This is a genomic window from Curtobacterium sp. TXMA1 (assembly GCF_020162095.1).
GTDB lineage: Bacteria > Actinomycetota > Actinomycetes > Actinomycetales > Microbacteriaceae > Curtobacterium.
Genome location: NZ_CP083910.1, coordinates 2,631,046 through 2,688,716, shown reverse-complemented (window position 1 = coordinate 2,688,716; position 57,671 = coordinate 2,631,046). Strand labels below are relative to the sequence as shown.

The 57,671-nt window shown below is 65.6% G+C and carries 52 protein-coding genes, 2 tRNA genes and 1 pseudogene (2 of these 55 only partly in view); 26 read left to right on the top strand and 29 right to left on the bottom strand.

All coding sequences use genetic code 11. The features are described from left to right. The 3 genes from LCG91_RS12680 to LCG91_RS12670 all read left to right on the top strand — a co-directional run. A protein-coding gene (locus LCG91_RS12680; protein WP_224441588.1) for an HAD family hydrolase crosses the window boundary here: on the top strand, positions 1 to 852 show its 3' portion. The gene continues 87 nt to the left of window position 1, outside the view; the window shows 852 of its 939 coding nt (coding positions 88-939); the start codon falls outside the window, past its left edge; its stop codon occupies positions 850 to 852. A gap of 61 nt (positions 853 to 913) precedes the next feature. Continuing rightward, positions 914 to 998 (top strand) — tRNA-Ser (locus LCG91_RS12675). Between the two features lie 4 nt (positions 999 to 1,002). Continuing rightward, positions 1,003 to 1,533 carry a GNAT family N-acetyltransferase gene (locus LCG91_RS12670; RefSeq protein WP_224441587.1) on the top strand — a complete coding sequence of 177 codons (531 nt, stop codon included), beginning with the start codon at positions 1,003 to 1,005 and terminating at the stop codon, positions 1,531 to 1,533. A gap of 211 nt (positions 1,534 to 1,744) precedes the next feature. Here the strand turns inward: LCG91_RS12670 and LCG91_RS12665 are convergent, their stop codons facing one another. Further along, complete coding sequence (locus tag LCG91_RS12665) at positions 1,745 to 2,572, bottom strand: helix-turn-helix transcriptional regulator (RefSeq protein WP_224441586.1); 828 nt, start codon at positions 2,570 to 2,572, stop codon at positions 1,745 to 1,747. 111 nt (positions 2,573 to 2,683) lie between these two features. Here LCG91_RS12665 and hxlB point away from each other — a divergent pair, with 111 nt between their 5' ends. Continuing rightward, entirely contained in the window at positions 2,684 to 3,256 is a 573-nt protein-coding gene (gene hxlB, locus LCG91_RS12660; RefSeq protein ID WP_224441585.1) for a 6-phospho-3-hexuloisomerase, read from the top strand. A 94-nt stretch (positions 3,257 to 3,350) separates the two neighbouring features. Continuing rightward, a complete protein-coding gene (gene hxlA / locus LCG91_RS12655; RefSeq protein ID WP_224443153.1) occupies positions 3,351 to 3,989 on the top strand; it encodes a 3-hexulose-6-phosphate synthase in 639 nt (212 codons plus the stop codon). Between the two features lie 66 nt (positions 3,990 to 4,055). Here hxlA and LCG91_RS12650 read toward each other — a convergent pair whose 3' ends face one another. The 3 genes and pseudogenes from LCG91_RS12650 to LCG91_RS12640 all read right to left on the bottom strand — a co-directional run bounded on the left by LCG91_RS12650 (position 4,056) and on the right by LCG91_RS12640 (position 7,890). Next, on the bottom strand, positions 4,056 to 5,453 hold the full coding sequence (locus LCG91_RS12650; RefSeq protein ID WP_224441584.1) for a PepSY-associated TM helix domain-containing protein: 1,398 nt from the start codon (positions 5,451 to 5,453) through the stop codon (positions 4,056 to 4,058). 103 nt (positions 5,454 to 5,556) lie between these two features. Beyond that, a complete protein-coding gene (locus tag LCG91_RS12645; RefSeq protein WP_224443152.1) occupies positions 5,557 to 6,564 on the bottom strand; it encodes a LacI family DNA-binding transcriptional regulator in 1,008 nt (335 codons plus the stop codon). 91 nt (positions 6,565 to 6,655) lie between these two features. Next, a pseudogene (locus tag LCG91_RS12640) lies at positions 6,656 to 7,890 on the bottom strand (Gfo/Idh/MocA family protein). 356 nt (positions 7,891 to 8,246) lie between these two features. Between LCG91_RS12640 and LCG91_RS12635 the strand changes: the two are divergent. From LCG91_RS12635 to LCG91_RS12615, 5 genes are all read left to right on the top strand, one after another. Then, positions 8,247 to 9,056, top strand: coding sequence for a sugar ABC transporter permease (locus LCG91_RS12635; protein ID WP_318010436.1), 810 nt, complete (start codon positions 8,247 to 8,249; stop codon positions 9,054 to 9,056). 32 nt (positions 9,057 to 9,088) lie between these two features. After that, positions 9,089 to 10,042, top strand: a complete 954-nt coding sequence (locus tag LCG91_RS12630; protein ID WP_082687537.1) for a carbohydrate ABC transporter permease — start codon at positions 9,089 to 9,091, stop codon at positions 10,040 to 10,042. A 12-nt stretch (positions 10,043 to 10,054) separates the two neighbouring features. Next, a complete protein-coding gene (locus LCG91_RS12625) occupies positions 10,055 to 11,428 on the top strand; it encodes an ABC transporter substrate-binding protein (RefSeq protein ID WP_058749656.1) in 1,374 nt (457 codons plus the stop codon). Between the two features lie 113 nt (positions 11,429 to 11,541). Continuing rightward, positions 11,542 to 12,012 (top strand): BLUF domain-containing protein, encoded by a 471-nt coding sequence (locus LCG91_RS12620; protein WP_058749657.1) that lies wholly within the window; start codon positions 11,542 to 11,544, stop codon positions 12,010 to 12,012. 85 nt (positions 12,013 to 12,097) lie between these two features. Next, positions 12,098 to 12,709: a ScbR family autoregulator-binding transcription factor gene (locus LCG91_RS12615; RefSeq protein ID WP_058749658.1), complete on the top strand. Its 612-nt coding sequence runs from the start codon at positions 12,098 to 12,100 to the stop codon at positions 12,707 to 12,709. Between the two features lie 73 nt (positions 12,710 to 12,782). On the opposite strand, the gene LCG91_RS12610 is transcribed toward LCG91_RS12615, so the two are convergent. Next, positions 12,783 to 13,229 carry a BLUF domain-containing protein gene (locus tag LCG91_RS12610; protein ID WP_082687539.1) on the bottom strand — a complete coding sequence of 149 codons (447 nt, stop codon included), beginning with the start codon at positions 13,227 to 13,229 and terminating at the stop codon, positions 12,783 to 12,785. A 73-nt stretch (positions 13,230 to 13,302) separates the two neighbouring features. Here LCG91_RS12610 and LCG91_RS12605 point away from each other — a divergent pair, with 73 nt between their 5' ends. Genes LCG91_RS12605 through LCG91_RS12595 form a run of 3 tightly spaced genes read left to right on the top strand, consistent with a single transcriptional unit; the run spans position 13,303 to position 15,397 of the window. Further along, positions 13,303 to 14,049: an MSMEG_4193 family putative phosphomutase gene (locus LCG91_RS12605; RefSeq protein ID WP_224441583.1), complete on the top strand. Its 747-nt coding sequence runs from the start codon at positions 13,303 to 13,305 to the stop codon at positions 14,047 to 14,049. A gap of 33 nt (positions 14,050 to 14,082) precedes the next feature. Continuing rightward, positions 14,083 to 14,610: a DUF3090 domain-containing protein gene (locus tag LCG91_RS12600; RefSeq protein WP_058749661.1), complete on the top strand. Its 528-nt coding sequence runs from the start codon at positions 14,083 to 14,085 to the stop codon at positions 14,608 to 14,610. A 10-nt stretch (positions 14,611 to 14,620) separates the two neighbouring features. After that, on the top strand, positions 14,621 to 15,397 hold the full coding sequence (locus LCG91_RS12595) for an SCO1664 family protein (RefSeq protein ID WP_224441582.1): 777 nt from the start codon (positions 14,621 to 14,623) through the stop codon (positions 15,395 to 15,397). Between the two features lie 58 nt (positions 15,398 to 15,455). Here LCG91_RS12595 and LCG91_RS12590 read toward each other — a convergent pair whose 3' ends face one another. The 3 genes from LCG91_RS12590 to LCG91_RS12580 form a co-directional block, all read right to left on the bottom strand. Further along, positions 15,456 to 17,474 carry a vWA domain-containing protein gene (locus tag LCG91_RS12590; RefSeq protein WP_224441581.1) on the bottom strand — a complete coding sequence of 673 codons (2,019 nt, stop codon included), beginning with the start codon at positions 17,472 to 17,474 and terminating at the stop codon, positions 15,456 to 15,458. Beyond that, positions 17,467 to 18,882, bottom strand: coding sequence for an AAA family ATPase (locus LCG91_RS12585; RefSeq protein ID WP_224441580.1), 1,416 nt, complete (start codon positions 18,880 to 18,882; stop codon positions 17,467 to 17,469). Before LCG91_RS12585 ends, LCG91_RS12590 begins: the two co-directional genes overlap by 8 nt. Before the next feature lie 194 nt (positions 18,883 to 19,076). After that, entirely contained in the window at positions 19,077 to 20,276 is a 1,200-nt protein-coding gene (locus LCG91_RS12580; protein ID WP_224441579.1) for a cobalamin-independent methionine synthase II family protein, read from the bottom strand. Between the two features lie 201 nt (positions 20,277 to 20,477). Between LCG91_RS12580 and LCG91_RS12575 the strand changes: the two genes are divergently transcribed. The 5 genes from LCG91_RS12575 (at position 20,478) to LCG91_RS12555 (ending at position 24,590) form a co-directional block, all read left to right on the top strand. Beyond that, positions 20,478 to 21,926, top strand: a complete 1,449-nt coding sequence (locus tag LCG91_RS12575) for an MFS transporter (protein WP_318010435.1) — start codon at positions 20,478 to 20,480, stop codon at positions 21,924 to 21,926. 149 nt (positions 21,927 to 22,075) lie between these two features. Next, complete coding sequence (locus LCG91_RS12570; protein WP_153001763.1) at positions 22,076 to 22,750, top strand: GntR family transcriptional regulator; 675 nt, start codon at positions 22,076 to 22,078, stop codon at positions 22,748 to 22,750. Positions 22,751 to 23,118: 368 nt separating this feature from the next. Next, positions 23,119 to 23,208 (top strand) — tRNA-Ser (locus LCG91_RS12565). Between the two features lie 328 nt (positions 23,209 to 23,536). After that, on the top strand, positions 23,537 to 24,235 hold the full coding sequence (locus tag LCG91_RS12560) for a hypothetical protein (RefSeq protein WP_224441578.1): 699 nt from the start codon (positions 23,537 to 23,539) through the stop codon (positions 24,233 to 24,235). 34 nt (positions 24,236 to 24,269) lie between these two features. After that, positions 24,270 to 24,590, top strand: a complete 321-nt coding sequence (locus LCG91_RS12555) for a hypothetical protein (RefSeq protein WP_224441577.1) — start codon at positions 24,270 to 24,272, stop codon at positions 24,588 to 24,590. On the opposite strand, the gene LCG91_RS12550 is transcribed toward LCG91_RS12555, so the two are convergent. Beyond that, complete coding sequence (locus LCG91_RS12550; protein WP_224441576.1) at positions 24,591 to 24,866, bottom strand: hypothetical protein; 276 nt, start codon at positions 24,864 to 24,866, stop codon at positions 24,591 to 24,593. A 203-nt stretch (positions 24,867 to 25,069) separates the two neighbouring features. Continuing rightward, positions 25,070 to 25,435: a hypothetical protein gene (locus tag LCG91_RS12545; RefSeq protein ID WP_144805035.1), complete on the bottom strand. Its 366-nt coding sequence runs from the start codon at positions 25,433 to 25,435 to the stop codon at positions 25,070 to 25,072. 240 nt (positions 25,436 to 25,675) lie between these two features. On the opposite strand from LCG91_RS12545, the gene LCG91_RS12540 reads away from it, so the two are divergent. The 5 genes from LCG91_RS12540 to LCG91_RS12520 all read left to right on the top strand — a co-directional run bounded on the left by LCG91_RS12540 (position 25,676) and on the right by LCG91_RS12520 (position 31,107). Beyond that, positions 25,676 to 26,275, top strand: a complete 600-nt coding sequence (locus tag LCG91_RS12540; RefSeq protein ID WP_224441575.1) for a hypothetical protein — start codon at positions 25,676 to 25,678, stop codon at positions 26,273 to 26,275. Continuing rightward, a complete protein-coding gene (locus tag LCG91_RS12535; RefSeq protein WP_224441574.1) occupies positions 26,253 to 27,080 on the top strand; it encodes a site-specific integrase in 828 nt (275 codons plus the stop codon). Before LCG91_RS12540 ends, LCG91_RS12535 begins: the two co-directional genes overlap by 23 nt. Next, positions 27,077 to 28,777 (top strand): transposase, encoded by a 1,701-nt coding sequence (locus LCG91_RS12530; protein ID WP_224441573.1) that lies wholly within the window; start codon positions 27,077 to 27,079, stop codon positions 28,775 to 28,777. Before LCG91_RS12535 ends, LCG91_RS12530 begins: the two co-directional genes overlap by 4 nt. 75 nt (positions 28,778 to 28,852) lie before the next feature. Next, complete coding sequence (locus LCG91_RS12525; RefSeq protein WP_224441572.1) at positions 28,853 to 29,872, top strand: metallophosphoesterase; 1,020 nt, start codon at positions 28,853 to 28,855, stop codon at positions 29,870 to 29,872. A gap of 401 nt (positions 29,873 to 30,273) precedes the next feature. Then, positions 30,274 to 31,107 carry a hypothetical protein gene (locus LCG91_RS12520; protein ID WP_224441571.1) on the top strand — a complete coding sequence of 278 codons (834 nt, stop codon included), beginning with the start codon at positions 30,274 to 30,276 and terminating at the stop codon, positions 31,105 to 31,107. A gap of 33 nt (positions 31,108 to 31,140) precedes the next feature. Here LCG91_RS12520 and LCG91_RS12515 read toward each other — a convergent pair whose 3' ends face one another. The 4 genes from LCG91_RS12515 to LCG91_RS12500 all read right to left on the bottom strand — a co-directional run bounded on the left by LCG91_RS12515 (position 31,141) and on the right by LCG91_RS12500 (position 35,121). Beyond that, positions 31,141 to 32,310, bottom strand: a complete 1,170-nt coding sequence (locus LCG91_RS12515) for a hypothetical protein (protein ID WP_224441570.1) — start codon at positions 32,308 to 32,310, stop codon at positions 31,141 to 31,143. Positions 32,311 to 32,448: 138 nt separating this feature from the next. After that, positions 32,449 to 32,793, bottom strand: coding sequence for a histone-like nucleoid-structuring protein Lsr2 (locus LCG91_RS12510; protein WP_224441569.1), 345 nt, complete (start codon positions 32,791 to 32,793; stop codon positions 32,449 to 32,451). Between the two features lie 890 nt (positions 32,794 to 33,683). After that, the gene (locus LCG91_RS12505; RefSeq protein ID WP_224441568.1) at positions 33,684 to 34,598 is read right to left on the bottom strand and encodes an abortive infection family protein; all 915 of its coding nucleotides are present in this window, start codon (positions 34,596 to 34,598) and stop codon (positions 33,684 to 33,686) included. Between the two features lie 169 nt (positions 34,599 to 34,767). Beyond that, on the bottom strand, positions 34,768 to 35,121 hold the full coding sequence (locus LCG91_RS12500) for a hypothetical protein (RefSeq protein ID WP_224441567.1): 354 nt from the start codon (positions 35,119 to 35,121) through the stop codon (positions 34,768 to 34,770). 948 nt (positions 35,122 to 36,069) lie between these two features. Between LCG91_RS12500 and LCG91_RS12495 the strand changes: the two genes are divergently transcribed. Continuing rightward, positions 36,070 to 36,930 (top strand): restriction endonuclease, encoded by an 861-nt coding sequence (locus LCG91_RS12495; protein ID WP_224441566.1) that lies wholly within the window; start codon positions 36,070 to 36,072, stop codon positions 36,928 to 36,930. Positions 36,931 to 37,050: 120 nt separating this feature from the next. Here LCG91_RS12495 and LCG91_RS12490 read toward each other — a convergent pair whose 3' ends face one another. From LCG91_RS12490 to LCG91_RS12475, 4 genes are all read right to left on the bottom strand, one after another. Beyond that, positions 37,051 to 37,410 carry a hypothetical protein gene (locus LCG91_RS12490; protein WP_224441565.1) on the bottom strand — a complete coding sequence of 120 codons (360 nt, stop codon included), beginning with the start codon at positions 37,408 to 37,410 and terminating at the stop codon, positions 37,051 to 37,053. Between the two features lie 240 nt (positions 37,411 to 37,650). Next, positions 37,651 to 38,469 (bottom strand): hypothetical protein, encoded by an 819-nt coding sequence (locus tag LCG91_RS12485; protein ID WP_224441564.1) that lies wholly within the window; start codon positions 38,467 to 38,469, stop codon positions 37,651 to 37,653. Between the two features lie 151 nt (positions 38,470 to 38,620). Beyond that, positions 38,621 to 40,390, bottom strand: a complete 1,770-nt coding sequence (locus LCG91_RS12480) for an ATP-binding protein (protein WP_224441563.1) — start codon at positions 40,388 to 40,390, stop codon at positions 38,621 to 38,623. A gap of 173 nt (positions 40,391 to 40,563) precedes the next feature. After that, a complete protein-coding gene (locus LCG91_RS12475; protein ID WP_224441562.1) occupies positions 40,564 to 41,835 on the bottom strand; it encodes a HEPN/Toprim-associated domain-containing protein in 1,272 nt (423 codons plus the stop codon). 244 nt (positions 41,836 to 42,079) lie between these two features. Here LCG91_RS12475 and LCG91_RS12470 point away from each other — a divergent pair, with 244 nt between their 5' ends. After that, positions 42,080 to 43,882, top strand: a complete 1,803-nt coding sequence (locus LCG91_RS12470) for an SIR2 family protein (protein ID WP_224441561.1) — start codon at positions 42,080 to 42,082, stop codon at positions 43,880 to 43,882. A 433-nt stretch (positions 43,883 to 44,315) separates the two neighbouring features. Further along, entirely contained in the window at positions 44,316 to 44,579 is a 264-nt protein-coding gene (locus LCG91_RS12465; protein WP_224441560.1) for a hypothetical protein, read from the top strand. A gap of 481 nt (positions 44,580 to 45,060) precedes the next feature. On the opposite strand, the gene LCG91_RS12460 is transcribed toward LCG91_RS12465, so the two are convergent. The 11 genes from LCG91_RS12460 to LCG91_RS12410 form a co-directional block, all read right to left on the bottom strand. Continuing rightward, on the bottom strand, positions 45,061 to 45,669 hold the full coding sequence (locus LCG91_RS12460) for a TIGR00730 family Rossman fold protein (protein ID WP_224441559.1): 609 nt from the start codon (positions 45,667 to 45,669) through the stop codon (positions 45,061 to 45,063). Between the two features lie 4 nt (positions 45,670 to 45,673). Further along, positions 45,674 to 47,017, bottom strand: a complete 1,344-nt coding sequence (locus tag LCG91_RS12455; RefSeq protein WP_224441558.1) for a hypothetical protein — start codon at positions 47,015 to 47,017, stop codon at positions 45,674 to 45,676. A 12-nt stretch (positions 47,018 to 47,029) separates the two neighbouring features. Then, on the bottom strand, positions 47,030 to 48,805 hold the full coding sequence (locus LCG91_RS12450; protein WP_224441557.1) for an ATP-binding cassette domain-containing protein: 1,776 nt from the start codon (positions 48,803 to 48,805) through the stop codon (positions 47,030 to 47,032). 5 nt (positions 48,806 to 48,810) lie between these two features. Then, positions 48,811 to 49,923 (bottom strand): ATP-binding cassette domain-containing protein, encoded by a 1,113-nt coding sequence (locus LCG91_RS12445; protein ID WP_224441556.1) that lies wholly within the window; start codon positions 49,921 to 49,923, stop codon positions 48,811 to 48,813. A 701-nt stretch (positions 49,924 to 50,624) separates the two neighbouring features. Beyond that, positions 50,625 to 52,358 (bottom strand): hypothetical protein, encoded by a 1,734-nt coding sequence (locus LCG91_RS12440; protein WP_224441555.1) that lies wholly within the window; start codon positions 52,356 to 52,358, stop codon positions 50,625 to 50,627. Beyond that, on the bottom strand, positions 52,358 to 52,666 hold the full coding sequence (locus tag LCG91_RS12435) for an acyl carrier protein (RefSeq protein ID WP_224441554.1): 309 nt from the start codon (positions 52,664 to 52,666) through the stop codon (positions 52,358 to 52,360). Before LCG91_RS12435 ends, LCG91_RS12440 begins: the two co-directional genes overlap by 1 nt. Beyond that, positions 52,663 to 54,081 (bottom strand): AMP-binding protein, encoded by a 1,419-nt coding sequence (locus LCG91_RS12430; protein WP_224441553.1) that lies wholly within the window; start codon positions 54,079 to 54,081, stop codon positions 52,663 to 52,665. Before LCG91_RS12430 ends, LCG91_RS12435 begins: the two co-directional genes overlap by 4 nt. After that, positions 54,062 to 55,282, bottom strand: coding sequence for a hypothetical protein (locus LCG91_RS12425; RefSeq protein ID WP_224441552.1), 1,221 nt, complete (start codon positions 55,280 to 55,282; stop codon positions 54,062 to 54,064). The genes LCG91_RS12430 and LCG91_RS12425 overlap by 20 nt, the downstream gene beginning before the upstream one ends. Before the next feature lies 1 nt (position 55,283). Next, positions 55,284 to 56,096, bottom strand: a complete 813-nt coding sequence (locus tag LCG91_RS12420) for a glycosyltransferase (RefSeq protein ID WP_224441551.1) — start codon at positions 56,094 to 56,096, stop codon at positions 55,284 to 55,286. A 257-nt stretch (positions 56,097 to 56,353) separates the two neighbouring features. Continuing rightward, complete coding sequence (locus tag LCG91_RS12415) at positions 56,354 to 57,337, bottom strand: NAD-dependent epimerase/dehydratase family protein (protein ID WP_224441550.1); 984 nt, start codon at positions 57,335 to 57,337, stop codon at positions 56,354 to 56,356. Beyond that, on the bottom strand, positions 57,334 to 57,671 hold the end of the coding sequence (locus LCG91_RS12410) for a nucleotide sugar dehydrogenase (RefSeq protein WP_224443150.1). Its footprint extends 970 nt past the window's final position; only the last 338 of its 1,308 coding nucleotides appear in the window; its start codon lies off the right edge, out of view; its stop codon occupies positions 57,334 to 57,336. Before LCG91_RS12410 ends, LCG91_RS12415 begins: the two co-directional genes overlap by 4 nt.

Genomic DNA, 57,671 nt, shown 5'->3' with positions numbered 1-57,671 from the left:
CCGGCCGGTGGCGCTGCGGGTACTCGGGCCGGGGGCGCTGCGGCGCCCGCGCGGACGAAGCGGTGGCTCGTCGCGCTCGACGTCGACGGCACGACCATGCGCGAGGACGGCGTCATCACGGACACGGTGATCAACGCCGTCCGCGACGCCGAGGCCGCCGGGCACGAGGTCATGCTCTCCACCGGCCGCAGCGAGGGCATGACGATCCCGCTGCTCGAGCGGCTCGGGCTCCGCTCGAAGTACGTCGTGTGCGCCAACGGTGCCCTGACCCTCGCGCGGCAGGACGACGGCTCCTACCGCCGGGTCCACGTCGAGCGCTTCGACCCGACCGAGGTCCTGCAGGTCATCCACGGAGCGCTCGCGAACGCCGCCTTCGGGGTCGAGGACGAGACCGGCCACTTCCTGCTCTCCGGGAACTTCCCCGACGACACCATGACCGTCCACGGCGAGCACGTGCCCTTCGAGCAGCTGCTCGGCACCGAGGCCACGCGCGTGGTCGTCATCTCGCCCGGGCACGACACCGAGGACTTCCTGCAGGTCGTCGAGCGGATGGGACTGCAGAAGGTGTCGTACTCGGTCGGGTGGACGTCGTGGCTCGACATCGCTCCCGAGGGTGTGACGAAGGCGACCGCGATGGAGCGCGTCCGCGAGTGGCTCGACATCCCGCGGTCCCGCGTCATGGCTGCGGGCGACGGGCGGAACGACATCGACATGCTGCGGTGGGCGTCGACCTCGGGCCGCGGTGTCGTGATGGGGCAGGCCCCGGACGACGTCGTGGACGCGGGCAACGAGCTGACCGGCGGCGTGACCGACGACGGGCTGGCCGCGGCGCTCGACACGCTGCCGCGCTGACGGACGCCGGGCCGCTAGACTGCCCGGGACACGGTCACGTCTCGCCACGTGGTCGTGTCATGGAGGGTTGTCCGAGCGGCCGATGGAGCCTGTCTTGAAAACAGGTGGGCAGCAATGTCTCGTGGGTTCGAATCCCACACCCTCCGCATCATGAGCGCCGGCACCCGCATCCGCCTGGTCGAGCTCGCAGACGCCGCCGAGCTCGCCGCGATCGTCCGCGCGAGCGCCGACCACCTGCGGCCCTTCGAACCGACGCGTCCGCCGGCGTACTTCACCGAGGCCGGGCAGCGTGCGACCCTCGGCGCCGCGTTGGCCTCGGCGGCGAACAGGTCGTCCGTGCCGTTCACGATCGTGGGCGACGACGACGAGTTGCTCGGTCGGATCACCCTGAGCGGCGTCACCCGTGGGGCCCTGCAGTCCTGTGCGCTCGGCTACTGGATCCGAGCGGACCGCACCCGGCAGGGACATGCGACCCGGGCGGTCGGTCTCGCGGTGGACCACGCCTTCCGGGAGCTCGGGCTGCACCGGGTGCAGGCGGAGACCCTGCCGGAGAACACCGCGTCGCAGCGGGCGCTCGAGCGGAACGGCTTCGAGCGGTACGGCTTCGCGCCGGAGTACATCCGCATCGCGGGTGAGTGGCGCGACCACGTCATGTTCCAGGTGCTCGCCCCCGACGCCTGAGTCGGCGATCCGGGCGGACGGGGCTCCGCGTCGCACGCCGCACGCCGTCGCGCTCCGGGCATCGGTGGTGCGCGGCCACGTCGAACCACGAATGCGACATCGAACCAACGCCACCACGTGGTTCGGTGTCGGGAACGTGGTTCGACCCCGGGGCAAGCGACCGAGCGAGCGCGGGCGGGGCAAGCGCGCGCGGAGCGTCGAGCGCGGCCCGTCAGGGACGGGCGCCCAGGGCGGCGAGCTCCGCCCGCGTACGGGCACCGTGCTTCCGGAGCAGGTTCGCCACGTGGTACTTCACCGTGTTCGGGCTGATCCCGAGCCCCTCGGCGATCTCCCGGTTGCCGACGCCGGTCACCACGAGCCGCAGCACGTCGCGCTCCCGCTCGGTCAGGTCGGTGTCCTCGGGCAGGTCGACCGTGCCCGGTGCCGGGTCCAGGGGGAGCGAGATGTCGAGCGTCGAGCCCCACCCCGGCGTCGAGTCCACGTGCATCGTCCCGTCGAGGGCCACGACGCGCTCGGCGATCGGCCGGACCGCGTCGTCGTGCGCGTCGAGCGTGCCGGCACCGTCGTCCCGGAGCTGCATGAGCAGGTTCCGTCCGTCGCAGTCCCACTGGATGCGGACGCGTCGCGCGACCCCGTCGTCGACCAGGGCGAGCACGGCCGTCCGGACGATGGCCCGGGCGCTGTGTGCGACGTCGCCGGGGAGCGCACGACCGGTCGCCGGCGGCTCGACGAACTGCACGTCGAGGTCCCCGAACCGGACGAGCGGGCGGAGGTCCGCACGCAGGCGCGAGAACGCCCCGGTGACGGGTTCGAGCAGGGTGCTCCGCTGCCGGTCGGTGACGGTCCGGAGCTCGACGAGTGCGGCCGAGGCGATCTCGACGGCCTCGGCACGGGCGGCGGCGTCGGACAGACGGCTCGCGCGCAGGGCGGCGAGCACCGACTCGAGGGTCAGGGCGTGCCGGTCGGCCTGCTCCGCGACGGTCCGGGCGTGCTCCGACGCAGCGATCCGGCTGGCTGGTGCGTCCGGTCCCGTCTCCACGAGGACCGAACCTACCCGTCCCACCCGGACGGGCGGTCCTACCCGATCGGGTGGGTGTGCCGCCTGCGTGGGCAGCGGCGCGCACGACGCCGCGCGAGGAGCATCGGATCCATGGCCACCACGACGACCGCCGACGCCCTCGGGCTGATCGGCGACGAGCTCCAGGACCTGATCGCGACCGTCCGCGGTGCCGACCAGGCACCCTTCGAGCGCGCCCTCGACCTGCTCGCCGACGCCGAGCGCGTCTTCGTGCACGGAGCCGGTCGGTCGGGCCTCGCGCTCCGGATGACGGCCATGCGCCTCATGCACCTCGGGCTCGACGTGCACGTCGTCGGCGAGGTCACGACGCCTGCGATCCGGCGGGGAGACCTGCTCCTCGTCGCGAGCGGCTCGGGTACGACGGGCAGCATCGTGCAGGCTGCCCGGACCGCGTCCGAGGTCGGCGCACGGGTGCTCGCCGTGAGCACGACGGACGACTCGCCACTGTCCGAGGTCGCCGCCGCCACGCTCGTGCTCCCGGCGGCGACGAAGACCGACCGCTCGGGCACGGCCTCGGCGCAGTACGCCGGCAGCCTGTTCGAGCAGGGTGTCGCACTGCTCGGGGACGCCCTGTTCCACGCGCTCTGGCAGCGCAGCGGACATTCGGCCGACGACCTGTGGCCGCGGCACGCGAACCTCGAGTGACGCCGAGCACGGCACCGAGCGCGCGACCCTGCGCGGAAACCCGCGCGTGACCGCCACCGAGATCCCCACGAACCACCACCGGAAGGACCCCACCATGCAGCTCCAGTTCGCCATGGACACCCTGACCACCGAGGGCGCCCTCGACCTCGCCGGCAAGGCCGCGCCCTACGTCGACGTCATCGAGCTCGGCACCCCGCTGATCAAGAGCGCCGGCCTCTCCGCGATCACCGCCATCAAGGAGGCGCACCCGGACAAGGTCGTGTTCGCCGACCTCAAGACCATGGACGCCGGCGAGCTCGAGGCCGACATCGCCTTCTCGGCCGGTGCCGACCTGGTGACCGTCCTCGGCGTCGCGGGTGACTCCACCATCGCCGGTGCGGTGAAGGCAGCGAAGGCGCACGGCAAGGGCATCGTCGTCGACCTGATCGGCGTGCCGGACAAGGCCGCCCGCGCGAAGGAGGTCGTCGCACTCGGCGCCGAGTTCGTCGAGATGCACGCCGGCCTCGACGAGCAGGCCGAGGAGGGCTTCACCTTCGAGACGCTGCTGCGCGACGGTGAGGCCTCGGGCGTCCCGTTCTCGGTCGCCGGCGGCATCACCACCGACACGATCGAGGCCGTGCAGGCCTCGGGCGCCCGCATCGCGGTCGCCGGCAGCGCGATCTACAGCGCCGACGACGTGGCCGCCGCCGCCTCCGCGCTCCGCGACGCGATCTCGGAGCCGGCTTCCGCCTGATCCGGACCACCTGACGGACGGGAGGCCCGTGGCGACACCGCCACGGGCCTCCCGTCCGTCACCGGGTCACCGAGTGCGGCGACCGAACGTGGTGACCAGCGCGTCCACCAGCAGGAACCCGAGCAGGGTGACCCCGACGACCGGCAGCAGCAGTGCGAGGCCGACGGCGACGACGACCACCGCGGTCGTGCCCCACCACGGCGCCCGGGCGAGCGCCCCCGCGGCTGGGGCGCGACCGAACCGTGCGCCGGCGGGCCGCCGCTGCCACCACATGACGTACCCGAACACGACCATCGCCGCGATCCCGAGCGCCGCCAGGAGCAGCACGAGCTGGTTCGCCAGCCCGAAGAGCGCCCCCATGTGCGTGTTGATGCCGAGCTTCGCGGCCTTCGCCATGAGCGGGTAGTCCGCCCACGTGACCTCGGACACCGCCGTCATCGTGCTCGGGTCGACGGCGACGGCGTTCATCGCGACCGGCCAGCTCAGCTTGATCTCCTCGACGGTCCAGGCCGTGTCCGCGGACGCCGGCGGGCGGATCCGGACCTCGGCGGCGTGCACGCCGGAGTCCCGGGCGACCGCGAGCACCTGGTCGAACTGCTCAGGTGTCGTCGCTGCGGAACCCATCGTCATCGAACCGCCGCCGTGGTGCCCGGCATGCTCGCCGCCGGAGGCCGCCGCGGTCGAGCCGTCGAGCGCGGTGTCGACCGTCGGCGCCTGCCAGCTGAGCGCCGAGCGGAGCGCCGTGACGTTGTCGCCCGCGAAGTGTGACCACGTGATGCCGGTCGCGGACAGGAACAGCGCCCCGAGGAGCACCCCGGCACCCGTCGCCGCGTGCCACGAGAACGTGCGCCGGTACCCGGTCGCGCGGTTGTCCGGCAGGATCAGGTCCCGCTTCCGACGGGCCCTGCGGAGGCGGAACGCCCACAGCCCGATGCCGGCGAGCGAGACGATGCCGAGCCACGACGCGGCGGTCTCGCTGTAGAGCCGTCCGACGTCGCCGAGGAACAGGCTCCGGTGCACGGTGCTGATCCACGTGCGGAAGGGGAGCGAGCCCGACGTGCCGTACACCGGCAGGTCCCCTCGGACGGCGGCGTCACCGGGGTCGACGAACACCGCGCGGGTCTGCGAGTCGAGCAGGCCCTCCTCGGTGAACATCACGCGCGTCGTGGTGCCGGGCGACGGGGCCGGTCGGACCTCGGCGACGGTGTCCCCGGGGTGGTGACGCTCCACGTACCGCTGGGCTGCTGCGACCTGGTCGGCGAGGGGGAGCGCGGACGCCGTCGAGGGAGCGGTGAGCTCGTGGCGGTACAGGCCCTGCTCGATCGTCGGCGCGACGGCGTAGACGGCGCCGGAGAGCGCTGCGACGAGGACGAACGGGCCGACGAAGAGCCCGGCGGTGAAGTGCAGGCGGAGGAGGAGCTGGGCGAACCAGCCGCGGGACGGTGGCGGGGCGGTGGCGGGCATCGGAGCGCGGGGTCCTGTCGGGCTGAGCTGAGGTACGGCAGGGCGCCGCACGAGCGCTCACTCTACAAGACGTAGAACGTCAGCGACGCAATGAGGTGGAACGTCAGCGTCGCACGTCGCAGCCGCAGCTCGCGCCGAGCACGAGCTCCGCCGGTACCAGGTCGAGGTGGTGGTCGTCGGGAACGTCCCGCGCGAGCACCCGGTCGACCGCGGCGGCGGCCATCGCCTCGACGGGCTGCCGGACGACGGTGAGCTGCGGGTTCGTGTAGTCCGCCTCCGCCGCACCGTCGAACGACACCACGGCGACGTCGTCCGGTGCGCGGAGCCCGAGCTCGTACAGGGCACGCAGGAGCCCGACCGCCTGCATGTCGGAGCTCACGAACACGGCGCGGGGTCGCGTGCCGCCGCCGAACATCCGCAGACCGGCCTCGTACCCGCCGGCGCGGTCGAACGAGCACCGGGCGATCGGGCCGTCCGGCAACCCGGCGTCGCGCAGCGCCTGCATCCAGCCCTGCTCGCGGAGCTCCATCGAGCCGGTGTGCCCCATCATCAGGCCGATCTCCCGGTAGCCGTGATCGATCAGGTGCTGCGTGCCCTCCCGAGCGCCGCGCAGGGCGTCCACGCCGATGCTGGCGTACTCGGGGACCTCGAAGAACGTGTTGAGCAGGACCATCGGGATGCCGGGGTCGGTCGTCGACGACAGGTCGGGGTGCGTCATGATGCTCGTCACGATGATGCCGTCGACCTGACGGGCGGACAGCGTGCGGAGCCGCTCCCGCTCCTGTTGGGCGTCGCCGTCGCTGTTCGCGATGAGGACGTCGTAGCCCCGGGCTGCTGCGGCGTGCGTGACGGCCACCGCGAGCTCCGACCAGAAGGGGTTGTCGAGCTCGGGCACGATCAGGCCGAGCATCTTCGACGAGCCGGTGCGGAGGGCCTGCGCGCTCGCGTTCGGGCGGTACCCGAGGACGCGGATCGCCTCGCGCACTCGCGCTGCCGTGTCGGCGGCGACCGGTCGGGGCCCGTCGTGCACGACGTAGCTCACCACCGAGGTGCTCACGCCCGCGTACCGGGCGACGTCCGCGCGGGTGACCGCCCTCGGGCTCGACGGCATGCTCACGGGGGTCACCTTCCGGGGCGGCCGACCCGGGTGGTCGGCCGTGGTGGTCCGGACCCCGCGGCGTGCGGGGTCCGGACCACGAGGGCTACTCGCTCGCGATCCTAGACGAGACGGTGCTGGTGGCGGGTTCGGGGGCGTCGCCGTGGTCCGGCACGGGGAGCCGGACGCCGCCCTGCAGCGCGGACCGGTGGGCGACGATGCCCGGCAGCGTGTAGCGGGCCGCGACCCAGGCGTTCACCGGGGGAGCGTCCCGTCGACGACCGCGCGGACGAAGTCGTCGACCAGGAAGTGGTGGCTGCCCTCGTGCCCGGTCGGCACCCCGTCGAACTCGTCCGGCAGGCGGTCGACGTCGTGCACGGGGGCGTAACCGGAGACGAACGCGTCGCGGAGGGCCGGGTCGACGTCGGCGAGGCGCGGGTCGTCGAGCTCCATCGTCGGGCGGGTGTCGATCTGGTCGCTGACGTCGTGCACGGCCTCCTTGTCCTGCCACACGCTGACGGTGGCGAGCTGCTCGAAGCTGGCCTCGGTACCGAAGTACCGGAAGCGGGACTCGCGGATGTGCGACGGGTAGCCGACCCGGCGCATCTCGTTGATCCGGACGACACCGCCGTTGTCGAGCTCGAACAGGGCGGTCGCGTTCGAGAAGTCGTTGTCGAACTGGCTGACCTCCTTGTCGAAGACCCCGTCGTCGCGGTCGTCCTTCACGCCGATGCAGCTGACGCTCACCGCGTGCCCGGGGATCGCGCCGAGGACGCCACCGACCGAGTGCGTCGGGTAGAGCATGGGCGGGTAGCTCGCGGTGCGCTTCCACTGCTCGCCGCCGCTGTACTGGTACGCGGCGTAGAAGCCGAGGTCCATGTCGTGGACGTAGTCGCCCTCGGCGTAGAACACCCGACCGAAGGCACCCTCGGCGACCCGCTTCCGCGCGAAGACCGTCGCCGGGTTGTAGTGGCTCGTCTCGCCCATCATGTACGTGAGCCCGGTCTCGCGGACCGCCTCGATGATCGCGGCGATCTCGTCCTCGGTGATCGCCATCGGCACGGCGGAGTAGACGTGCTTGCCGGCCCGGAGCGCGCGGACCACGAGCGGGCCGTGCGTCCAGCGCTGCGTGAAGATCGCGACGGCGTCGACGTCCGAGGCGAGCACCGCATCGAAGTCGTCGAGCGTGCCGTCGAGGTGCTGCGCCGCGACGAGGTCCTCGGCGCGGCCGTCGACGACGTCGGTGACGAACACCCGGTCGACGTCCGGGTGGATCTTGAAGAGCTTGGCGAACTGGGGCGCGAACTGGCCGGCTCCGACCATTCCGATGCTGATCATCAGTGACCTTCCGAGGTGGGGGACGTGTCGCCGAGCAGGTCGCTCCGTCGCGATCGCGGCAAGCATGACACATCGATCTACACGTGACAACCCCTTGGAGCGCGCCACAAATCGATGCTTGTGAGGGGAAGTCCCCACGTGTAGATTCCCGGCCACGGACTGCCGACGTCAGTCCACCGCAGACGAAGGAGTCGCGATGGCAACCGAGAGCCCACTGTCGTCACCGCTGGTGACGGCACCACCACGGACCGCACGGAGCACCGACGCGGTCCACGCCCGGACCACCACACCACGGCGTCGACCACGGAACGACCTGTGGCTCGCGCTCGTGTTCATCGCCCCCCGCCTCGATCGGGTTCGTGGTGTTCCTGCTCTGGCCGACGATCCGGGGCATCTACCTCAGCTTCACCACGTACAACCTGCTCACCCCGCCGGTCTTCACGGGCCTGCAGAACTACGAGCGGTTGGTGCAGGACTCGATCTTCTGGAACTCGATGGCCGTCACCGTCGAGTACGTGGTGCTCAACATCGGCTTCCAGACGGTCCTGGCGCTCTTCATCGCCGTCATGATGCACCGGCTCACGCAGTCGACCTTCGTGCGTGGCATCGTGCTCGCGCCCTACCTCGTGTCGAACGTCGTTGCGGCGCTCATCTGGCTCTGGATCCTCGACACGCAGCTCGGCATCGGCAACGAGGTCCTGTCCGCGATCGGGGTCGGCCGCATCCCGTTCCTGCAGAGCGACGTCTGGGGCATCCCGACCATCGCCTTCATCAACGTCTGGCGGAACGTCGGCTACACCGCGCTCCTCATCTTCGCGGGCCTGCAGGCGCTGCCCGAGAGCGTCTACGAGGCCGGCCGGATCGACGGGGCGAGTGAGTGGAAGATGTTCTGGCGCATCACCGTGCCGCTGCTCCGCCCGATCCTGTCGCTCGTCCTGATCATCACGATCATCGGGTCGTTCCAGGTGTTCGACACCGTCGCCATCACCACCCAGGGTGGGCCCGCGAACGCCACGAACGTCGTGCAGAACTACATCTACAACCTGGCGTTCGGCCGGTTCCAGTTCGGGTACGCGTCCGCCGTCTCGGTGGCACTCCTCGTCGTCCTGAGCATCATCACGTTCGTCCAGTACCGACTCTCGCGCTCCGGCGAGAGCGACCTGGACTGACGGCCACCGAAGCAACCGGAAGCGAGTCGACGATGACCAGCACCCTGCCCCCGGTGGTCGAGCCCACCACCACGCGCGCCCTCACCACCCGCGGCGCGAAGCCCCCGCGTCCGAAGCCCTCGGTCGGACGCGTCCTCGCCTGGACCGCGATGATTGCCGTGATCGTCGTGACCCTGTTCCCCTTCTACTGGATCCTCCGCACGGCGCTCTCGTCGAACGGCGCGATCTCCGCCGATCCGACCTCGCTGTTGCCGACCGGCTTCAGCCTCGGCGGGTTCGAGCGCGTGTTCGGCCTGCAGTCCACGGAGGAGGCCCTGGCGCAGGGCGGCTCCGGCGCGGCGATCAACTTCTGGCAGTACCTGCTCAACTCGGTGATCACCGCGACGATGATCACGGTCGGCCAGGTGTTCTTCTCCGCCGGCGCCGCCTACGCCTTCGCCCGCCTGCGGTGGCCGGGCCGCGACAAGGTCTTCGGCGTGTTCCTCGCGGGGCTCATGGTCCCCACGATCTTCACGCTCCTGCCGAACTTCACCCTGATCAAGTCGCTCGGCCTGGTCGACACCCTCCTCGGGATCGCGCTGCCCTCGATGCTGATGACCCCGTTCGCGGTGTTCTTCCTGCGGCAGTTCTTCCTCGGCATCTCGCGCGAGGTCGAGGAGGCCGCGCTCATCGACGGCGCCGGCAAGGTCCGCGTCTTCTTCCGGCTCATCCTGCCGATGGCCTCGGCACCGATCGCGACGCTCGCGGTCCTCACGTACATCACCGCCTGGAACGACTACTTCTGGCCGCTGATGGTGTCGTACACGGACAGCTCCCGCGTCCTCACGGTCGCGCTCGGCGTCTTCAAGTCGCAGACCCCGCAGTCCGGCACCGACTGGGCGGGCCTCATGGCCGCGACCCTCGTCGCCGCCCTCCCGATGATCGTGCTGTTCGGCGTCTTCGCCAAGCGCATCGTCAACTCCATCGGCTTCTCCGGGATCAAGTAGGGACCCCCGCACATGACGCACTCCATCTCCCGCCGCGCCCTGTTCGCGGGCGGTGCCTCGGCCCTGGCGCTCGGCGCCCTCGCCGCCTGCTCGTCACCGAGCACGCCGAACCCCCGCAGTGGTGCGACCGGCACCGTGTCCTACTGGCTGTGGGACGCCAACCAGCTCCCCGCCTACCAGGCCGTCGCGAAGGCGTTCGAGCGCGAGAATCCGGACATCAGGATCCGCATCACGCAGCTCGGCTGGAACGACTACTGGACGAAGCTCACCGCCGGGTTCATCGCCGGCACCGCGCCCGACGTGTTCACCGACCACCTGTCGAAGTTCCCGCAGTTCGCCGACCTGGACGTGCTGTACCGGCTCGACGAGCTCGAGGCGACGAGCGCGATCCGCGACGACGACTACCAGTCCGGCCTCGCGCAGCTCTGGAAGGGCCGCGACGGCCACCGGTACGGGTCGCCGAAGGACTGGGACACGATCGCGATGTTCTACGACCGGAACGTCATCGCGAAGGCCGGGTACACCGCCGAGGACCTCGCCGCCCTCGAGTGGAACCCCGACGACGGCGGGACCTTCGAGAAGGCGATCGCGCACCTGACCGTCGACGGCAAGGGACGGCGCGGGGACGAGCCCGGGTTCGACAGGTCGGACGTGGCGGTCTACGGGATGAGCGCCAACGGCAGCGGTGGCGACGGCTTCGGGCAGACGCAGTGGTCGCCGTTCACGGGCTCGATCGACTGGTTCTACACGAACAAGAACCCGTGGGGGAACGAGTTCCGCTACGACGACCCCGCCTTCCAGAAGACGATCTCCTGGTACTTCGGGCTCGCCGAGAAGGGCTACATGCCGAAGTACGGGGTGTTCTCGACGACGACCGGTCCGGACGTGCAGCTCGGGTCGAGGAAGGTCGCGCTGTCGTTCAACGGCTCGTGGATGATCGGCGCGTACGCCAACCTGCAGGGCGTCGACGTCGCCATCGCCCCGACGCCCAGGGGACCGATCGGCCACCGCGCGTCGATGTTCAACGGCCTGGGCGACTCGATCACGAAGCAGGCGCGGAACCCCGAGGCCGCGGCGAAGTGGGTCGCGTTCCTCGGGAGCGCCGCGGCGCAGGAGATCGTCGGCCGCGCCGGCATCGTCTTCCCCGCCCGCCGGTCGGGGACCGACGCCGCGGTCGCCGCCTTCCGGGAGCGCGGGCTCGACGTCACCGCGTTCACCGAGCAGGTGGCGGACGGCACGACGTTCCTGTTCCCGGTCACGCGGAACCCGGCAGATGTCCAGGCGCTCGTCCAGCCGGCGTTCGACGACATCTACGCGAACGGCAAGCCGGTCTCGACACTGACCGGCGTGAACGAGCAGGTGAACACGCTCCTCGCGCTCACCTGAGCCGACGTGCCGGGGCCCGCGTCCCGGCGTCGATCGTCCGCACACCGCACCCGACTGCGGTGTGCGGACGACCGCGTTGACCCTCCGCCGCAGCAGGACACAGACTGGCGCCGATGACACAACTCACCTCCCTCGTGTACATGTCCGTCGCCGTCGACGAGATGACCGACGACCAGCTGGTCGCCATGCTCCGTGAAGCCCGCCTGCGCAACGACGCGCTCGGTGTCTCGGGCCTCCTGCTCGCCAAGGGCGGTCGCTTCATGCAGGTGCTCGAGGGTCCGTCCTGGAGCGTCGAGGACCGCTTCGCCGCGATCGAGCGCGACACCCGCCACCACGGCGTCAAGTCGCTCTCCCGCGAGGACATCGACACCCGCCGCTTCGACGGCTGGTCGATGGCGTTCGGCAACCCCTCGGACCTCGAGGTCCGCGAGGAGCCCGGTTTCAGCACCTTCCTCACCGAGCGCTCCGGCCTGCCCGCCGACCTGGCCGGCTCGCCGGCCGACTGGCTGCTCCGCTGGTTCCGCGGACGCGACCTGCAGGACGTCCCCGAGGAGCGGATGACCCTGGCCCGTCACGCCGCCTAGCGGTCGTCCACGGCGACGCGACCACCCTCGGACTGGAGGCACGGTGCCGGCCCGCCCCGTGCCTGGCGTCCGCGAGACTGGTCACGTGGGGAAACGTGAGCAGATCCTGGTGGCCGCGGCGGAGGAGTTCGACCGTGTCGGCTTCGCCGCCACCTCGATCGCGGCCGTCGCCCGACGCGCCGACGTCGCGCAGGGGACGCTGCACTTCCACTTCCCGACGAAGCTCGCGCTCGCCCTCGGGGTCATCGACGAGCAGAACGCCCGCACCTTCGCCGAGGTGCACCACGACACCACCTCGCCGCTGGCCGCGTTGATCGGTGCGTCGAAGCACATCGCGGACCTGCTCCGCACCGACCCGATCGTCCGTGCGGGCATCCGGCTGTCGCTCGAGCGCGGCGAGTTCTCCGGAGCCACGTCGTCGTTCTACGAGCAGTGGATCGGCGGCATCGTCGACGTCTTCCGGTTCGCGATCGGCAGCGGGGAGCTCGAGACCGACCTCACCCCGGAGGAGCTCGGTGGATCGGTCGTGCCCTACTTCACCGGGGTGCAGCTGGTGGCCGAGGTGCGGAGCGGGCGTGCGGACCTCGACCCGGCCGTCGCCGTGATGTGGCGGGTGGTCGTGCAGGCGACCGCGGCACCGGCGCACCGGGCCCGGTTGCTCGAGGTGGTCGCGGACACCTTCGACGTGGCAGGCTGAGCCGCGCCGGGCTGGACCGCGTCAGGCGGAGCCGCGTCAGCGGTCGGCGGCCCGCAGCGCGGCGCGGCCGGCGTCAGCGGTCGGTGAGCTCGCGGTCGCGGAACCACTTGAGCAGCCACGCGGCGCTCGTGCCGTCGAACTCCGGCGCGAAGTCCATCGTGCCGGACAGGAACGGGCTGAAGCCCTCCTCCGTCGCGACGTCGCGGTCGTCGAGCGATCGGTAGGCCATCGACCAGCCGTCGAAGCGTCGGCGCTCGATGTCCTCGCGGATCAGCGACTTCACCTCGCCGTGCCGGGGGTCGCGCGCGATCGCACCGAAGCGGTCGTCGACGCTCCACGCCGGGCCCTCGAGCAACTGCATGAAGCGCCCGCCCTTCGCCACGAGCAGCCCGGAGACACCGAGCGCCTCGTTCCGCAGCCGTGCCTCGCGCAGGAGCTCGGCCAGCGCGTCGTCGTCGAAGGGCACCGCGGAGCGGCTCATGTAGACGATGGAGACGAGCACCGCTCCATCTTCGTGCATCTCCGGCGCCTAGCCGACCACTGTCCGCCATCCGCTCCGTGGACCCACGGGCGAGATGCCTAGGATCGACCGCATGGCGACCGTCCTCCTCGTCCGGCACGGACGCACCACCGCGAACGCGACCGGCGTCCTGGCGGGTCGCACCGCCGGGGTCGCCCTCGACCGTGTCGGCCGCGAGCAGGCCGACCGTGCCGCCGAGCGCATCGCGCCGATCCCCCTCGCCGCGCTCGTCACGAGCCCGCTCGAACGCTGCCGGCAGACCGCCCGCGCGCTGCTCGCCCGCCAGCAGGGCCGCCCCGACGTGCGCGTCGAACGGGCGATCACCGAGGCCGACTACGGCGACTGGCAGGGTCGCAAGCTCGCGGACCTGGCGCAGGAGCCGCTCTGGAGGACGGTGCAGGCGAACCCGAGCGCCGTGGTGTTCCCGGGCGGGGAGTCCATGCAGACCATGCAGTCCCGGGCCGTCGCCGCGGTCCGCCGGATCGACGCCGAGGTCGAGGCCGCGCACGGTCCGACCGCGGTGTGGGTCGCGGTGAGCCACGGCGACATCGTGAAGTCCGTGCTCGCCGACGCGCTCGGCATGCACCTCGACCTGTTCCAGCGGATCGCGGTCGGCCCCGCGTCGGTCTCGGTCGTCCGCTACGGCGAGCACCGGCCCGAGGTGGTCGCGACGAACACCGACTCGGGGGACCTGTCCTGGCTGGCCGCGGCACCGGCCCCGACCGGGGACGCGGCGGTCGGCGGCGGCGCGGGACACGGCGAGCCCCGACCGGCAGCCGGAGCGTCCGGCGACGGCGAGCCGGGGACCGCGCGACCCTGAACGGACGGAGCCGGACGCTCCTACAATCGGGTCATGCCCACCATCGTGCACGGCTTCGACTGGCCGGAACGTCTCGTCGTCGGGACGGTCGGCCGCCCGGGCGAGCGTGCCTTCTACCTGCAGGCGCGCGACGGCAAGCGGGTGACCAGCGTCGCGCTCGAGAAGGAGCAGTCGGCGGTGCTCGCGGACAAGGTCGCCGAACTCCTCGACGAGGTCGCCACCGTCGAGGACAACCGCTTCAGCGTCCCGCCGGCGGCACCGTCCGAGCTCCGTGACGCCGCTCCGCTCGACCAGCCGGTGGAGCCCGAGTTCCGCGCGGGCGCGCTGAGCCTGGGGTTCGACCCGGCGACCGCGCAGGTGGTCATCGAGGCGTACCCGATCGAGGACGAGCTCGAGATCGTCACGGAGACGAACGAGGACGGTGACGAGGTCGAGGCCGTCGTCGAGATGCCCGAGCCGGCCGAGGTCTTCCAGGTGAAGATCCCGGTGGGCAGTGCCCGGGCCTTCGTCGAACGCACGCGCGAGGTCGTCGCAGCAGGTCGACGGCCCGGCGACGCATGAGCCCCGCCGCATGAGCCCCGCCGCACCTCGGTACGACGGCCCGCTGACGATCCGGGCGCGCATCCGCGAGGCGTCGAACGCCACCTTCCTCGCCGACCTCGACGGCGAGTCCGTCGTGTACAAGCCCGTCGAGGGGGAGCGTCCGCTCTGGGACTTCCCCGACGGCACCCTCGCCGGTCGTGAGGTCGCCGCCCACCTGGTCTCCGAGGCCTTCGGATGGGGCATCGTGCCGCCCACGTGGCTCGGTGACGGTCCGTTCGGCCCCGGCATGGTGCAGCGCTGGCAGGACGTCGACCCGGAGCAGGACGCCGTCGACCTGGTGCCGACCGACGAGGCCGACGCCGATGGCACTCCGTGGCTGCCCGTGCTCGAGGCGATCGACGAGCACGACCAGCCGGTCACGCTCGTGCACGAGGACACCGCGGCGCTCCGCCGGATGGCCGTGTTCGACGTGGTGGTGAACAACGCGGACCGCAAGGGCGGGCACGTGCTCGCCATGCCCGACGGCCACCGCTACGGCGTCGACCACGGGCTGACGTTCCACGTCGACCACAAGCTCCGCACGGTCCTGTGGGGCTGGATCGGGGAGCCGCTCGACCCCGACGAGCTCGAGGGGCTCGACCGCGTGTCCGAGGCGCTCCGCGGGGACCTCGGCGTCGCGCTCGCCGAGCACCTGACCCGCGGCGAGATCGACAACCTGCGGGCCCGCTGCGCCGCCCTGCGGGCGGTCGGGGTGTTCCCGCCGCCGCCCGGACACGGCCCCGCCGTCCCCTGGCCGCTCTTCTGACGGACGGGAGGCGCGGTGCCGGCCGACACCGCGCCTCCCGTCCGTCAGCCGGTCGCGTCTACCCCGACCAGTCGTCGCCGAACAGGGACGCGCCGCCACGACGAGCACCGAGGTACGAGCCGACCACGGCGACCCCGAGGTCGTCGTTCTCGGGCGCCACGACGGATCCGTCCACCCGCCGAGCCATCGCGTCGATGAACCGCGCCAACCCGGGGTCGTCGCCGAGCCGGAAGAACGTCGTCTGCGCGCCGAGCCGACCGGCGTTCTCCAGCTCGCGCACCGTCAGCGCGATCGTCACCGGATCGGGCGGGTAGCCGAACCACACCTGACCGTTCGGCTCGAGGTGCGAGGTCGGCTCACCGTCGGTGACGACCAGGAGCACGGGCTGGGCCGTCGGGTGCTTCCGGAAGTGCCGGTTCGCCAGGAGCAGCGCGTGGTGCAGGTTCGTTCCCTTGTCCCACTGCGCGTCGAGGCCGACGAGCTGGTCGACGTCCATCACCTCGGCCTCGCGCCCGAAGGCGATGAGCTGCAGGTCGTCCCCGCGGAACCGCGTGCTGACCAGGGTATGGAGCGCGAGGGCGGTGCGCTTCATCGGCACCCAGCGGTCCTCCATCGCCATCGAGAACGAGGTGTCGACGAGCAACGCGACACAGGCCTGCGTCCGCGCCTCGGTCTCCTGGACCTCGACGTCGTCGATCGTCAGGCGGACGCCGGGCCCGGACCTGCCGTCCGCGGCGGAGCGCACGAGGGCGTTCGTGATCGACCGGGGGAGGTCCCACGGCTCGGTGTCGCCGAACGCCCACGGGCGGGTCGCACCGGAGGGCTCGCCGGAGGCACCCGACCGGCGGAGGTCGCGGGCACCCTGCCGCCCGGACATCCGCTCGGCGACGTCCTTGAGCAGGCTCTTGCCGAGCTGCCGCATCGCCTTCGGGGTCAGACGGAGCTGTCCGTCCGAGCCGCGCTTGACCGCGCCCGAGTTGCGGAGTGCCTGCTCCAGCCGCTGCAGGGTGCGGGCGTCGACCGTTGCCTCGTCCCCGAGCTGGCGCTGCAGGGCGTCGAGGTCGAGGTCGGCCAGGTCGGACCCCGGTCCGGACTGCGCGAGCTGCTCGGCCAGGGCGTCGAGGTCGGCGATGTCCTGGAACACCCCGGTGCCGTCGCCGAGGCCGAGGCCCTGCTCGCCGTCCATGCGCTCCGAACCGCCCCAGTCCTCGCCGGGACGGAGCGCGCGCAGGTTGTCGTCGAGCTGCCCGAGCTGGCCCATCAGGTCCGGCGAGCCGAACGCCTGCTGCGCCAGGGCGTCGAGCTCGTCCCGCTGCTCCTGGGTCATCGAGTTCCGCATGCGCTGCGCGGCCGCGGCCCGTGCGGCGAGGTCGTCGAGCAGCTCCTCGACGTTCTCCGGGTCGGACGGGAAGTGCTGCCCGTGCTGCGCCATGAAGGCGTCGAACTGCTCCTGCGTGTCGATGCCGCGTCGGTGGTCCTCGAGCAACTGGTTGAGGTCGCGCATCATCGCCGACACGGCCGCGCGGTCCTCGTCGGAGGCGTTCTCGAGCGCCTGCTTCATCCCGGCGAAGCGCTGGTCGAGGACCTCGCGCCCGAGCAGGTCCTTGATCTCGTCGTACTTCTGCCGGGCCGTCCGGCTCTTCCAGTCGTAGCCGTTCAGTTCCTGCACGGCGCTCGCGGGCGACGGCGGGAGGCTGTCGAGCTGCATCTCGGCCAGTGCGCGGTCGCCGTCGTCGAGGTCGACGTTCCGGGCGAGCTCACCGCGTTCGGCGAGCAGGGCCTCGTCGAGCAGTTGCTGCACCTGCTGCAGGGTGCCGTCGAGGTTGTTCCGGCTGGTGAGCTCGCGCCGACGTTCGGCGACCCGACGCATCAGGTCGTCGAGTCCGCGCTGGGTCTGACCGCCGCGGCGCAGGAACTCGCGGAGCGCGCGCTCGGGCGAGGTGCCGCCCATGACGTCCTCGCCGATGGCGTCGAGCGCCTCGGACAGGTCGACCGGGGGAGCGAGCGGATCGGGCCCGCCCTCGTACCTGCCGTAGCGGGCGTCACGGGTCAGGCGGCGGTTCTGCCGACTAGCCATAGACGGCCTCGCCGCCCCCCGACTCCTTGCTGATGCGCCGGGCGAGGAAGAGCCCCTCGAGCGCGAGCTCGATCGCGCCGGCCCGCTCGCCGTCGTCGGTCGCACCGAGCCGTTCGCAGACCTGGTCGTAGACGTCCGACTCACCGATGGAAGGCAGCCCTTCGAGGAACGCCCGCGCGCTGACCTGCTCGCCGGTGGTCACCATCGTGCCGCCGTCGAGCGCCTCGACGAGCACGCCGAAGTCGATCCCGCGGAAGCGCGAGCGGACGGTCTCGGCCGTCGCGGTGCGGAGCAGGTGCTCGAGGACCTCGTCGGCACGGTCCTCTTCACCGTTCTCGAACTCGATCTTGCCGCCGAGCACGTCGACCGCGGTCTCGAGGTCGATCGGCCGGGCGACCGGGTGCTCCTCACCCTGCCGCGCCGCACGGTGCACGGCCGCGGCGGAGATCGTCTCTGCCCCGGCGATCGCGAAGCGTGCGCTGACGCCGCTCCGCTGGTCGACGGCGCTCGATTGCCGCAGGGCGCGGGTGAAGCGGGCGAGGATCTCGATCAGGGCGTCCGGCACCTCGGCGGTGAGCTGGGCCTCTTGTCGGATGACCGCGACCTCGTCCGCGAGCTCGATCGGGTAGTGCGTTCGGATCTCGGCGCCGAAGCGGTCCTTCAGCGGGGTGATGATGCGACCGCGGTTCGTGTAGTCCTCGGGGTTGGCGCTCGCGACGACGAGCACGTCGAGCGGCAGGCGCAGCACGTAGCCGCGGATCTGCACGTCGCGCTCCTCCATCACGTTGAGCATCGCGACCTGGATGCGCTCCGCCAGGTCGGGGAGCTCGTTGATCGCGACGATGCCGCGGTGACCGCGGGGGATCAGGCCGAAGTGGATCGTCTCGGGGTCGCCGAGGCTGCGCCCTTCCGCGACCTTCATCGGGTCGACGTCGCCGATCAGGTCGGCGACGCTGGTGTCCGGGGTCGCGAGCTTCTCGACGTAGCGCTCGTCGCGGTGCACCCACGCGATCGGCAGGGCGTCACCGAGGTCCGCGGCGCGACGGATGCTCGCCGTCGTGATCGGTTCGAAGGGGTGCTCGCCGAGCTCGGAGCCGGTGATCACCGGGGTCCACTCGTCGAGGAGCCCCTGCAGGGTGCGGAGCAGGCGGGTCTTGCCCTGCCCGCGTTCGCCGAGCAGCACGACGTCGTGCCCGGCGATGAGGGCGCGTTCGAGCTGGGGGATGACGGTGGTCTCGAACCCGTGCAGGCCGGGCCAGGGGTCGCGGCCCTCGCGCAGGGCCTGGAGGAGGTTGTCGCGGATCTCGGCGCGGACCGACTTCTGGACGTGCCCAGCAGCGCGGAGCTCGCCGACCGTGTGGATGTCTGGTCGGGTCACGGTCCGCACGCTACGCCCGCGCACCGACATGCGGACGGGAGGCGCATGGCAGCCCCGCCGCGCGCCTCCCGTCCGCCTGGTGACGGCCCGCGTCCGTGTACCGCGAGACGCCCTCGACCACGCGGAACGCCCCCGGATCCGGCGGCGTCTCGCCGCATCGGGTGCGCCTCGTGCCGACGCTGGCGTCTCGCAGCCGAACGTGCTGGGACGGGGCGGCGGCAGCGTCAGCCGAACAGGCGGCGCGACGCGATCTCGGCGCCCTCGACGAGCGCGCGGAGCTTCGCCCACGCGACGTCCGACGCGACGAACTCGTAGCTCGCGAACGTGGCCAGGCCGCAGTCCGTCCCCGCGACGATCCGGGTGGGGTCGCCGACGGCCTCCGCCGCCTCGACGATCCGGTTCGCCACGAGCTGCGGGTGCTCCAGGTAGTTCGTCGTCACGTCGATGACACCCGGTACGAGCACCGCGCCGTCGGGCAGCGGCAGGTCGCGGAAAGCCGGGAACTCGTGCGCGTGCCGCGGGTTGCCGAACGGGATGCTGAAGGATCCGACCTCGGCTCGGTAGAGGTGGGGGAGCAGCACGTCGACCGGGACGTCGTCCTGGTGCGGCCCCTGCCAGTTGCCGTAGCAGACGTGCAGGCGGGTCTGCTCCTTCGGGATGTTCCGCAGCGCGTGGTTCAGGGCGTCGACGTGCAGGTCCACGGCCGCGAGGAACTCGTCCAGCGGCGCGTCCCCGAAGTGGATGACGCGCTCCATCGCGAGGTCCGGGGCGTCGAGCTGCAGGACGTGCCCGCGTGCGACGATCTCCTCGTACTCGACGCGGAGCTGCTCCGCAAGCGCGAAGACGTACTCGCGGTGGTCGCGGTAGTGCGGGTTCCCCTCGTCGAGCAGCAGGGTCGTCGCGACGATGCCGGGCGTCGCGGCCGAGATGAACGTCCCGGCGGGCGTGCGGCCGGCGGCGGCGTTCCGGTCGAGCTCGCGTGCGAAGCCGTCGAGGTCCTCGCGGATGCCGGCGCGTTCCTGGTCGTACTCGAGCAGGCCCTGGGCGACCGGGGTGTCCCACACGCGGGCGAACTCGGCACCCTCGTCGATCTGCCGGGCCTGGAACGCCGCGTACTCCGGGAACTTCACGCTGTCGAGCGTGGGCTTGCGGTGCCCTGACCCACCGAAGCCGGTCAGACGCTCGCGGATGTACGTCGAGAAGCCCACGCGGGGGACCTCGCCGTCGTTCACCACGTCGATCCCGACGTCGAGCTGCGCGTGGACGGTCCGTGCGAGGACGGCGGACGTCTCCTCGCGGAGTGCCTGCGCGTCGAACGGCTTCCCCTGGTCGCGGGCGACCAGGAGCGCGGTCAGCTCGGGCGTCCGGGGGAGTGATCCGGTGTGCGTGGTCAGGATGCGGTCGGTCGAGTTCTGCAGCGGCACGCGGCCACGCTACCGAGCCGGACGCGCGCCGGGTGCGGCCGTGACGTCGCGCGTCGCGCCGGTGCGAGGCGGACGGGAGGCGCGGGGCCGGGCCGCACCGCGCCTCCCGTCCGTTTTGCACGACTCCCTGAATCTGTGAGGACGTAAAGCTGCACTAGCACTGGGAACCAGCCTGGAATCTCCGGAGTACGGTCCGCTCTCGTGAGCAGTACGACGAACGGGGCGATCACGAGCCTGGTCCCCGCCAGGATGGACAGACTGCCGTGGACACGGTTCCACTGGAGCGTGGTGGTCGGGTTGGGGGTGTCCTGGATCCTCGACGGCCTCGAGATCCAGATCGTCTCGAACGCCGGCTTCCAGGCGGACCTCGACCTGTCGACGCAGCAGGTGACGCTGCTCGGCACCATCTACCTGGTCGGGCAGGTCGTCGGCGCCCTCGTCTTCGGGCGCATGTCCGATCGCCTCGGGCGCCGGAAGCTCTTCATCCTCACGCTCGCGATCTACCTGATCGGATCGGGCATCGCGGGGTTGGCCCAGGACTTCTGGTTCCTCGCGGCGTTCCGGTTCATCGCGGGGCTCGGCATCGGCGGTGAGTACGCGGCGATCAACTCGGCGATCGACGAGCTCATCCCCTCGAAGTACCGTGGGCACGTCGACATCGCCATCAACGGCACGTACTGGGGTGGTGCCGCGCTCGGCGCCTTCGCGAACATCTACCTGCTCGACCCGTCGATCTTCGCGGAGGACATCGGCTGGCGCATCGGGTTCTTCCTCGGCCCGGTGCTCGGCATCGCGATCATCTTCCTGCGGCGGCACATCCCCGAGAGTCCGCGCTGGCTGATGACGCACGGACGCGAGGACGAGGCCGAACGGACGGTGTCGGAGATCGAGGACTCGGTCGAGAAGAGCACGGGCCACCGTCTGCCCGACGTCGACCGGTCGAAGGCGATGACCGTCACCCCGCTCGACAAGGTCGGGTTCCTCACCATCGCGCGGGTCCTGCTCAAGCAGTACCCGACCCGCACCCTGGTCGGCGCGACGATGATGATCACGCAGGCGTTCCTCTACAACGCGATCTTCTTCACCTACGCGCTGGTGCTCACGAACTTCTTCGGGCTGAAGACCTCGGAGACGTCGGTGTACTTCTTCCCGTTCGCCATCGGCAACCTGCTCGGGCCGATCATCCTCGGTCGCTTCTTCGACACCTGGGGTCGGCGGCAGATGATCTTCCTGACGTACCTGGTGTCCGGGCTCGTGCTGGCGACCTCGGCGTTCCTGTTCCGAGCGGACGCGATCAGCGCCACGGTGCAGGTCGTGTTCTGGTGCGTCTCGTTCTTCTTCGCATCGGCCGGTGCCTCGAGCGCCTACCTCACCGTGAGCGAGATCTTCCCGCTCGAACTGCGGTCGCAGGCGATCTCGTACTTCTTCGCCCTCGCGCAGATCTTCGGTGCGGTCGCGCCCGCGATCTACGGCGCGTTCATCGGGGACGGATCGTCACGTGAGCCGCTGTTCTGGGGGTACCTGCTCGGGTCGGCGGTGATGATCGCCGGTGGGGTCGTGGCGTTGGTGTTCGGGGTCGATGCGGCGCGCAAGGGGCTGGAGGACATCACCCAACCCTTGTCGGTCCTCACCGACGCGTCCAAGAAGTAGGATTTCGTATACGTGATGTTTAGCGCGGAGGCCCTCCCGCTGGGAGGGTCTCGGCATGTCACTCCTCCACATCCCGACACCGACCGGATCGTTCCACCGGTCGCCCGCCTCCGGAGCACCCGGTGGTCGTCGTGCGTGACCCTGGGGCGATGGATCGGTCATCGTCCTCGGGGAACGACCGGGTCCCCGACCCGAACGGCATCAGACGCAGCCTGCTGCGGGACGCCGTCTTCCTCAAGCTGCTCGAGAACGTCCTGCGCGGGGTCTACCGCCGCGGGCAGCGACTCCGACTCGACGACATCGCGCGGGACATGCAGGTCTCCCGGACGCCTGTGCGCGAAGCCCTCGTGCCGCTCGAGTCGCTGCGACTCGTCAGCGTGCAGCGCTACGTCGGCGTCGTGGTCGCGCCGTGGTCCGTCGGGCAGATGGTCGAGCGGCTCCGGGTCGCGCGGGCGATGATCGCCGACCCTGCGCCCGGATGCCACGGCGTCGACGAGCCGTTCGACGCGCATGTGCTCCGGTCCTGCCTGACCGAGGCCGGGGCACTCGTCGAGATCGGTGCGTGGTACCTGCGACGTCGCGGTGCGATCGTCAGCGCCGACTGGCTCGTGGCGCAGCGCGCGGTGCTCGACACGTTCTTCACCGACGACGTCGCGGTGGCGAACGGGATCGATGCCGTCGTCGGGCGGCGTGGTCGGGTGCAGCAGGTCGAGCGGGCTGCTGCTGCGGCGGAGCGTGCGCAGCTCGACGTGTGCGCGTCGGAGCTCCTGGGGTTGGCCGAGGACCTCATCGCGTTGCCCGATCGGTTCCGCTCCGCTGCCTGAAGCGCGGAGGTGGCCCGAGGGGCACCCAGAGCGGGGGCGCGGACCGGGTCCGCGCCCCCTGGCCGTCCCCTCCGGGCCGCCGCGGTCGGGTGCGTCGGGCTCGGCAGAAGGGGGGACGACTCCTGGTGCTGTGTCGCGGTGACGGGGGAGAGGACGCCCCCGGAACGTGATGTCCGCGTCCCGTCGATGCTAGGCGTCGGGGTACGACCCGACAACCCCCACCTGTCCCCACTTCAGGGGACCCGACCTCCTGCGCTCGCTGAGTCGCGGCGTCCGGTGGACAGGAAGGCGCGCGCAGCCCGGTGGCGCCGAGGTCGAGAGGACGCTCGTCCTCCTGTATGGTGGGACACGCGCTCGCGAGAGCGCACGGAGACGTCGCATAGTCAGGCCGAGTGCACCACCCTGCTAAGGTGGAGTCCCCTTTGAGGGGACCGAGGGTTCAAATCCCTCCGTCTCCGCACTCCGGCAAGTTAACGACTCTGGCTCTTGCTAGTTGAGGAGTCAGGGTCGTTCTTGCCGATTCTGGCGGCGATCACGAGGGGGCGTGGTTGCGGGGGAGCACGCGTGATATTCCGCGTGACCTGTGTGGTGGCGGCCGTACTACCCCGATTTTACGCGGATCTGGCCCTGTGCTTCTCTCTGGGGAGCATCGTGCCTGATCTCATCCTGGGTCCGAGGTGTGACTCTGCGGCAGTTCAGCGTGCGGTGATGCGATCGCGTGCGGATGGCGTCGCTCCGGTGGATCTCAGTCGTGCGGAGTGGTTCACGCCGTTTGGGTGGGTGAGCGTGCTTGCCTTCATCGATCGGCAGTGTCGGGATGGTCTTCTCGTCGCGTTCGTGCCGCCGGCGGATCGGAACAAGGCGGGGTACCTGAATCGGATGCGGCTGGGGGATCGGCTCGATGAGCTGGGGGTCGCGCACACGCTGCCGTTCGTTCCGTCTCGTAACAATTCGAATCTGATGGAGTTGCACTCGTTCGACTCTGTGTCGAGCATGGAGCGCTTGGCCCAGCACATTCACGACTCGGTGGCACCGACTGACGGGAAGTACGCGCGTGCGTTGTACCGCTCGTTGAGTGAGGCGGGGGAGAACGTTGAGCTGCATTCAGGTCTGTCGAACGGGTTCCTGGCTGCGCAGCGGACGCGGGACTGGGGGACTACTCCGACGCTCCGTTTCGCGGTCGCGGACTCGGGGCGTGGGTTCTTGGAGAACTTGCGGCCGTTCGGGGCGAAGTCCGATGGTGAGGCGTTGCAGATGGCGCTGGGTGGGGTGAGTAGCGTGCCTGGGTCTGGCCGCCGGGGTGGACTGAAAGTGCTGTCTGGTCTGCTTGCGGGACTCGGCGGTACGATAGTGGTGTCTTCCGGCGCGTCTATGGTCTCCAAGGACGCGAAGTCCTCTGCGGTCCGCAGCTTCGCGGAACCCTTTTGCGGGTTCCGTTTTCGAAGGTGTCGTACCACTTTTCGATGGGGCACGGTGACAGGATGAACGTTGAGTACTACGACGAGCGAGGTGAGCTGAAGTGAACGGAGCAGTCGTCGATCACGTAGTTCCAGTGCAGCTTCCGCGTTTGGCTGGCACGCGTCACGCTGCGGACCATCTCATTGAGCCGAAATTGGTTGAAGTAGCGGGAGCGACGGTTCGTCTGCTCGGTCAAAACATGATCGATGCGTCGTCGTCGTTTTCGGATCAGTTGCTCGTTCGCCTCGTCGACGCTTCAGTCGGTGAGGTAGTGGTGTACTCGGGCCCGGATGACTTCTTCGACTACTTGGCTGCTTCGGCGCAGGAGCTGGGCTTCAGGCGTTTGCGGCGTGCGACGATGACGGAAGAGTATTCGGTCTAGTCAGCGGTGCTTTCGCATGAACTTCGCGACGGTCGTCAGCGTGTGGTCGTAGTGCCGTTCGACGGCGACTGCTGAGTACTTCGGTCCAGGAGCGTTCACAGCCCACTTGCGGCCGACGAGGACGTACTCCTTGACCGCCGCGCGGACGCCGTCATCTCCCGTCTTCGCCGCTCCGATGAGTGCCTTCGAACCGAGGCGGATCAGCGCGACGGCGTCATCGTCCGTGGTGAGGGGCAGGGCGTTTTGTCGGTAAATCTCTTCGTGGAACGCCTGCACGGCGTCGAGGGTTTCCGTTGCGCCGGTCCGGAGCGTCTTGGCTCGCTCGGCTCGTGACGGGAGTACCCGTTCGGCGAGAACGCTGCCGGCGCCGGACCCGAGCAGGATGAGGAGTGCCAGTAGTGGTGCTTGCCACCACAGGTCCGGACCGAACTGCAGCTGCGCGACAGTCGACGCGGGATCCGCCAGCTGAGTCGCGGGGTTCACTTGTCGACCTGCCAGGAGCCGGGGCGTGCGATCTGCCCGTCAACGGTTCGGATGCCGGCCCACAAGCTTCCACTGGGCTTGCCGCTGCTGCGGAACAGGAAGTCGGGTTCGACGCCGCATTCCTTCGCGAATTCGAGGAGGTCCAGGTTCGGGTCCGCGTGCAGCAGAACCTGTGCGGTGACCCACATGACGTTTGTTCGCACCGCCCCAGTTTCTGCGGGGCTAAGTTGCGGACTGCGGGGGCCGTTTCGGCCTTCTCGCGACCGGTCGTGTCCGGCGCGGTCGCGGCGGTAAGGCGCGTCGGACCAGTCGTGGTTTCTGATCTCCGCGGCGAACTCTGCGGCGAGCCTGCTGAGCGGCATCGTGTTGCCCCTTCCGATAGGGAGCGAATCGTTCGAGTCTCCCGACGAGACTCGATATCAACCTACCCCTCAGCCTTCGCTCCTGCCACTGCGGGCACCACTCGCATCCGGGCGCTGCCTTCCGTTCGCCGCGCCTTGCTCGGATTGCCGACAATACAGTCGCTCCGGATCCGGCGGTCGCCGGTCCGGGCGGCGCTCCACGATCGGATTTGGGTGCGGAGCAATACGGTGGTTCTCAGCATGAGCACACAACCTGCTGCACTCACCCAGATTCACGAGGCGCTGGCGGCATACCGCCCGCGCGATGCGGCGCCCTACTGGGATGCGTCTGGGTCGGCGTTTGCAATCAACGCCGTCCTCCGTGCCAAGCCGCAGGATGAGGGCGACGCGCTTCGCCTCTTGCGGTCCGTGGCACCGTTCGTGCTGTGGGCCCACGAGCAGGACCTTCCCGAGCATGTGGAAGCGGTGTTCACGCCGGACCGGCTGGAGGAGTACCTCTCGACGGGTGCTCGGGCGGAGTGGGTATCGAACACGTTCGTCACGGTGAAGTGGGCAATCCGCCGGGTTGGTGTGGGCGCCACCAAGCGCGCACCATGGACGCCGAAGCTCACCGCGCCCAAGGATGAGAAGCTCAGCGTCCCGTACTCACAGTCAGAGATCGACTGGTACCGCGCGGCAGCGGACAATCAGGCCACGGCCCGGCGATCGCGGTACATGCGCGCAGCGCTGGCGATGCATCACGGTGCCGGTGTGAAGCACAACGAGTTGCGATTCATCGTCCTGGGCGACCTGGTTCCAGACGCAGCGGAGCCGTCTCGTGGCCTGGGCGGCGCGGGCTGAGCCCGAGACGCCAACCGCCGCGTACAAGACCATGTTCGCGGTGTGCCAGTTCGCCCGATTTGCCAGGGATCGCGAGATTCCGCTGGAACCCGAGCGGCTGTTCACCCCCGAGAACGTCGAGTGGTACATCTCAACCGAGCTGTCCACACGGAACGAGCACTCCCGCTCGACGCAGCGCGCCGCGCTGCGTCTGGTCGGCCGTGCGATCACACGGCGAGCAGCATGGCCGCCGGCGGATCCGCGCTACAAGAAGCCGACGGCAGCGGAACCGTACTCGGTGGCAGAGCAGCGCCACCTAATTAGCCTCAGCGACATTCAGGCCACAGAGCGTCGTCGGCGTGCGTGCCGCGGTGCCGTCTGCCTCGGCTTGGGGGCTGGCCTCCGCGGACCGGAGCTGGAACGTGTCCGAGGCTCCGACGTCGAGCGTTGCGACGGGCTCGTGTTCGTGCACGTCCGCGGCGACCGAGAGCGTGTCGTTCCCGTGCGTCGCCAGCATGCCGGCGAAGTACTCCGACTCGCGTTCGACCACCCCGATGAGCCGCTGCTCGGCCCGTTCAGGCCGCATCAGCGCGACCCGCTGTCACGGATCAAGTCTCTGCTGGAGATCCCGTCCTGGTCACCGCCCCTGGAATTGCGACGGCTCCGCACCACCTGGATGGTCGCCATCCTCAACGAGGGCATCGGCCTGGCCGACTTTGCCGACGTCGCCGGCGTCACCGACCTGCGCTTCGCGCACCTTCTCCCGCACCTCACCAGAAAGGAACCCGCCGACGTCGCCCGCCGACTCGCCGGAACCACCGCATGACGAACCACACCGAGTTCAACCCGATGCCTTCCTACCTCCCGACCGGCCGCCGCATGGACAACCGCGAAGCGGTCACGTGCGCGCTCCACATCATCAACCAGTCCGGCCTCAGCCCCGTCCTCGACCGACTGGAGCGCACCACACCGGGCCGAGCCCGCAACGTCGGCTACGCCGCCACGCTCGCCGCGAGCATCGCGTTCAAGGTCCAGGAACCCAAGCGCGACGTGAAGATCGCGGACATCGCCCGATGGGTGCACTCCCTCACCCCGCCCCAGCAGCGACGCCTCGGACTGCCGGGACGCTGGACCTACTTCAACCTGCAGACCACGTTCAAAGCGCTGCACGAGGAACTGGAAACGGAGATCAGCGACCGGCGGATCGACGTCGACGGAACCGTCACCAGCGTCCGACGACCGGACCTGCTGAGCCTGGACGCATTCGCGAACGCACTCCTCGCGGGCTCCTGGTCGCTGCCCGGATGGAAGCGTTCCCTGCCGTGGACGCCCGTGCAGGCGATCGACTCCACCGACATCGAAACTCACGCCCGGGCCCGCGCCTGGACCGCCAAGCCGGACAGCCGCGACGAGTACACCCCAGACGACGACACCCCCAACCGGGAGTGGAACGAGAACCCCATTGAGTGGCCGAAGATTGGCCACCTCGACGGCCGCAAGATCGTCAGCGCAGACCTGCAGGCCCGCGTCGGCTGGCGCACCCGAACTGACGGACGTGCCACCAACGCCTTCAACGGCTACGACGCACACCTCCTCGTGGACGCCGGAGCCCCAGGCCTGCGGTTCTGGGTGCCGCTCATCCGCGGCATCCTGGTCCGCCCGGCTGGCAGCTACAAGGCGCAGGCCGGGCTCGACCTGCTCGACTCGCTGCACGGCGGCATCCAGTTCAACCACCTCACCGCCGACCGCGGCTACAGCCAGGCCCGACCCGAGTCGTGGGCGGCACCGGTCGCCGCTCGCGGACTGAGCTACGTGCACGACCTCCACACCAACCAGCGACGACCGCACCCGTCCGACTCGATGCCAGGCGTGTTCTGGCTCGACGGGACGCTGTTCCCTGCATCGCTTCCGACGAAGTACCGCAAGCTGCCCGGCTTTAAGATGCGCGGCACGGCGAAGGAACGCGATGAGCTGCACGCAAAGTACGACGAGCGCGCGCAGTGGGCGTTCGTCCCGAACCGCCGCTTCCCGAACGGCGACGTGCAGTTCAAGGGCCCCGCACGCGCCGGGCACCTGCGCTGCGAAAACTACCCGCCGTCGAAGCGGCTCGGAAACCACGTCCCGCGCAGCAACTGCATCCCGGGGGAGCGCTGCATGTGCGCCGCGACGAAGGTCGTTCCGGCGACCGAAGCGGCATGGGAGCGGCAGCGTTACGTCTACGGCACCACGAAGTGGGCCGCCTACTACGGGCTCCGCAACCTCGTGGAGAGCCAGAACTCGCAGCTGAAGTACTGGCGAGGGTCCATGCGTCGACACAGCACCCACGTCTTCGGAACCACCGCGAACACGCTCGTCCTCGTCCTGAACTGCATCGCCGTGAACGTCAGCATGCTGCGCGACGCGTACGGCGACGTCGACCCGACCGACACCGCGCCGACCCGGCGCGACGTCGCTCCCCGCCGCCGCCGGGCCCCCAAGTACCTCCCCGCCAACCTTCGGCCGCGGCGACGCACCACCGTCTAACCGAGCGGTGCGGGGCGCACTACCACCGGTGCGCCCTGCACCGCCACCACACCACGACAGCACCCGAGGAGAACCATGCCCACGAACGCACCACCCGGAACCGACCGCCAACCACGCCGGCGGCGGCTGACCGCATCACAACGACGCATCTGGCCCACCGCCGACGGGGCCCCTGACTTCGACCTCACCTGCCCGGGAGAGCGGCGCGTTGCGATCGCCGGAGACTGGGAGTCCAACCTCGACGCCGTCCACGCCATCCTTCGCACACTCACCAACACAGCACCGGACGTGCGCACAATCCTGCACCTCGGAGACCTGCGATATGAAGCCCCCGTACTCGTCGGCGGCAAGCAGGTGTTCCTGCGCAACACCATCGTCAGACTCGACGCGCTCCTCAACGAATTCGGGATCCGCCGGCTGCTCCTCACCCCCGGCAATCACGACTGGCCTGAACAACTCCACGCTGAGGTCACCCGCCACCCGGACCGCCCCTACCGAATCAGTCAGCGGATCTGGGTACTCCCGCGCGGCTTCCGGTTCCGGCTCGGAACGACGACGTTCCTGTCATTCGGCGGCGCCGCGTCGCTGAACAAAGGCCCCGGCGATCGCGGATGGAGCATGCATGAGGCGCCGACAGCCGATGACGTCGACCGCGCCAGCGCCGCGGGCACGACCGACGTGCTCCTCACTCACGAAGCACCCGACGTTCACATCCGCGAAGTCGACGACATCCTCCGCGCGGCCAGCACATGGCCCGCAGCGAGGCTCCGCGCGTCCGCAACCTCGCGCGCCCTCGTCACGGAGCTGCTCCGCAACGTCGCGCCCAAATACGCGTTCCACGGGCACATGCACGTCGACGGCGAAACGGATCGCAACGGCACATCCACGTACAGCCTCGCCATCCTCGGGAAGCCACGCAACATCGGCATCTTCGACGTGCACGAGAGCCACTTCTCCTGGCTCGATCAAATTTCTTCCATGGTGGGAAAGTCCGACGCGGCAAACCGGTCGCGGACCGCACGGACCGCACGGACCGCACGGACCGACGACGACAGTCACGACGACTCGGCACGGCACGGCCCCACCACTGTCTGATTAGTTTCCCTCTATTAGCCGATCCTGAGCAGGGAACACGTCATCGGTAGTGGACGGAGCAAGGTGCCGCCTGGGGACTGCTGTCGATTCGGTTGACTCCTGACCCGTGGGGACGTGGTCCTCGCTGGAAGGATGTCGATCATGGCCAAGCCCTATCCGGAGGAGATCCGGCGCGACGTTAGAAACGCCCCGTGCGACGTTTGACTATCCGAAGAACTCCGCCGCTCCTCTGGCGGGCGCTCGATACCTACGCCGCGGCAGGGTTCGAATCTCGACAAACGCTCTGACCTTTTTCGTTGCGCACTGTACGAGCCAAGCTCGTCCTCGTCGCTCTGACGACAGCGGCGACTGTGTCTACAGTCGCCGCTGTCACCGTCCCTTTCGCTCAGGGATGGTTTTTCGTGGCGCTCTTCGCAGCTGTCGCTGTCGCGATGGTCATCGCTCACCGGCGAGCAACGAGTATCCCCGAGGCGATGACCTCATTGCAGGACCTTGGGGTCCTCGCCGGTCAGCTTCTGTGCCTGTCGATGGTGTTTAGTTTCTGCTGGGGAGCGGACTATCTGACAACGAGCGGCCTCCTGCCTGGATCGCTGACCGATCGCGTGTCCGCTGGCGTCAGCGGAGCGGCCCTCGCGGCGATAGCGGTCGGGTCCGCACGAGGTGCTTTGCAGTGCGCTCCAGCATTGCTCAGTCGGCGAAACGTGGGCTCGGCCCACCCGCTGAACGCCGTCGCCGTGGTAGCAACATGGACCGCGTTGTGGGTACTGACTTGCGCTGTCCTCGCGCCGGTCGTCACAGTACTCACAACGTTCGCTGTTACCGTCGGCGCGGTTCTGACCCTCGCTGTCTTCTTCATCGGCGTCGCGGCTGTTCGGCTACGAAGCCTCCTTGGACTCGTCGGGGAGCTGGCAGCAGCACTCGATGCTTACTACGTCGCGCTCACGGACACGGCGACCGTGGGAACCGGTTCGGAACGCGAAGCGTATCTCGATGTCGACCGCCTCATGCACCTTCGGCCCGTCGGCCTTATGTTCGCTGCCCCGCGGAAGAATGCCGAGCACGCGGTGCGCCTCGGTCTTCTTTTCATCGGAGAGTCCGTAACGCGCGTGCGCACGAATGTTCACCCGGAGCACCAGCACTATCTTCATACACGACTCTCAATCGCGCAGGACCTGCGGCGCGAAGCTGCTGAATTTGTGCGCTACCTGCGCTCCGGATTGCTTCGCGACGCTTAGAGCAACCTCGGCAAGTTAGCGGCGGCGACAGCGCTAAGGTCGGCGGGACCGCGAAAGACGGCTCAGACGCTCCTCCATCTCGGCGCGCTGTTTCGGCGGAAGTCTGCTCAGCATCATCGGCAGCAGCGTTCGTACCTGATCAGGTAGTCCGAAGCCAGGCGGATCAGCCGACCGAAGTACCGCGTTCCGGAGCATTTCTGCGTCCTGATCGATGACCGGACCACGCCGTTCCGAGCGGTACGCTCCGGCGCACCACTTTGCGTAGGCGTAGAAATCGGCCATGTCGTCCAGGCCGTGTGGATCGGGCAGCCGGTGGCGGGCCCACTGCTCGTCACGAAGCGCTTCCAGATGCTTGAGCCAGAAGAACCAGAGTGCATCGAGCCGCAGGAATGGGGATGGGTGAGTGTCCGACGGTGCAGAGCCGTCGGCGAACCATCCGTCGAAGCCAAGCGCCAGGGTCCCGATGTAGGAGCCTGCTATCGCCGTCATCAGGTCGTGCACACCGGCTTCGCTGTTCAGCACGTAGGTTGTGGCGAGGTAGTCCCTGATTATCTCGTCTCGGTGATCCTGTGATGAAGGCCAAAGACGATGGTCGCGAAGCAGCAGTCGACATGCGTCAGAGGCTGCGGCGACGTCCTCAGAGTCGGGGACTTGGTGCGCCAGCTCGTGAGCGATCACCCAGCGGACTGCGGCTTGAGTTGCGGGCTTAACGAAATTCAGCTCTTGATGTCGTTCCCACAGGTGGCTCTGGTTCGGGCTGTTCTGATGGTCGCCCTCATCGTCGCGCCCGACGTGCCGAAACAACTCGAGCCGAGCAGCGTCAAGCGCGTGGCCGGCGTGCTGCGAGTGTCGCAGAGACGGCCACGCGCTCTCGAAGGCCGGAAAGACGTTGGCCAGTGACTCCGCGAGCCGCACGAATCGCTCCGCAATCGCGATCCAGGCTCCCTTACCGTCCCTCAGCCGCTCGCTCGTCCCAAGATCGCCCGTCTTGACCAGCCCGCAGTAAACGTCGGCTGAAGACCGCGTCCGCCGCGCGTTCGAGGCATTCATTGAGCGCGTCCAAGCAAGAAGCGTCGGCACCCTGCCTTCGGTGGTTGCGGCTTCTGCAGCATCTAGTAGGCGCAGCGTACTCGCGTACTGCGCGCCGGTATTCCCTCGAAATCGCGCTTCGAACTTGTTCCTCGACTGCTGCAGCGTCCACATGCCGCAACCATCCTTCCCACGCCACAGCTCAGCACAGGCGCTCGGACGCAGATCGCGCTAAACCGATGCAGCGTCGGCGCTTGCTGACGTGCCGCATCGAATCCCGACGCATCCGCTCGGGTGCGGGTGACGACTATGTCAATGCGCGGCGTCGTAGGCGTCCCGTACGACCTGAGCGATCCTTCCTCGAGTCGACACCTCATGTCCGTTTGCGTTCGCCCACTCGCGGATTTTTGCAAGATCGTCGGCGTTACTGCCCGGCCGGGGAGCGGAGGACCGTGCGGCGCTGCCGCGGGCTCCGACCTTCCGCGCTGCAGCAGTGTAGGTGGCGAAGGCGCTACGGAGCTTGTCGGCGTTCTCATCGGACAAGTCGATCTCGTAGTTTCCGCCGTCGAACGCGAATCGGATGGTGCTGCCGCTACCGTCCGCAATTGGCGTTCCGGTGATGTCGTCGACGAGTGTGGTGATGACTTGCTGCGCCATGGGATCTCCTGTCGTTGGCTCCTCCACCTTGACAGAGTGAACCGCTTTCTGCTGAAGCCGCACCGCAATATGACGTGCAGGGGTGCGAGCTGGGCAGACGACGGACAGCGGGCTCCAGAGTTCTAGCGGATCGCATAGGCGAGAGTCAGGTATCCGCAAGCGTAGATGCTGGAGTCGCATCTCCTTGTGAGGGCACGGCGCGACGGAACCTGCTGCCAGCCGTTTGGGTGTTGGGAGCCTACCGACGACCCTGCCGTCTCGTACGCGAAGCGTCGAGACGGCGACGCTGCGGACCGTCGCGACCAACTCGAAGGCGCCTGGTCGGCCGTAGCGCGTAGTCGGAAGCGTCCGCGTTCTCACGAGGCTCAAGAGACCACGCTCATCGGGCCTCTCCTTAGGAGCTTGCAATCGCGCCAATCTGCGAGCCTCTTCGAAAGCCCTCGCGTACCTGACGGCGTCAGCAAGGGTGGCTGCAACTGACCTGTGTCAGCGCTTCGAACAGCAGCAGTATGCGCGACGGCCCGGTGCTTGACGATGCAGGACGCTGAGACTCCGCGGGTGGCGAGGCCTCGTGATCGAGGAGATTCAAGTCGGGGACCCTGACAGTCAATCGTCGCTACTCGCCAGTGCACTTCGACGTCGACAGTGAGCCGACATTGTGCGTCAGATCAGAGATCCTCGTGGGGCCGAGAGGAGAGGCGCGGACAGCAGCGTTGAGAGCCACCTGATCAGGTCCCGTCGACGAACCGGCCCATTGCTCAGATGCGGATTATAGAGATTATAGATCGAGCCGCATTGTAGGTCCCGGCTCGGGTCGATCCTGCTCGCCTACCGGGCGGGGACACTGCCTCGTCCGGCGCCAGCACGGTGGCGGCACACGCCTTTCGCCGTTACCGCCGCCGAGCCCACACCTCCGCGATGTACTCAGCCACCGCCACCGTGGCATTGAACACGAGACGAGCGTGCCGAGGTTCGGCTCGGGACGGCGTCGCACGGCCGTGGCCGGTCCCCATCGCGTTCCGCGCCTCGGCAACGTTCTGCACCAGCGCCGCCAAGCTTCGCAGCATTCCGCGGATCGCGTCGGAAGCACGGTTGTCACCGGGTACTGCTGCCGCATGGATACCGAGCGCCTCAGCGGTCTTGCGGTACAGCTTCGGTAGATCCTCACGATCGGAGGACTCGACTCGCAGAGCTTCTAGCACTAGCTTGCATTGCGATTCGAGCAGTTCCTTGCAGTGCGCGATTGCGGCAGCGGGATCCGCATCAAGGTCCCGTCTCAGCCGTGTGAGGTGATCGTTGAGGACGGTCGCGTCACGGTAGTCCGGGGGAGCGACCGTGACCTCGGCCGGGCTGCGGATTCCATTCGCGGCGGCAGCGACGTAGTAGACGTGTTCTCCGGCCCGTCGCGTTTCGACGAGTTCCCAGCCTGCCTGCCGAAGTAGCTCGTTGTAGCCCCTCGTGAGTTCGACGGCATGCTCTGGGTTCGGCCGAACTGCGGGATGAACAGTCTCGACGAGGAACCGCAAGAAGTCCGCATCGGGGGCGTGCCGGAGGTTGAACCGACTGTCCGAGAAAACCCAGTCGTCGGGTCCGTCACGATTGTCGACGCGATGCTTGTGGATGTCCTCCGCGGCGGTCGGGTAGAGCGATCGCCGGTGGTCTGTCGTGGGCATGGACCGCAGATCGTACAAGCGGCTGAGGAACTGATCCTCGTCCATCGCTCCGGCCCAATGGTGCGGTCCAAGGGTGAGCCCGTCGATGAGGTCCGAGCGCAGCTGCCTGGATATTCTGTTCTGCGAAGACATGGTACGACTGTAGATCCGACTCTGGTTAGGAAGTGGCGCGCTTTTGGGCACTTCTGGGCGCGCTTGTTGCGGAGTGCGTTGCCTGCGGCGACGGGTTGCCCGACGCCGCCTCGGGACTAGTGGTTTTGCCTGGGTGCTGCGGGGCGCCGAGGCGCGGCGCCCCGCAGCACTAGATGCCGAGGATCGCGGCGATCGTTTCGATGTGGTGCATGGCCTGCTGCTTCTTGCTTCCAGCGAGGCTCGTGTGGGCGCCGGAGGTGCGCTGGTGATCGAAGTCTCCCCAACCGGTGGTGGCGTGGAACTTTGAGGCCTCGGCGTGCATGTCGGCGAGTACTTCGTTCCACTTCGTGTCAATGGCGTCGTCGCGGCTGGTTGTTGCTGAAATGAAGTGCCGGACTCGGAGGTCGGTGCCGGCTTCGTACGTCAGGTGCACAGCGAGGGCGCCGACGCCACCGCCGCCCGTCCAGTAGCTAGGGGCAACACCGTGTAGTCCGAGAAGCCGGCCCGATTCGCGCTCGTCCATGTTGCGTGGCCGATCGCGAAGATGCTTCCTAATAGGACTAGCACCGCTAGTGCGAGTGCTGTTGCCGGAAGCCCGTACGGCGGAGCGTCACCGACATAGCTGCCCAGCACGAAGAGGGCGCCTCCGTAGGCGGCCCCTATGGTGAGCGCGGTGAACGTTGGGGACGCGCCGTCACGTGCGTCTTTCTTGCGCAGATGGCGGTCGCGCGCTAGGTCGAGGGTCAGGCCGAGCAGTGGCGCCGCGCCAATTGCGCCCAAGCCGATACTCCATGCGAGGCTGTTCTCAGAGGTTGCCTGCGACTCACAGTTGACTAGTAGCGAGATCACCGCGATAGCACTCGACGCCGCCCATCCGAGCAGCCATCCGAGCAGCTGGCTTCGCCGATGAGGTCCCCGTGCCACTTCGCTGAGCCATGGTAGACCTCTGCTGATCCGTCACTGCTGAGGGCGTCTCTGGCGTCGCGCTCGCTCACTAAGTCGCCACCGTGAATGACGACGAATGCCACGGAGTTGCTCCGGAGCATCCTGTTTTCCTCGATCACGAGAAGGATCGACGGCGCTGGTTAGGTGCGCCCTCACAAGTCGCGGCATTGAACGCTTGTATGCGGAGGCGCCGTCGCGCAGTGGGCGGCCTCGGCAGCCCGTCACTTCGAGCCAGGCCGACGGGAACCACCGAACGTCGCTTCAGCCGACCTAGGGCGCGCCCGCCAGAGCAACTCGACCGATTGCGGACGATGCGGAGGAAGCCCAGCTCGAACTCACGCTGACGGACACGCGCGAGGCTGACCGGACGGCTGGTTTCCCCTCGGAGGCCAGCGGTCCTTGTCCGCCTCCGTTATTCGGCTCAGTGAGAGATCGCCGGGCACGTGAAGTGGTGGCGAGCGGGCAGTAGTGCCACGTGAGATCCTCACCAAGTGACGCCTGCATCTATCGCGAGCCGGAGACAATAATGTCTGAGCCAACTTCAGCGCTCGACACGGACTATGAGAACGGAGTCGCGGACGTTATCGGAGCGATCCTCGGCGACGCAGCTACGGTGAGGCGGAACGTTCAACTCGTCGGACGAAAGAGTGGAAGAACGCGGCAAATCGACGTTCTTGTGACCGGGCCGCTGTTCGGTGGCGCCGACCAGTCGATGGTCGTCGACTGCAAGCTCTACTCCAGGCCTGTTGACGTGAAGGGTGTCGAGTCCTTCATCGGGCTCATCAACGACGTCGGTGCGGAGACTGGGCTGTTGGTCACCGCGAGCGGCGTCACCGCTTCTGCACGGGCGCGCGCTGCGAGCGAGCGCGGTATCCGGGTTGACGCCGTCAGCGCGCGCGAGTTGAGCGCTTGGCGCCCCAGGGGCACTGTCTTGTGGGAGTACGACGTCCCTCTCCATCAGCACCGCGACGCTGTACGAATCGCTCGGCGTACCGGTTGGCGAGTCTGCACGATGGCGGAGTCCAGCGCCGAAGCGCTCAGCGTTCGGATCGAGGTGTTTCGTCACTTCGGTGCCGACGCAGATGGCCTCAAGTCGCGAAGCGAAGCCCACGCCGCTCTGGTCGCGGCTTGGGGTAAGGCCGGCATCACGGACCTAGTTCACGTTTCGAACGGCGTTGTCTCGAGCGGAGGGACCCCGTCACATCGATGGCTCGAAGTCTCAGTCGGCGGGGTGTCGATCGGCACAAGCGTGCTTGTGTCCTCGGAAGACGACATCGATGAACAGCTCACCTGGTTCGCCCGCGACATCGCCCGGGCGCCAAGAGAATTGTTCGATGTGATCCGACCGGAGGTGTGGCCGATATCGCGCCGGTTCCCGAATTGGTAGAGCAGGCATGGCGCAGAGCGCCTGTTCGCTGCGCCATGACCCTCCTTCCCCGGCGCGGGGCACACTCCCGTCCGTCAGGCAGCGCTTTGCAGGCCGTTGCCCCATGCCTTGACGCAGTCGTCACATCGCTGCGGCATTGATCGTCATCGAGATCGGTGCGAGGAAGTACGAAAGCGACATCGGCAGAGCGAGGTCAAACGACGAGGCGCGCTCCGCCAGCACGGTGCTCGTCCATTCGTCGTAGAAGCCCGGGTAGATGGTGGTGTTGGAGAACGGGTCAAGAACTTCCGCGCGCACCACGATGCGAATGCCCCGCTCCACGACTGCACGTGGGAGGTCACGCACTGTTACACGAACAGCGTTCTCGCCCGGCTTGACTCCCGACGTGACCTCGACTTGTGCGACCTCGATGCCGTCGTGCGCATCCACTTTAACAGGGAAGGGCGCGCTCGAAGCGGCGACAGTTCCGGTGAGCATCATGTACGGACTGTAGATGGCGACGGCGTGAGTCTGTTCGACGCCCCGCGAGCTTGCTGCTCTTCTCCCCGCACCACCGTCCGGCTACTGCCTCAGCCGCTGGTCGGTCCTGCGCAACTACGGAAGGCACATCATTGGATATTTGCTGACTACACCCGGGATCACGTCGCACTGTGCGGGAGCGCGTACGAGGAAGGGTGAACCGCGTTTTCGGGTTCTGAACTGAGCGGCAGCATCACCAGCTCAGGTCGGTGGCTTCCATCCGTAGTTTGTATCGTCCCAGGTGAGGGGCGGCGCTGGCGGCTCTTGGTTCCCGCCCTGCGTGGACTGTTGCACAACTGCGTTCAAAGCATGATCGAGAGAATCGAAGGCACGATCGGCGACCGCTTCATCGGAGGTCCGCACCACCGCAGTGACTGATTGGTCACCGTTTCGGACCGTGAAGTTGATTGTGGTTGGGGAGTTTTCCGCCTCTGGACGCTTTCTTCGGAGTCGGAACAGTTGTTTCACGCCGTCCCAGATCGCGCTGGCGCCGACCGACTGAAGGATCGCCCAGGTCACGTCGAGGTAGATCTGGGGATCGGGGATCAACCCAAACTGATACGCGCGCTCAACACGCACCCCTTCGCTTCCTATACCTGCGAGGAGAAGATCCCGCTCTGCCGTGATGAGCGCGTCGTCCGAGAACCAGCTGTGGTCCGCTGCGACCCTGACGGCCGCTTGGCTTTCGTTCTCCGACTGCGCGTCCCGAGCGATTGGCGCAGTCATCATGACTGAGATGTGTCCGTACTCTTTCATCCATCGAGCGTCGTCGGGATGCACAGCCGCTGAGAAGTGCAACTCCTCGATGCCGTCTGCTCGGGTCTGCACCCAGGCGTGAAGGTCCCGGACGCGCAGCGGGTGATCCAGCTGGTGATTGACATGGAACGGTAGGCCGCCCGAGTTGATGCTGCCGACAACTTGCGCGAGGACTTGGCGAGGTACTTGGAAACCGCCGTAAGCGTCGATGGCCTCGGACGTCATCATGATTCCGTGAACACTCGTCCAACCCAAGCCGCTCATGATCTCATCTTGCCAGTGCCTACGCATGAGAAAGCACGCGAGCCTCGTGGACGATGCGTGCGCGCTTCGGATCGCCACGCCGGCTTGCAGCGCTCGCATTCGGTGAGGCCCTTCACGGTCAACATGCAGATCGCGGCTTCGAACGGCAGAGTCATTCGCCGAAGTCCAGCTGGGTCTGGCTCCACAGAGAACTGACGCGCTCGTAGCGGACGTTCTTGCTCTGCGGCGACGCGTTGCCCACCGTCTGCACTTGGTTCTCCTTACGGAGAACGCGGAGCCAGTGGATGACGACCTGCTTGTTCAGACCGGTCTCAAGCTCGATCTCGGCACGTGACAAGACGCGTCCTTGGAGCGCGTCGAGAATCACTTGACGCCGGTCGCGCGGGGCGAGTCGACGAGCCGTCTCGGCGGCCGCACCACGAGTTCGAGGCGACAGTCGGTACTCTGTCCACCGCCTCGTACCGATCTGCACGATAAGTTCTCGTGAGACGAGGTCACGTAGCTCAGCGGTGGCGACGCGAGAATCCAATCCGGATGCTGCCCGGTACGTCGAGTTGTCGATCGAGCCGCGGTTCCGCATTGTGGCAAGGCCGACTATCTGGGAATCCGTGAGCCCGCTTTCGTTTAGACGGTCGAACCACTCGACGGTCGCCTCGTCCAGTAGTGCGTGATTAGGGAAGGTGACTGTGAAGGATGAAACACGGTCGTCGAACTTCGGGATGCTCATACCGGCCGAACGAAGCGCGCCGACCATGGTTCGGATGCCAGATCCGCGGTTCTCGCACACGGTCCGGTTCTCTCCCGGTAGCGAGACGTCCTCCAGCAGTCTCAGCAGGAAGGAGTTTCTCGACGATGAGGTGGCGACTTCTTCGGTGAGGGACCCCACAGTGACCGGTCCGAACAGTCCCCCGGGGTTACGGATGAGAAGCCGATCCGGATACATTTCGATCTGCACTTGCGTACCGCGAGCGTGCGCAGAGAGGTCGCGGTGAATGAGGGCATTGACGATTGCCTCGCGAAGGGCTGCCTCGGGGTATTCCCATGTGTCCGTGCGGCCAACTCCACTCACGATCGACCGCCTCCGCATGTTGCGGGTGACCGCGGCGAGGGCGTCCCTTGCCATCACTGGGACTGGGCCGTCAAGCGTGACGTTGTCGAGGAAACGTGTCCCGGTCGAGTCGTCCGGGCCATGCTCGGTTGGATACACCACCAGCGTGAGCGTGAGTTGCGGGAACATCTGCTGGGGATGGCGACCCATCGCTAGCAGGCCAGCGAGCGTGGCAACTACGTCACCATCGGCATTCGCTGCCAGTGCACGACTTTGCTGCAACACGCCGATCTCGTCGAGATCCCGATATGCCCACCCTCGAAGCTGCCGTACGCGTTCGACGTAGGCGGCCACGAGGCCGTCGTCGAGCCAAGATCGGTCGGTGCCTGGCACTGGATCCCCATCGACCAACGGCTGCCCCCGGTTGGCTATGAGGGTCTGCACCTCATAGGTGGACAGATGTTGATCACCGTCGTGGACGCGGATGTAACTCCCGGTGCTGATCCCGCGGCCCTTCGAGAAGCACGGCTTCAACGATGGTTCAATCTCGGGCACCTCAGCGACGATGAGCCAGGCACCCTCGAACTGGTGCTGCTTGATGACAGCCCTGACGGGGGGATGCACCTCCTCAGCGCACATCGACGCCAGATCGGATGCCATTTTCGCGGGGTCGCTCACCCCAGAGGCAGCGAACGACTCGCTCTCGTCGAGCCCGAGGATGATCGTGCCGCCGGCCGTATTGGAGAAAGCCGACAGAGTCTCGCGAAGTGATGATGGTAGGCCTCCGGCAGCTTTCTTCGCTTCGACATCCAGTCCATCGGCGCCGACCTCCCTCAGAGACGCGACAACTGCGGCGAGTTCATCATCAAGCACATCATCATGATAATCCCGAGATCATCATGATGAAGCCCTGGTTGGCGGTACGTCCGTCATGACCGATCAACATTGCCTCCGGCGCGCCGCTTGATGAGCGTCAACGACCGAGCAGCGGTGCTCCGCTCGGTACACCGGTATCGTTGACGATCGCCACGCAGGCAACGATGACGTCAGAGCGTAATGAGCGGAGAGAATTCGGTCGACATCGGCGGTTCGATCGTCCCGGATGCTGCGAGCAGCATCCGCGCGATGAGGCAGCAGCCCCGCGCTATCTCCGGATCAAGGTCAGCGAGGGTCGTTGCGTCCTCAAGAGCGGCGAAGATGGCCGTCTGGACGGGACCCTTGTACTCGAGCGAGCCCTGGTACACGGGTGGCTTTCCAATGGCGCCGCTCCACCGCACGGGCGGGAGCGTGCCGTTCCCACCCGTTCGAAGGACCGCTGGTCCGAAGAGCATCTCGACGGCAACCGCACGTCCATTGACGTCGGAGACGCTCGGCCCGTCCGGTCCGATCGTCGGGTACCGACGAGCGTAAGGAAGCTGCGGGAGCACCGTGACAAGGAAGTGGTCAGGAAGCTGCATGCGCCTGAGTTGGTCACAGGCAAGGTTTCCGGCAGCGTCGTTGTCGAGTACAGCGATGACGCGGTTCACGACACCAGCAGCGGCAAGCGAGGTTGTCAACCGGACGACATGGTCCGTCCCGCCCGATGTCCTCGTAGCCTCGAAATCGAGGAACCGAAACTGGGGGGCAACCTCCGGAGCCGCGAGCTGCAGGGCGCGTGAGAACAACGTGGCGTCTGTGCGACCTTCAGTGACGACGATGATGCTTCCAGCTGAGTTCACTCTGCTCGTGAGCCGTGCTCGCGCGGCGACATGAGGGCGGTCAGTCGGAGCGAGCCATCCACCCATGAGAACCCCGGACAGGTCCAGGGTGACAGCGGTGCTGCTTCGTAGGCCACGCAGCTGCAACGCAATCGCGAAGCGAGGATCATCGAACGCTTCGATCAATTCCTGCCACACCGACCGGAGCGCTTCGTTGATTCGTCCTTCGATGGAACTGATCCGGTCCTGTCGTGATGCCCACCTGGTGGTTGTTCGAAGCAGCTCGCGCGGTGTGCCGAAGGTAGGCTCGCCCGGCGGCGGTTCTCGTCGGTATTCGTCGTCGTCCTGTTCGGCCTCCAAATGAGTCAGCGCCGCGGCATACGCACGCTCGACGTCGAATCCTTGAATCTTCAGGCGTGCCCGAAGAGTTGCCACCGTAGACCGGTACACGAACACGTCGGGCACGAACGTGTTTCCGGGATCCTCTTCATCGTCGGAAGCCGGAGCGATCCGTACCTCCAGGTCGCCATCGGCAAAGAGAAGCGCAACCTGGTCGGGAACGTAATTCTTACCCCAGTACAGCTGCCGCTGTTTCGTTCGAAGGTCCCAGTACTCGCCCACAGCATGCAGCGTACTGAGCCGAGATCGAGTCGCGTTGCTTCCTGCGGCCGGCTGCACGCGTTCGATCAGGTCGCTTCCGCGGCAGGGCGAGCGCGTCAGTTCGTATGCCAGGCTAGCTCTCGTGCCAGCATTCGACGACGTAGAACTGTCAGCTGCATTTTCGGTGCATCGGAACTCGGGAAGCTACGCAGTCCTACTCGGGGCTGGGGTATCGATTGCGAGCGGCGCTCCTTCCGCATGGGAGGTGCAACTGTCCCTGGTCCGCGAGGTGGCGAGCATTGAAGGGGCCGACCCGGGGGATGAGCCGGATACGTGGTACGAACAGCGTTTCGGCGAGCCCGTCACATACGACGGCCTCCTCGGGCGGCTGTCCGCGACGGTCGCCGACCGTCAGGGACTGCTACGTCGTTTCTTCGAGCCTGACCGGGACGATCCGGAACGGGAGCCGCTCACTCCGTCCGCGGCACACCGAGCAGTCGCGTCAATGGTCGCAGCCGGACGAATCAGGATCGTCCTCACCCTGAACTTCGATCACCTCATGGAAGCGGCACTGCGTGACGCTGGCATCGAACCGACAGTGCTCGCGACCTGCGATGACTTCGAGAACGCTCGGCCGTTGCACGCGCAGGACGCGGTCGTGATCCACGTCCACGGCGAGTACCTCAACCCGTCTTCCATGCGGAATACTGCGGAAGAACTCGCCGGTTACGACTCCGGATTGGTGCGGCTCCTGCGACAGATCAGCGCCGAATACGGTCTGCTCGTGTCCGGTTGGTCTGCACGCTGGGACCCTGCGCTGCGCGAGATCATTGCCAGCACTGAGCATCCCTACCTGCCGATGTACGTCATCGACCCATCGTTGCCCAACCCCGCGCTGACGGAACTGATGCGACGCCGACAGGGCATCCACCTCGCAGCTACCGCTGATGCTGGCCTTACGCGGATGGCCGAGGGAGTTGCGGCAATCAGCGACACCGACCCAGCAGCACCGGTCACCGCTCGCGTTGCAGTCGGAGCAGCCAAGCGAGCCTTGCGAGGTGACACCGTCGCAATGAGTTTGCACGACGATCTCCGCCGCGGGTTCACACGTCTGCGGGAACTTCCAGCGATGACCAACCCCGACACGAACACCCGCGATATGCACGGCACAATCCAAAGCATGCTCGCCGCCTTCGATCGTGAGCTGCCGGTGCTCAGCGCACAGGTCGCGACGACCGCGTACTGGGGCGACGAGAGCACCGACCCATGGTGGATCTCCGGAATCCAAGAACTGGCGGACTACGAATTCCGAGCCGGATTGACCGAGGTCTCCCACACACGGCTGCACCCAAGCGTTGTCCTCTGGTACTCCGGGTACGTCGCCGCAGTCGCACGGGGACGGTGGTCTCTCGCGTACCGCCTTGTCACCGAGGTGCTTGTCTCCCCAGAGTCGAAAGTCGAACGCGCCGGCATCACCCTTGCAAGCCCGCACGGCTCCCGCTTCGCCGCGCCTCTGCACCAGCTCCTCGCCCCGCTGTTCGTCGAGCTACTCGCGCTCGGTCAACCGTCCTACGACAGCGCCTGGGAACTCGCGGAATACCTCCGACTCGTAGCAACGTACGACGCGGTGCATGCCACCAGTGTCGCCTTCGGCGACGTATGGAACCCTCTCGTCGTCGCCTACCAGCAGCACCTCCCCACCGCGGACTTCACACAAATCCCGGCCGAGGCTAGGGCAGCACATCAGGCACTCGTCGACGCTGTCCGGAACGCCGCACCCGTCTGGCTGCGAGGCGAGCACATCCGCGCCGGAGACTACGGCGCGCGATACCGACCACGTCTCTCCAACCGACTACGACGTGACATCTGGTCGCAGCAGGGGGCGCACCCGCTGCTGCAGGCGGGGTACGGCGGCGGCCACGTCTCCCACTTGCTGGCAGCAATGGAGATCGTCGATTCCGCGTTCGAGGAGCACGCCAACCTCGAGATACGTCGAGCAGCACCGTCGGAGGGTGTCTACCTTATGCCGAATGCCTCGTTCTGGCTCGATGAGCTGCGCCGAGACTAGAAAAGCTCGACCGTCGACCACTTCGGCGTGCGTTTCCGGCGACGCCGCCCGGAGAACGTCCCGAACCGCCGTCAACGGGGCGCCGGCTCACTGCGAGACAGCGCAACGAGCGGCTGCAAACGAGGCCGGGTCTGCTGGGAACAGCAGGCGTCACGGTAGCGCGCCGTCGACGCCCATCACGAGATGCACTGCTGCGCGCGGGCTCCTGGAGCGCCTGAGGAACCCGACGATCGGTTCGGCGGCAGAGAGACGTTCGTTGGGTGGGGCCTCACTTCTGCGCGAGTACCGAGGACACAAACCCGGCGCAGCGCCGCGACCCGGGTCATGCATCCGGAAGGTCCCGGTGCCTCCGCCGAACGCACAAGCCGATGCCTCGTTCACCGGGCATGTCCGCGTGCACCAACCGAACACCAGGCCATCGGAAGCGGCGGCCGTGGCCCGGGACCAGCTGACCGTGCTCATGCAGAGCACGCTGTCCGGAGGAGCGCAACGATGGCAGCCCGGGGAACACGAGCTCATCATCACCGACGGGGTGCCGCCTGAGTGGTCCTGGGAAGCCGTGTGGGGTGACGAACACGTCGACCCCTACCGACTCAACACCACCGGCAACCTCATGCGAGACCGCGCGCCCGACATGATCGACGGTCTCCTCGCCCGCCCCTGCCTGCGCAGCTCCGGGCCGCCCTGCGCAACGTAAAGGAGGTCGACCGCGACGGTAGCGCCTTCAGCGCTCGCGTGCACCGCACCATCGACGACAGCCGAGCCGCCCTGAACCTCCGGATAAACGCGCTTGAACACGTCGTTGCGTGGGTGCACCTGCACCCTGAGACGCTCATCGAGCCGCTGAGACCACGACATTTCAGGACGTCGGCCGATTCCCCTCTCAAGGCTTCCGCGACACACTCGGCTTGGCACGGCGGAGGTCGGCAAAAACCTTCATCTGCCTTCGCTCGCAGCAGTGGTGAGGCGACGGTCGATGCCCGCAAGAAAGCGCCGACCAAACCTCACGGCTGAGCCGCCGGTACACCACGGCCGAAGCCGATGCGCGTTCACAGTGCGAGACTTCGAGAGCTGTGGCTGACCGACATAATCGCGTATTCCACCGGGAAAGGTTTTACCTCTGCGCTTCCAATGACACCTACCCGAGGCGGACCGAGTCGAGGCGAGATCGGATGCGGTCATCGCTCGGCCGTCCCCTGTTCGAGACCGGACGCGCTGAAGATGTGCGCAGGAGGAATGAAAGTCGCGAAGTGGTGCCACACCTCCTCGATGGACTCGCAGAAGCGCAACGAGTCCGAGAAAACGGACTTGACAAACCCCTCTGAAGCCGCTCGACCCACCCAACCTTCAATTTCGTCGAAGTACCCCTCGACGTTCAGAAAGCAGATCGGCTTAGTATGGATTCCGAGTTGGAGCCAGGTAAGAACCTCAAACGTTTCGTCCATAGTTCCGAAACCGCCAGGTAGGGCCACGAAAGCCTGCGCCAGGTCGGCCATGCGCGCCTTACGTTCATGCATCGAGACCACAAGTTCCAATTGGGTGAGCCGTGCGTGGGCGACCTCATACCGTTGCAGCTGCCGAGGAATCACGCCCACGACGGCACCACCCGCATCGAGGCACGCGTCAGCTACGGCACCCATGAGACCGGTCGCGGCTCCGCCATAAATTAGCCGTGATCCCCTGTTAGCAATGGAGCCCCCAAGCTCCATCGCGGAACGACGGAAAGACGCACGCCCCGGAGAAGCACCGCAAAACACGGCAACCGCTGGAGGTACGTTGATCGCCAAAGTCTCATTCGTAGTCATCTATCACACCTTTCGCTCGATCGGACGCAGAAGCGGACCATGAATCCACAGAAAGCTCAACCGCCGACTCCTCGAACGTCTGGATGAGCGCGACAGCATGCCGTACGGCTTTCACGAGGCTGTCATTTCCATGAAGAGAGTTGTGCATCGTGATATCGAAGTCAATCCGGGAATCGAACTGGAATATCTTCAACTCCAGGTCGACGGAGTCATCAGGCCAATCTCGGGTGCTCACCCGGCACGATGGGTCTCCCACCGGCACCCTCAATGAGGACGGAGGGATCCCGTTCCAAAAAAGATTGATCCCGGTCCGCAATCGAAGCGATTCGCCGTCTCGTTCTCGTCTGGCATCTAGTATCTGAACCAGTTCGGTCGCCGAGTAGCGGGCGTTGGCCATTGCGCTGATCCATGCACGGAAAGTGGTCGTAACGAAATCCTCCGCGCGAGCGGTTCGATCCACATCCACTAGCATCAACCCCTCGTGGTAGGCACAGCCAAAGAAGTTGGCAAGACTACCGGAGCGGTTGCTGAAGGTTACTTTTGAGAAAAATGCTTCTGAGTCCGTGGCCTCGGTAAATGCAAGGGCGAGGGAAGCAACAAGAACTGATGCAGGGCTGACGCTAGCGGCATTTGCAATCCGCGCCGCGGCCGACGCGAGACCCGGAACGGAGTACTCCAAACGCGTGTAGATATGGTCCTTAAGGCCTGCCAATGGTGCGAAGTCGCGGAAAGGTCGCGATGGGAGTCTTGCGACGACTCGTCGATTATGGCGCATTGAGCGTGCTGAGGTTGCGCGACCGGCATCGCTCTGCTGACGAGATAGCACCGATGGAAGAGTCAAGGGTTCGTCGATGCGCCTCCCGAACTTATGCGTCCGAATGAGATCTGTGAGGAGACCAAGTGCGAACCCGTCCGTTGCGCTATGACAGATAACAAGGTGTAGTTCGGAAATCCGACCGTTGCCTATTCGCGTGGCGCCGACGAGCATCGCAGGATTGGCTAACCCCATGGGTGTTTCGAAAAGCTCTTGCGTGACGACATCCGGATCATCGCCGAATAGAACGAGGTCGCCCGATCGCGGGGTTGACTTGTGCGACGGAGATTGACGAGGTGCACCGAGGGGGTCGATATACGTGCGTATCGGGGTGAGTTGACGCAGTGCGTCTGCGACGTCCAAGGCCCATCTTTCAGATTGGCTTTCGGGGAGAGTCACGGTGATAGGGATTTTGACTGCTCCGTCGGACGATACGTCCCAAAACAGCTCCCCTCGATTCCAGTGCCAAAAGCGCTGCTGTTGCCAGGTTAGCGGCATCCAATCCATGTCGTTCAAGGGGGGCTCGATTCAGGAGTAGTGATCGGCTTGAATATCGAAAAGTCGCTTGTATTCACTCAATGGGTTGTCAATCAAAGACCTGTGAGTCCCATCTTCGACGAGTTGACCGTCCTTGAAGACGAGGACCCGATCTGCGAGGCGAGCTGTTGACAAGCGGTGTGAAATTATCATTGTGATGACCCCGGCACCCCCGCGGTTGCGCTTAGCAGCCGACAGGAACTTCTCGTAGATCGCCTGCTCGGTCTCCGGGTCCAAGGAAGAGGCCGGTTCATCAAAAAGTGCGAGGGAGATACGTTCCTTGTAGAACGCTCGCGAGATCGCTATTCGCTGCCACTGGCCACCCGATAGATTAACCGTGCCGGGAGTCAGCGTGCCGATATGCGTAGCGGGACCCAGGGGAAGGTTCCGCACTAGGCTATCCAGGTCCGACATGGCCAAGGACTCGTCGAAGCGATCGCGGGCCAGGTTCGAGGCGAAGGCGGACACTGATTCGAAGACGGATCCTTCGATTCGCGAGTAATCCTGGAAGGCGGATGAGACTCGTCTCTGCCAGTCCGTCGGCGACGTCGCATGAATATCGCAACCGTCGATCAGTACTCGTCCGCTAGTGGGCCGATAGAGCCCGGCAAGGACGTTCGCGAAAGTTGATTTGCCGGCTCCGTTTGTGCCAACGACGCAGATGACTTGCCCCGCCTTAAGTTGGACCCGTGTCGGTCGTAGGCTGTCACGTTCCGTACCACCGTGGCGGAAGGATACGCCATCCAATTCGAGAACTGCGAGGGTCGTAGCTTTGGGCGGGTGAACGCTTTGGTGTTGAGCCGGCGTCCGGCGCATCGCGGCCGCCCAGTCGTCGCGTGCTTTAATGAATTCGCTGTACGTATTTAAGCCATCGACGACCGCTGTTCCACTCGCAGCAAGCGCGTGGGTTGAACCTAGGACTTGCTGTGCAAGAAGAAAGAGCAGAGCCAGCTTTGCCACCACGTTCTCGCCGTTGCCGAGACCCGTGAGGAGGCCAAATGTGAACACCAGCAGTAAGGACAAGAATGCTATAGAAGCGCAAAGCTGAATAGGTAGAAAACGAACTCGACTTGTAGTTTGCCGTACCCTTTGACGATCAGCCGCGCGAAGAGTGATCGCGGTTAGCACCGGCTGCAAGTGGAAGGTCCGAACCCACAAGCCGTGAGCCGGATCACGAAGGAGCTTGGCGGACGCATCTGAAAGCCGGCGGCTCTCCTCATTCTCAAGCCAGATCCGACCTTGCCTGTAGTCGCTTATGGTGCCAGACAAGCCAGCGACCAGAGCGGTACCGACGAGAAGGCTGAATCGGGCGTCGAGCGCTACGAGAAGGATGCTGACACTTCCTACAGTAAGAAGGGCTCCAAAGGCCGTTAGAAGGTGCTGGATGCCCGCAAGGCGGTAAGAATCCCTGTTCAGAAGGCGAAGGCGATCGACCACGTTCTCGTTCTCAAAATGCTCGATATATGGAGGTTCCGCGGCGAACGTCATTAGGCGAGACCTCGTTTGTGTAATCACGCGGTCCCGCAGATTCTCGACGATCGGGGGCGCTGCAAGACTAGAGCCATACCAGATCAACGCCACGACCAACAGAACCATGAGTATCGGGCTAACCTGATCGGGGCTTGATGTCGGTAGTTGACTCAGTACCGCGGAGAATGCTGATGGCGCGAGAGAAGCAATGATGGTGAGGAACAAGGCAAGGGCCGTAAGCGGCTTGCTGGACGCGTAGGTGACCTTGATCCACTCCGAAAGAGAATGACGAAGCATGTACATTAGTTTGACTCGCTATCCGAAATCCAGGCACTTGACTGTAAATTGAACATGTGCCAGTAGAGCCCTGAAAGGGCCATCAATTCGTCGTGATTTCCCGTCTCCACTATTCCTTGCTTGTCCAGTACCAGGATGTTCGGAATAGGCCGCACTACAGAGAACCTGTGCGATACCACAAGGGATGTGCAGCTCGCGAAGAGTTGGCCGTAGCTCGAGACGAGACGTGCTTCAGCTTCGACGTCAAGAGCGGAAGCAGGCTCATCGAGCAGTACGAAGCGGGACCCTGCATCGATTGAGCGCAGTACCTGGGCAAGAGCCAGCCTCTGCCACTCTCCACCGGAAAAATTTGTTCCGTTGCTGACTTCGCTGGAGACCGGTGTCGCAAGTCCCAGCGGTAGCCGGTCCAGCTTGTGCAGGAGGTCGAGCGCGCCCAAACTGTCACGCAATTGGCTATCGCGGGCCACCTGTCCACCAGAGATCGTGCTCAAGTTCAGATAATCATTTAGGGGTAGAGGAAGCTTGGGAACATCCTGTCCAGCGAAACCAATCTCGTGTTGCCAATAGCGCCACTCTTTCTCAGTCCAGCTCGTGGTGTCTTCCCCGTTGACAATCACTCTCCCGCCAGTCGGCGTATAGGCCCCGGCAAGGAGCTTCATCACAGTGGACTTGCCCGCGCCGTTTCGCCCTACGAGAGCGGTCGGCTCTCCCGCAGGCAGGTGGAAGGAGATATCGCGTAGGACGGCGTGATTGGCTCCGGGATACGTGAACGAAACACCATCAAAGACAATGTCCGGGGCACCCATGCGCTTCAACGCGGTCTCGCGGGTTGGAGCGTACGACTCCATGGGGGCGGGCCAGCGTGAAACTTCTTCGCGCAGGGAACGCGGTCGAGCATCGGACGTAAGTTCGAGTGCCTTCAGTGCTTCGGTAGCGTTACCCATCGAGCGAAGACCAGTAAGGTCGAGTGTCATAGCAACAACGAGGATGGGCAGCGCTGCCAGAAGCTTTGGGAAGGCTTGCGCGGAAGTATTGAAGGCATAGATGAGCCCAACCGAAAGCGCTGCTGCGGTTAGTCGCACTAGGAGTCCCAGCGCGGATGATCGCAGGCCGAGCATTCGCGCTCGTCCGAGTTGACTATCGACGTTGCTTTTGCTTCGAAGGAATCTAGACCTCAGAGGCTCTAGCAGACTGAATAGTCGTACTTCTTTGCCATCACCCGGACGGATTGCGACCGAGCTGTAATACTCGGCTCTTGAAGAGTCATCCCCAATACGAGGCCACACCCGGTTCTCGTGCTCCGAGGCGCGATTAGTCCACCAGGCATCAAAGACAACGCTCGCAAGCACGATCAGTGATCCGAGTGGGCCCACTACGAGCGCAAGTGTGATCGCCGTGCCGGCCACGAGGAATGTCGTCTGAAGGAAACCGGTCCACAGATACCGAAGTCCGTCAAACAGTGAGAACTCCCGGGCTCGCGCACTTGCAACTCGACTGTGGAAATCGGACGACTCGAGAGTCTCTGTTGTGCGAGCAGTGGATGCTTCACTACCCAGGCGTGATTCGAAGTCGCGTAGATAGAGACCCGACAAGTGAGTGATCAGTACTGCGCTCACAGGTGTAAGTACGAGGGGGAGGCCGAATGCTGTAAAGAAGGTCGCGACCGTGGCTGGCATCGGCATCTTGCCGGCACCGAGAGTCGCTAGAAGACTACCCAGACTTGCCGCGCTCGCTGCTCCACTTGTACCGACGACGATTCCGATGAGGAGCACGAGTGGAAAGGTTCGTGGCCCAAGATTTAGGGAATACTTGAGTAGCTTCAATGGGAAACCGCTCGCGAGACCGTTGCCGAAAGGCTGATGAGACGCTGCACCTGCAACCGCTGAACCCTAGAGGGACGATGCAGATCGGGGCTGAGTAGGGAATGTAGGGTTTGCTCGTCGAGTGCTCCCGCCACCTTGTCGGGAAGTGCCGAAAGGCTCTCCGGCAACTTAAGCTTGAGGAGAGCAAACTCGTGGTCGGGCGGCAGGGGATTCTCACCTTCGAATGCGTGACGGTGGCTGAGCCACGGGCGAAGTGCCCTTCTTCCAGCAGCCCCGCCGTACTGCGCGCCGCGGGTGGCAAACGGCCGGTGGAGGATGCCGTCAGGGTCCAGCCGGCGCAACAGCTGAAGGCCAATCCCGCCGGATTCGCGCTCGGACCGAGGCGTCGAAAGGTAACTCGTCCACAACCTGCGAGAGAGGAGCGGTGAAAAGACGTAACGGTTGGGCGTGAGCAAATGAACCTTGGTTCCGTGCCAAGACGCAAGGTGCTTCGCGAAGGTGGCCTCATTCAGTTGTTCGAGGCTGAATCCCTCCTTCATCGCACTCGAGGTCGCCTTCGCTACCGCTTCCCTGACCACATCGAAGCTCCGCTCCGTCAGCAGTGTCGGAACACTTTCGGCCTGCGTCAGTCGTTCAAGAAGCAAAGTCGAGAACTGTGCCGATGACCGAACGTCTTTCATCTCGCCGCGGGCGCCGAGCTGGTGATCCCAACCCCCTCGGCCGAGTTCGCCGCCGACCCCGTCGATTAGGAGTGTTCCGTCAGCAAGCGGCATGAAGTAATCATTCAAGTCGGAGATGCAGATCAGGCCCGATCCTTCTCTTTGCAGCCGGCCCAAGACAGGCTTCAACTGCTGAACTGGCATTGTCAGGATCCCGAAGTCATCCACTCGGTGGGTCACGTCTGCCGCAGCCGCGATAAGTCTCGCGAGTTCGACATCTTCGGTGAGCGGGTAGCCGGGCAAGTATGGCAGGGCGAATGTGAGGGCGGGAAGCTTTCGCCCGAGGCGGAGGAGTGCGGCTAGGAGCAGCCGACTGTCATAGCCGCCCGTCAGCTGTAAATAGCTCTCGGGGGCCGAGGCGCCTGAGAGTCCGTCTTCCACTGCGGAGAGCAACATCTCTTCCGCAGACGCAATCGATGTTGGGTTCTCAAAGTCCGACGGCGTGAGTGCAGTAAGTCGCGCACTCGTTATGCCTCGTGCAGAGAAGGTAGTGAGCGATCCCGGTGGTAGCCTATGGACACCTGCATAAATGGGGTCACCGGTGATCGATGCGCCCGCAGCGAGGAAAGTGACGAGCGACACTTCGTTGTAATCGTCTTTGCGTGGCGCGACCGCAGCCGCATTATTTGAGATGTACACAACTCGGCCGGCCGGTGTAACCTGTACCGAGTAATAGACTGGGAGAAGCCCTAGCGGGTCGGTCACGATTTCGACGGAGTGGTCGCTAACGTCGAATGCAGCAAATCGTCCATCCCAGTGACCGCAAACTTCCTGGAGACTGCGATCAAGGGCTAGCTCTTCGCCGTCGCCCTGGCCATAGCGGTGTCCAAGCCAACCCCGGGCTTGGTTCGGGTTGCGTCGTACCTCGCCCCATGAAGACGTATCATCTATCCATCGGAGCCTCGATGCTGAGCCTGACCAGAGGTATGAAACGGGGTTGGCCAGCAGCGGCGCTGTGGTTTCTTCGCGTTGTTGAGTATCGATGCAGATCTCTGCTACGAAGTGTTGCATCAGATCACACCGCTGTTCTTTGACGGCTTACCGGCGCTCTGTTCAGACCAGTGCGTGCTGCTAGATGTCACGAAACTGAGAAATGCGCGCGGCGTGGAGAAAACGTCCATAGTCATCTGCGTGTCGTCAAGTTCTACGTCGAATTGCTCCTCGATCTCCGAGATCAGCTGAACTATGGCCAGTGAGTCCAGCCCGATGTCGCCGAGTAGGGAGCTGTTCCACCACTGCTCGTCGTCGACGTCGCTAGGTATGGTCTGTTGGAGGACGCCGTAGAGTGTTTCAACGAAAAGTTTCGCCGCGGTATTCAAATTACTCCCCTAAAGTAGTCGCGCGCCGGGTCGCGCGCGACGGACGATTCAGAAGCGGGCCAGTCCGGCTTCCCATTCCTATTGAAGACTAGGTTCATGCCGTTATAAACTTCGTCAGGCCAGAGAAATGGTGGAAGGGCTCGTTTCAATTCAGCTATCTGATGAGAACTGATCTTCGAGTTGCTGGCCACGCCAAGGATTAGTACAGGCTCGGCGGACGAAGCTACTGGTCGAAAGAATGCGCGGGTGCGACAGCCGAGGACTCGCTGGGCGGCGGTCTCCACCTCTGCTGGCTCCACTAGATAGCCCTTTCGTTTCCGCTGGCGACCGAGCCGATACTGGAACGTATACACACCGTCGGAATCGCGGGAAACCCAATCGCCAGACCGGTACCAGCGATCTTCCCCGATAGTGACGGACGGTGTTTCTGGGCTCGGACCTAGATAGGCGGACAGAAGTGAAGGGCCTGAGATTAACAGTTCTCCCTGCCCTGAACAATTCAGCGGGATGACCGAATTGAGAGCTTCGTCATATAACGCAAGTGAGGCCCCGGCAACAGGCTTCCCTATCGGAATTATTCCATCTGTTTCGGAAACGCGATGTGCAGCCACTACATTAGCTTCTACGGGTCCATAGAGGTTATAGAACGTTGCTGCCGGGAAAGCCGCATGTAGAAGATTCATCAATCCGACGGTCAGCGATTCTCCTGCGGACATGGCGGTGGTAAGAGTTGGAATTCCTCCCCACTTGGTTGTCGCTGCCTGGAGGAGCCGCCATGCGGTAGGTACGCCGTATATGTGGGTAACGCCCTCATGGTTGAACGAATTGAGCAAGGTGCGGGCATTGAGAAGGCCGGCAGGGGGAAAGACCAATCTACCGCCGACACCCAGGACCGCATAGATGTCGAACGTGCTCAAGTCGAAGCTCAGTGGCGAGACATTGCCCACAACCGTGCCTGCAGTGACATTGAAGTACGTTGTCGACCAGTCTACAAAGGGAAGAAGATTTGCTTCGTTTACAGGAACGAGTTTGGGCTGCCCGGTGCTACCCGACGTGGCCAGCACAAAGGCGGGACGCCGCTGCATTCGCTCGATGGCATTAGAAGCTTCTTCGACGACGCGCTTAGCCCTACTCGCCGATTCGCGCTCATGGACCGGTACGAAGGTTACGCCGGCCGCAAGTGCCGCGAGCATAGTAATCACTGCGCCCCGGTGGCCGGCAGACGTGATCGCGATCGCATTTTGTTCCGCCCGATCGAGATTCGCCGCTCCTTCATGGATGGCTTTGCCGAGTTCTCCGTACGTCAAACTTCCGAACCTATCAACGATAGCGACGGAGTCAGGTCTTTGGGCACTTTGTTTGAGCACCCGGGCGACCAGGGCGTTCTCTTTGCTTTCAGACACGCGCAGCGTCACAACCCACGGATAGGATCACGTCTGCGGCTTCAGCAGTCCCATCGGACGTTCCGAAAGCTCGAGAGAGGATCTTCCCTTGTGCTTCGGCCCACAAACGGGGCGACCGCCCCACTGATGTGAGAATCTCACTCAGCCGTGCAACTTCTACTGTTCGGCTCTCTCCGGTGAGTCGACGAACCGAGAGATTAAGGACGTCGCGTGTTTCATCCGTCCGATTCGATCTGGCGCTTGCAAGCCGAGAATCAGACATCCCCGGAAACGCCACGGTATCTCCGCCAGACACGCGTTCAAAAATCTCCCCATGCGCATAGTGCTGAGCGGGAAGTGCCACGAACGGTACGCTGTGCTGCCAGGCTTCAAGAATAGAGGTGATTCCGGGTGGAGCGAGACTGATAGGTGCATTGGCTAGGCGCTCCATCGCTTCGACATGGTCTGCCGCAGGCGATATCTGAAAATGGGAGGAAGCAGGGGAGCGGAGGTTGGAAAGGACGGCGGGATTACCCTGGACGATGATCCCGCAGGTCAAGTTCGAATTCAGGTACGCGTCATGCAGCAGGTCTACGACTGCCTGAGCCCAGGGAAGCGCGAGATGCATATCGACGAGCGAACTAAGCATGCCACTTATACTTGCTACGATTGGGCCTTTGTAGGGTTCTGAGGTCGGGCATTTCTCAACCACAGGACCAATCATCGTCGGCGTCATAAGGGACCGGAGGCCACTCTGATTTGACTCGAACGATCGTTGCACAAGGAGCCGCGTGGCCAGTCGATGAGCGACGAATTGTCCGTCGTGCATGTCTTCTGTAGCTAGAGCCTCTAATGCGGAGTCCACGGGCAACTGCGCAATGTGTTCGACCACAGCGCGCAAACGTTGGCTGTCGTTATCCGCCCAATTCCACATCCAATAGAGGCTGTCGACGTATACGCTCGGCAAGCCAACCGCGTGTGCGGCAACAGTCAGCGAGGGCTCCATCACACTGACTGCGGCATTGAAGTTGAGTTGGAGCAGTCCGGAGTAATCAACTAGGTGCTCATCGAGACAGGTGTCAAACGTGTCCGCCGCGCCCTGCGCGAAGTGCAAGGCGGTTCCCGAACCCACGAAAGAAATGGAATGGCCCTGAGCGTGAAGTGTCCGCGCGATCGCCACAGCCTTCGCCGCAGGTCCATAACCGTAAGGTTCGGCGCTGAAGAGCAGCTTCATGTCAATTCTCCATCATTGATCGGAAGCACTCCGCAAGAGCGCGCCCGCCATCATCCCAGTTGTACTTCTCCAAAGGCGCAATTTCGTCGGACCGCCTATGTCGTCCAAATGCCTCCTTGAGGATTGAGTGGCGAATTCCGCCGTCGAAAGTCTGGACCCAGTCTGGTCCAAGGTCGTCGGCCCAGTCGATGAACTCGCCGCGGTGAGGAACAACTACAGGGCGGTTGAATGACAGCGAAAGCATTGCGGTGCCTGACTTGAGTGACCTCGGCGCGGGCAACACGGTAAAGTCTGCAGCGGTGATCCAGTTAGCGAGAGTCTGGTCGCTGAGATAACCGTCTCTGATCAGCACTCTGCTGTCTCCTTCCGCGGCACGGATCAAGCGCTGCAGGTATCCAGAGTCTGGAGCGGTGCCGACCAGCGCTAAGCGAGCGTTCGCATCGGGGACAGTTCGGAATGCCTCTATCAGAGCGAGCTGATTCTTGTATTTCCGCATCATCCCCACGGATAGACCTAATCGATGGTGGGGCTCAATCCCAAGGTCGCTGCGGAGATCCTCTGTGTCACGATTGGGAGGCTGGTAGAAGGCTCGGTAGTTTCCCTGCGGGATCACCCAGGTCTCGGCGGCGCGGAGCCGGGGATATCGTTCCACGAATTCGTCCACAGATGATTGCGAGGATCCGATAAAGGCGTCGACCAATCCGCTGAACGATTGCATGAACCGATCTACCAGGCCCCGTTTATCGATTTCATGTGGCAAAAGATTATTTCCATGCCAGACAATCTTTGTACCGCGGGACTTCGCGATGCGCAAAGCGAACAAAGTCGACCAAATACTGATTCCAGCTTCTTGAGTAACACTCGAACGAACTAGCCACTCCGGGAAATATACGTAAAAGATGGTCCGGTGCCGCAGAAGATCGCGCCGACGTTCGAAAGCTCGAAATCTGAAAGCGTCATGGCGACCTGCCGCGTCGCACCATGCTCGAATCTCGGGTAATCCTCCGTTGGCAGTATCTAGCAGTGGGACGAGAACCAGTGGATCGGCTGGATGGTCACGTCGTGCCTGAATCATTTGGTTCCCGCTAGTCCGGCGTCCGCGTCCTGCTGTACGCCGAGCATCGAGTTGACAGTGTGATGCAACCCCTCGTCCAGCGAGCGGAATCCAGAGGTGTCCATTAGGGAACGAAGGAGACCGGTGTCAGGAACTCGTCGATCGACGCTGTTCGGCGGCGAGGGATACTCTTCGATCTGTCCTTTCCAGCCAGCCAGGTTCATTATCTTACGCGCTAGTGCGATCATCTCGATCTCATCTTGAGTGCCGATGTTCACAATCTTGCCGATTGCAACTTGGCTCAAAGCGATTATTGCGTTCACGGCGTCCTCAATATAAATGAAGCTTCTGGTCTGTCGTGCGCCATGTAGTTCGAAGCGCCCCTCGACCCCCCGCGATACAAAATCCGGTATCACGTGGTTGAGGCCCATATTCGGGCCGTAAGGATTGTGTAGCCGCCCGATGACGACAGGAATTCCCGATTCAACCTGTGCCGCAAAGCAGGCAAACTCCCCTAGTGTCTTTGCTACGGCGTACGAGTATCGGGTTTCTGTCGGATGTCCAGCTGTCAGAACGACTTCCTCAGACGTCGGAAGTGGCCAAGAGAAGGTCTGTATTGTGGCTGCATATGACTCGGAGGATCCGGCATAGAAGAAAAACCGGAGATCTTCAGCCCTGTATCGTTCCAGGAGATTTACAGTCGGTGTGCTCGAATTACGAAGCGTCGAAAATGGCCGTGTATAGAAATTCTGTGTTCCATTGAGTGCGGCGAGATGGTACACGCCGTCCACAGCGGGTAGACGCGAAACGGCGACCTGGTCGGTGAGGTCTACCTCGGCTAGAGTTATGTGTGCGTTCTTGGTTAGTCTCTTCGCCCGAGAAGCAGATTCTGGTTGAAGCCCGATATCGACAGCGATGACGTCATGATCGAGCTTCGTGAGAGCCTCGACCAAGTAGCTCCCGATGAAGCCTGTCGCGCCGGTGACTAGGAATCGGCTCATGCTACGAGCGCCCTCTTCTGCTCTTGGTTCATTGCGGAGCTGGTTCGCCCGAGTGTCAGAACCGTGAGGTCAGGGCGGTCGCGAAATTCAAGGGGGACCTGGTTCCACAGATCGACGATGGTGGCGTCTCTCGGTAGTCGTTCTAGTGCGCGGAGCATTTCCGGGCTAGCTGAATAGTCGCTTCGGGTTTGCAAGATTACGATCTTGGATTGCGTCACCAGCGTGTCAAGCGTCGTGGCCCGGACGTGCGTCCTCATTTCTTCGCTCATCGATGCAACTGGGTCCCAGCCGATTACCTCGGTCTCCGGCCAATATGCCTTGGCTTGACAAGCGA

Coding starts and splice junctions, on each gene's coding strand:
- LCG91_RS12670 (WP_224441587.1), top strand. CDS start 1,003: ATGAGCGCCGGCACCCGCATCCGCCTGGTCGAGCTCGCAGACGCCGCC.
- hxlB (WP_224441585.1), top strand. CDS start 2,684: ATGGCCACCACGACGACCGCCGACGCCCTCGGGCTGATCGGCGACGAG.
- hxlA (WP_224443153.1), top strand. CDS start 3,351: ATGCAGCTCCAGTTCGCCATGGACACCCTGACCACCGAGGGCGCCCTC.
- LCG91_RS12650 (WP_224441584.1), bottom strand. CDS start 5,453: ATGCCCGCCACCGCCCCGCCACCGTCCCGCGGCTGGTTCGCCCAGCTC.
- LCG91_RS12645 (WP_224443152.1), bottom strand. CDS start 6,564: ATGCCGTCGAGCCCGAGGGCGGTCACCCGCGCGGACGTCGCCCGGTAC.
- LCG91_RS12630 (WP_082687537.1), top strand. CDS start 9,089: ATGACCAGCACCCTGCCCCCGGTGGTCGAGCCCACCACCACGCGCGCC.
- LCG91_RS12625 (WP_058749656.1), top strand. CDS start 10,055: ATGACGCACTCCATCTCCCGCCGCGCCCTGTTCGCGGGCGGTGCCTCG.
- LCG91_RS12620 (WP_058749657.1), top strand. CDS start 11,542: ATGACACAACTCACCTCCCTCGTGTACATGTCCGTCGCCGTCGACGAG.
- LCG91_RS12610 (WP_082687539.1), bottom strand. CDS start 13,229: ATGCACGAAGATGGAGCGGTGCTCGTCTCCATCGTCTACATGAGCCGC.
- LCG91_RS12605 (WP_224441583.1), top strand. CDS start 13,303: ATGGCGACCGTCCTCCTCGTCCGGCACGGACGCACCACCGCGAACGCG.
- LCG91_RS12600 (WP_058749661.1), top strand. CDS start 14,083: ATGCCCACCATCGTGCACGGCTTCGACTGGCCGGAACGTCTCGTCGTC.
- LCG91_RS12595 (WP_224441582.1), top strand. CDS start 14,621: ATGAGCCCCGCCGCACCTCGGTACGACGGCCCGCTGACGATCCGGGCG.
- LCG91_RS12590 (WP_224441581.1), bottom strand. CDS start 17,474: ATGGCTAGTCGGCAGAACCGCCGCCTGACCCGTGACGCCCGCTACGGC.
- LCG91_RS12585 (WP_224441580.1), bottom strand. CDS start 18,882: ATGTCGGTGCGCGGGCGTAGCGTGCGGACCGTGACCCGACCAGACATC.
- LCG91_RS12570 (WP_153001763.1), top strand. CDS start 22,076: ATGGATCGGTCATCGTCCTCGGGGAACGACCGGGTCCCCGACCCGAAC.
- LCG91_RS12545 (WP_144805035.1), bottom strand. CDS start 25,435: ATGCCGCTCAGCAGGCTCGCCGCAGAGTTCGCCGCGGAGATCAGAAAC.
- LCG91_RS12540 (WP_224441575.1), top strand. CDS start 25,676: ATGAGCACACAACCTGCTGCACTCACCCAGATTCACGAGGCGCTGGCG.
- LCG91_RS12530 (WP_224441573.1), top strand. CDS start 27,077: ATGACGAACCACACCGAGTTCAACCCGATGCCTTCCTACCTCCCGACC.
- LCG91_RS12525 (WP_224441572.1), top strand. CDS start 28,853: ATGCCCACGAACGCACCACCCGGAACCGACCGCCAACCACGCCGGCGG.
- LCG91_RS12515 (WP_224441570.1), bottom strand. CDS start 32,310: ATGTGGACGCTGCAGCAGTCGAGGAACAAGTTCGAAGCGCGATTTCGA.
- LCG91_RS12510 (WP_224441569.1), bottom strand. CDS start 32,793: ATGGCGCAGCAAGTCATCACCACACTCGTCGACGACATCACCGGAACG.
- LCG91_RS12505 (WP_224441568.1), bottom strand. CDS start 34,598: ATGTCTTCGCAGAACAGAATATCCAGGCAGCTGCGCTCGGACCTCATC.
- LCG91_RS12500 (WP_224441567.1), bottom strand. CDS start 35,121: ATGGACGAGCGCGAATCGGGCCGGCTTCTCGGACTACACGGTGTTGCC.
- LCG91_RS12495 (WP_224441566.1), top strand. CDS start 36,070: ATGTCTGAGCCAACTTCAGCGCTCGACACGGACTATGAGAACGGAGTC.
- LCG91_RS12490 (WP_224441565.1), bottom strand. CDS start 37,410: ATGATGCTCACCGGAACTGTCGCCGCTTCGAGCGCGCCCTTCCCTGTT.
- LCG91_RS12485 (WP_224441564.1), bottom strand. CDS start 38,469: ATGAGCGGCTTGGGTTGGACGAGTGTTCACGGAATCATGATGACGTCC.
- LCG91_RS12450 (WP_224441557.1), bottom strand. CDS start 48,805: ATGCTTCGTCATTCTCTTTCGGAGTGGATCAAGGTCACCTACGCGTCC.
- LCG91_RS12445 (WP_224441556.1), bottom strand. CDS start 49,923: ATGCTCGGCCTGCGATCATCCGCGCTGGGACTCCTAGTGCGACTAACC.
- LCG91_RS12440 (WP_224441555.1), bottom strand. CDS start 52,358: ATGCAACACTTCGTAGCAGAGATCTGCATCGATACTCAACAACGCGAA.
- LCG91_RS12425 (WP_224441552.1), bottom strand. CDS start 55,282: ATGAAGCTGCTCTTCAGCGCCGAACCTTACGGTTATGGACCTGCGGCG.
- LCG91_RS12415 (WP_224441550.1), bottom strand. CDS start 57,337: ATGAGCCGATTCCTAGTCACCGGCGCGACAGGCTTCATCGGGAGCTAC.